The sequence below is a fragment of the Pseudomonas sp. EA_65y_Pfl2_P78 genome, assembly GCF_963970495.1.
Lineage (GTDB): Bacteria > Pseudomonadota > Gammaproteobacteria > Pseudomonadales > Pseudomonadaceae > Aquipseudomonas > Aquipseudomonas baetica_A.
The window spans coordinates 1-57671 of the sequence record NZ_CAXAON010000006.1 but is presented as its reverse complement, the minus strand read 5'-3'; the positions used below and the strand labels follow the sequence as shown (position 1 = coordinate 57671).

Genomic DNA, 57671 nt, shown 5'->3' with positions numbered 1-57671 from the left:
TGACCTGCAATGTCCTGCGGCACTGACGGCTTAGTCGCACGCAGGTGCCGAGCCGACGCAGATCACTGCCGATCAGCACGATGTCCGCCGAGGCCAACGCGATATCCGCACCACCCGCCCCCATCGCGACGCCAACCACGCCAGCCTTGAGCGCGAGCGAGTCGTTGATGCCGTCACCCACCACCATGGGCCGGAAGCCGTTGTCGATTTCCTTGAGCACGCGATTGAGCTTGTCCTCGGGCAAGGCTTGGGCTTGAACCTCCTGCAGGCCGACATCCCTGGCCAAGGTCTGGGCGACGCTTTGCCGATCACCGGTCAGCAACAACTGCCGGCCCAGGCCCAGCTCTCGTAATTCGCCAAGTGCAAGACGCGCTTCCAGTTTAACCGTGTCGGCCAACAACAACCACGCGAGAAACTCACCGTTCAGCGCCAGGCCGGCAATCGGCCCGTCATGTTCAGGAACCGGCGTTGTGGCGATAGCCAATTGCGCGAACAACTCCGGCCGCCCGAGTGCCGCCTCGCCCTGCCTGGTCGTGGCGACAACACCAAGCCCCTGCCGCTCGTGAATATCGCTAAGCGACAAGTATTCTTCCTGGGTAACCAGCCCGGCAAGCGCACGACTGACCGGGTGACTGCTCGCCGCGCCAAGACTGGCAGCCAGCGCCATGACAGAGGATGAATCCGCGCGAGCACTGTCGATCGACTGCAAGCGTAAAGTGCCGTAAGTCAGGGTCCCGGTCTTGTCGACCACCAGGGATGTGAGGTCGGCCAGCTCTTCGAGGAACGCCGAACTGCGGATCAGTATCCCGTGGCGCGCCGCCACCGCAACACCGGCAATCGCCGTGGCCGGTGCCGACAACACCAAGGCGCACGGACACGCCGCCACCAGCACCGCGAGCATCGCCTGCGCATCGTGGGTGATAAACCAGGTCACCGCCGCCAGCAGCAACACCAGCACCATGTAGCTGCCGGCATAACGTTCGAGCAACCGGGTGATCGGCGGCTTCGAGCGCTCGGCGTTTTGCATCAGTGCGATGACTTTACCCAGGGTCGACTCATCGCCCGTACGGGTCACTTCGACGCGCAGCAAACCGTCGAGATTGATCGCGCCACCGAACACGGTCATACCGACACCCGCCTCAACCGGTACGGACTCACCGGTAATCGACGCGGTGTCCAGGCTGGCTTGACCGAAAAGCACCCGGCCGTCCGCCGGGATGCGATCACCGGCCCGCACCTCAACCGTGTCGCCGGATTTGAGCGTGCCGTTGTCCACTTCGATGATCGAACCGTCAGCCTGAATCTTGCGCGCATAGCTGCGGGTCAATTGACCGAGGGCGTGAATTGCTTCCTGCGAACCGATGACACTGCGCTCCTCCAGCACATGACCAAAAATCATGATGATCGGCAGCAGCGCCGCCGTCAGCAGATCGCCCGTCGCCCAGGCCCCCATCATCGCTAGGGCAATCAGTTGATCGGTAATGCCGTGCAGGCTCGGATAACGCAGGCTGTACCACGCCGAGCGCATGACCGGCACGGCCACCAACACAGAAGCAAAACCGAGCAGCAACTGACTGACGCCGGTTTGTTCCGGCACCTGCCAACGCCAGATCAGGCCCAAGCCAAGCAAACCCAGCGCGAGCATCGCCAAGGTCAATTGCCTCGCGGCGCGGCGTTGTTCGGCCGAGGACAACAGGCTCGGTGCAGCAGTGGTCGCACTCATTTACTGGCTCCCTGAATGATCAGGCGCGAATCGTCTTTCGGATCGACCGTGGTCACCGATCCGGCCTGACCGAGAATCTTCGGCATGCGCTCACGGTAAATCCGCAAGAGCATTTGCGGGTCGGTGCCTTGTTGCTGCGCCTTGGCCAGACTCCGCACTGTGGCGGTGTCGGCGGATGCTTTGGCCAAGCGTTCGCCGGCCTGGGCATGGGCAACCTGCAAGGTGCGATCGGCTTGTTCATTGGCGGTTTGGGTGAGTTTTTCGGCGTCTGTACGCGCATTGGCCACGGCTTTATCGGCTTGTTGGCTGGCGGTCAAAACCGCATTGAAGGCACTGACCGCTGGGCCTGGCAGACTCGATTGCACATCGACCCGCGCCACTTCAATCCCGATACCCTGACCGCTCGCCTTCAACTCGGCCAAGCGTTTGTTGATGCCTTGCACCAGATCACCGCGCAACCGTTCACGGCGTTCAGCGGCCTGACTGTCGGCGCCGATCAGTTCCGGGCGGGCGACCAGAATGGTGTCCAGATCGCGCGCGGCGGTTAGCGCCACGGCACTGCGTGTGACCAGACGATCCAGCGCCGGCAGCACATGATCCCCCTGAATCACGAAGTCATACGGATCGGTCACCTTGTAAAACACCCGCACATCCAGCTGCACCACGCCCGCATCACCGGTCAATAAATAACCAGATCCGGCCAGCGCATCGCTCAAAGGCGTGGCGAAAGAGGCGACCCGGTCAGCCTTCAGCGCCTCCTCCGAGCGCAGAAGATTCTCCACTCGACGCTCGATCACCCGATCCGCCGCCGGTAGCAAAACCACCTGCTCGAACGGCTGCGGCCAAGCCAATAACAGGCCAGCATTCTGAACGCGATCCAGCGCGCCAAAATGCAAAACCACGGCGCGATTCTGCGGGTCGATTTGCCGCACATTGGAAAATGCCCAAGCCAATGCGGCCAACACCGTCACCGCATACAGGGCAAGAAAGGCCAAACGTCCTGCCTGAATCCATGGGCTGTTCAGCGAATGTGTTCCACGTGGAACTTCTTCACTCATGGCTGCGATCCGGATTTACTGTCGAGATTGGGAGGGCCATCGACGAGCACGCGGAATGGCGCGGCATCGGTGCGCAGGATCAGTTTGGTGCCTGGCGTAACGATGGTGCCGAGGGTGTCGAGTGAACGCAGCAAGTTGTAAAGCTGCGGAGAACCGGCATAGGCGCGGCCGTAGATTTGCGCAGCTTCGACGCGCGATTGTGCTTCGATGTCCGCCGCTTTCACCGTTGCGTCTGCCTGAACAATCCGGGCATCGCGCTCGGCGGCAGAGCGGATCTGCGCCGCTTCACGCTTGCCGATGGCCGTGCGCCCAGTGGCGATGGTTTCACGCTCAGCGCGCATCCGATCAACGGTGGCGGTGAGCGTCACCGACGGCAACGTCAGCCGTTCGATGCCCACCTGCACCACGCGCACACCGTAAGTGGCGAGCAATTGCTGATCGATCTGCTGACGCAATTGCGCTTCAAAATCAGCAATGCGTACCTGACTCGCGTCGGTGTTCACCAGGCTCGCCAGATCAAAACTGCTGGCCGTGGTCTCAAGTGCCGAGCCGACAAACGTGCGGATCTGCCGCGCGGCTTCGTCCGGCTGGTTCTGCACCGCACGCATGAAGCGTTGCACATTGTCCGGATCACCCTGCACCTGCCAAGCGACGTAAGCCTGAACAATGATGCGCAAACCGTCGCGGGTACCGACATCCTGCAAGCCGCTGGAGGTGGTACGAAGGCGCAGATCCACCGGAATCGCCGCTTCGAACGGCGCCGGCCAGCGCCAGCTCAATCCTGGATCAAGCAACACCCGCGATGGGTTTCCGAAGCGCGTGATCACCGTGGCTTCACCGGAGCGAACTTGCACCAGGCTCGCAGCCGCAACGGCGAACGCGACCAACAACACCGCCCAACCCATGCGCCGCCATGGAAAGGGACCGGCTTCAGCCGGATCACCGTGGTGGTGATGTCCATGGTGATGGTGATGCCCGCCGTGGCCGTGATCGTGGCCGCTGTGGTCATGATGATCGTGAGTGTGCGACTGGCTCAATGGGCAACTCCTGGTTGAGCGGTGGTGCGCGCGGGCGTCGGGTCAGCCGGCAGCGTGAACGTTCGCAAGTCGATGGTCGGCGCGTTGCTGCTGCCACCCAGACGATGGTCAAGAATAAGCAGTTTGGCTTTGCTCAACCCAAGGCTCAGTTGGCTGAGGTATTGCTCCAGCACAAAGGCCTGGCCAGCACTGGCAAAGGCTTTTTGCTCAGCGCTGAATTTCAGATCCGCCGCCTGCGCCGTCGCGTTGATTTCACGCGCATTGGCGCTGGCCTGGTCGCGAGCAAGGCTGGCCTGCAACTGCGCCTGATTGCTCGCCTCTGCGGCAGCGCCACGCTCACGGGAGATCAGCGCCTGGGCGCCGATCTGCGCGGCCTGCACGCTGTGATAGGCATTGGCGGCACCGGCCGGCGGATGAATGGCCTCGACCACCGTGGCGAGAATCTCCACACCGCTGTCGAGTTTCTGCAGGTCACCTTGCACGGCACGACCGATCTCTTCGGCCAGCCCTGCCCTGTCCTCTCCGAGCAAACCGTCGAGGGTTCGCGAGGCGAAGTCGTGCACCAGAATCCGGCTGGCGGTGCTGCGAATCAACGTCGGCACATCGGCGCTGTTGTAGGTGGCGGCGAGCGCTGCCTGATCGCTCAGACCAATGCGATAGATGAAACGCACGTCCATGTTGACGATCTGAAAGCTCTGCTGCTCGCCACGGCGGCTGGCAATGACCTGGGACTTGTCGTTGACATGGCTGGCGTCCCACAAACGGTTGGCCGTCATCGGCGCCGGCCCTTCAGCAGGGTCGAGTTGAGCCGGTGCCGGGTTCTCACCGACACTGGTTGCCAATTCATGTACCACACCGTTTTCAACGCTCAACACGCGCCCCAACGGCCACGGCAAACCCGCGTGCAAACCGGGGCCGAAGACCTGCACCGGTTTACCGAAACGCTCGTAGATGCCCCGGCCTTGCAGTGGAATTTCGTGGAGGCCGGTCAATAACCAGCCCACCGCCACCACCAACGCCAACACTGGCAAAAACGCCCGGCGCATGTAACTGAACGCCCAGATCTGACGCAGATCGATACCGAAACGGTTGTGCAATTCATGCTGCAACGCGAGCAACGGCTGTGGCGGCCAGCGCAGCATGTCGGCGACAAAACTGCGGGCAAGCAGTGTCGGCTCAAGCTGTTCACGACGGGGACTGAACACCGACAATACGGCGCGCAATAGCAACTCGATCGCTACCATTGCCGGCAAGATACCCACCAAAACTGCAAAACGAATTGGCCATACCGCCTGCTCACTGGCGAACAACAAACACAGCGCGCCGAGTACCAGACTGATGATCGCCACGCGGGTCAGTTGTGCCAGCGATCCTGCTTCAGGCCATTGGGCAGGATTTTCCTGCGCCAGTTGCCGCTCCATCACCAGCAAACCGAACGCCAGCAGCAACGCCAATGCCGCACCGACCGTGGCAGACAATCCAACCGCCGCCGGTGCAAGTGCGAGGTTCCACACCTGCTCGATGCTGAGCATCACCAAGAGCGCCCAGCCGCCCAGCCACAAAGTCGCTGCGCCGATCTGGCCTAGCAGGTGCAAACCGCGCTGACTCAGGCGATCCAACAATCGTTCGTACCAGCCATTGGGCCCAGGCGGCACTTCATCAGCAAGCGCCGTTGGCGCCAGCGGATTGATCACCCGCTCGCGCCATTGCGTCACCCACCAGGCCGATTGCAGCCCGGCAACCAGCACCAGCAACGCCGCGCTTTGACTCACCAACAGCGGCAGCCACACCGATTGCGGCGCAAACAGCGCGACAAAAAACGCCAGAAGCCAACCCACCCCGGCCACGGCACCGAGACCGATCGCCACCCTGCGCAATCGTCGACCTTGTATGGCCGCCTGCTGAAAGCGTGGCAATCCGGTCACTTGCGTGCCATCAATCTCCAGATCGACTTGCATATCACCCCGAAATCACTGGTTCACTCTTCATATCGTTACGATATAACGAAAAGCGTGAAATATTCGTACACAATCACGTTTATTCAAAAACGCTCAACCTGTCGCTTGCCTGAAGCCTTGACCGAAATACCCGGAAACGCACATATTACGTCCGTAATTTTATTCGAGAACTACCTTTAGCCATCCGCATCCATTAATGAGGAGCAAGCGCATGAGCAACTATGACGTGGTGATTCTGGGCGGCGGTCCCGGCGGTTATAACGCGGCCATCCGCGCTGGGCAATTGGGCCTCAAGGCTGCCTGCGTTGAAGGCCGGGCGACCCTCGGCGGCACCTGCCTGAACGTCGGCTGCATGCCATCCAAAGCCTTGCTGCATGCCTCCGAGCTGTACGACGCGGCGATGGGCGCGGAGTTCGCCAATCTCGGGATCGAGGTCAAACCGACGCTGAACCTCGCACAGATGATGAAGCAGAAAGACGAAAGCGTGACCGGCCTGACCAAAGGCATCGAGTTTCTGTTTCGCAAGAACAAGGTCGACTGGATCAAAGGCTGGGGCCACATCGACGGCCCGGGCAAAGTCACGGTGACAGGCGATCAGGGCAGCACGATCGAGCTGACCGCCAAGGACATCATCATCGCTACCGGCTCCGAGCCCACTCCCCTGCCAGGTGTCGACATCGATAACAAACGCATCCTCGATTCCACCGGTGCGTTGTCCCTGAGCGAAGTGCCCAAGCATCTGGTGGTGATTGGCGCCGGCGTGATCGGTCTCGAGCTCGGTTCGGTGTGGCGGCGTCTCGGCGCCCAAGTCACCGTGGTCGAATTCCTCGACCGCATCTGCCCCGGTGTCGATGCTGAGGCTGGCAAAACCCTGCAGCGCTCGCTGAGCAAACAAGGCATCGCGTTCAAATTGAGTTCCAAAGTCACCAGCGCCACTTCATCGGCCCACGGTGTTCAACTCAGTGTCGAGCCTGCGGCCGGTGGCACCGCTGAGTTACTGGAAGCCGATTACGTCCTGGTGGCGATTGGTCGCCGGCCCTACACCCAAGGCCTGGGCCTGGAGAACGTCGGTTTGAGCACCGACAAGCGCGGCATGCTGGCCAACAAGCAGCACCGCACCGAGGCGCCCGGCGTGTGGGTGATCGGCGACGTGACCTCTGGCCCGATGCTCGCGCACAAGGCCGAAGACGAGGCGATGGCCTGCGTCGAGCAGATTCACGGCAAGGCCGGTGAGGTCAATTACGATCTGATCCCTAACGTGATCTACACCAAACCGGAACTGGCCAGCGTCGGCAAGACCGAAGAACAGCTCAAGGCTGAAGGCCGCGCCTACAAGGTCGGCAAGTTCCCGTTCACCGCCAACAGCCGGGCGAAGATCAATCACGAGACCGACGGTTTTGCCAAAGTCCTCGCCGACGAGCGCACGGATGAAGTGCTTGGCGTGCATCTGGTCGGCCCGAGCGTGAGTGAAATGATTGGCGAGTTTTGTGTGGCGATGGAGTTCAGCGCATCGGCCGAGGACATTGCCCTGACCTGCCACCCGCACCCGACCCGGTCCGAGGCGCTGCGTCAGGCGGCGATGAATGTGCAGGGGATGGCGACGCAGATGTAAGCGCTGGCAGGACCATCGCCTTCGCGAGCAAGCCCGCTCCCACCCTGGGAATGCAATCCTCTGTGGGGGCGGGCCCTCAATCATGTAGAACTGCACGATTAAGCAATCTGTGGTTTAAAAAACTGAACCCCTACAGTTTGCTCGCCAAACGAGCCACTCGGTCTAGAGCGCAAGATGCCCCAACGGCAGCGCCCCCGGCGTCTTCACGGTGTGAATCGCGAAGTTGCTGCGAATGTCGCTCACCCCCGGCAACTTCAACAGACACCCCGTGAGAAAGCGGTCATACGCCCGCAGATCCGGCACCACGACCTGCAGCAGAAAATCCGACTCGCCTGACACCAGAAACGCCGAAATCACCTCGGGCAATGCCGTGACCGCCTGGTAAAACGCCTCGGCCTGTTCCTCGTTGTGTCGCTCGACCTTGACCCCGACAAACACCGTCAGCCCCAACCCCACCTCATCGCGATCGAGATTGGCCTGATAGCCGCGAATCACTCCCGCCTCTTCCAGCATCCGCACCCGACGCAAGCACGGCGATGCCGAGAGGCCGATTTCATCCGCCAGTTCGACATTGCTCAGGCGTCCGTCCCTTTGCAGAGCGGCGAGAATCTTGCGATCAAAGGCGTCAAGTTTCATGTTTGGCAGATTCCGATAGTCATGTCGCTTAAAGCCAGCAGGTTATGCCAATTCCAAGCGCATTTGAAGCTGACTACGCAAGCACCTGCCCCACCCTTCGGCCCTAGACTGGCGTCACCGAATCGCCAATCAAAGGGGTGTAGCGTGGCAAGTCTCTGGCTGTTTTTCCTGGCATTGGCGGTGGTCTATTTGTTGCCCGGTCCGGACATGATCCTGTTGCTGCAGACCGGCGCCCGTCAGGGACGTGGCGCGGCACTGGCCACCGCAATAGGTCTGGCGATTGCCCGAAGCTGTCATGTGGCGTTGGCGGCGCTGGGGCTGGCGGCGCTGTTCAAGGCTGCGCCATGGACGTTCGAAGTGGTACGGCTGGCCGGGGCGGCGTATCTGTTGTGGATCGGCATTCAATGCCTGCGCAGCACGCTGGTGCCGAACCTGAATCCCAGCGACATTGCCGAGACTCGCGGGCAATGGCGTGAAGCGATACGACGCGGCCTGCTGACCAATCTGCTCAACCCCAAGGCGTTGCTGTTCTGCTCAGTGTTGTTGCCGCAATTCATCGTCGCCGACGGCGCACCGGTACTGAGCCAATTCGCCCTGCTCGGCGCGATGCTGGTCGGCGCAGGCTTGCTGTTCGACAGCGCCTACGCCCTGACCGGCGCCGCACTGGGCCGCTGGCTGCAACACAGTCCAACGGCTCAACGCGTGCAGCAATGGCTGTTCGGCGGTTTGTTGATCGGCTTCGCTGTGCGCCTGGCGTTTATCCAGCAGGCTTAGCCTTTGCGCCCCTTGCGCTGGCGCCGGGTGATCAGCAATAACGCGGCGCCGACACCCAACACAATCGCACCGATCTGCACCGGCCACTTGTACGGCCGCAAGGTGTCGCGCACGGCATCAGTCACCTGGGTGACGTAACGCTTATCGGCGTTCTCGAAGTCCGGGTATGGGCATTGATTGCCGAAATCCACAGCCCACGGCACGTACGGCCCTTCCTTCACATAACGCTGATACAGCGCGCTCAGATCGTCCGGGCTGCTGTTCCAACCGGCGGCGTTGCACAGCACGGCAGCAAACGCCTGACTGGTGTGCGGCAGATTATCGGCGGCTTTGCGGGCCAGTTCGGTGGCGACGAAACGGTAGTGATAACGCTGATCCGGTTGCGCTTCACTGGCTTTCTGACGTTGCAATTCGGCGTCACTTACCAGAGGACCGACTGTAAGTTCGGCCGTCTCCAGGCTGTAGTTGCCACCGAACGTGGCGTAGTCCGGGGCCATCTCGTAACCGAGGATATCCATGCCCCACTCGCGGGCCGTCCACGCTGCGTTGTACAGCGCACTGGCGCGCTTGGTCGGCCACCACGCGGCATCAGCCTTCATTCGTTGCTCGCCGTAGAGCCGGGCCTTGTTCTGCAGATCGGCACTGTCGAAATACCCGACCGCCTGCGCGTAATGGCCTTCGCGCAGCAAACGTCGACCGAGCAGATCGCGCAGGCGTGCAGCAACCGGCAGCGGCACATAGTTGTCACGTTCCTGCTGGGTCAGCGCCGGCGGGGCCGGTACGTTGTCATCGACATACTGTTTGAGTTCATCGACCGTCAGCACACGCTCAGCGACCGTCGCGGCATCAAACCAATAGAGGTCATTGCTGCGATACAACTGCACAAAGGCTTGCAGGTATTCGCCCCGTTGCAACGCCAGAATCGCACTCTCGCCCTCGACCCGGCATTTGGGCTGCACACTTTCATACGCCCAGTCCGGCGTGCGTCGATAACCCCAGTCTTCGCTCTGCGGAAAGGCCTGCGCCGCTTTGGCGTAGGCCGCGGCGGCAGCGTTTTTATCGCCATCACGTACCGCCAGTTTTGCCCGTAACCACCAGGCCAGTCCGCCATCGCCCGCGTTCTCGAGGAAGGCCTTGGCGCTGGCGTAATCACCCTGTTGATAATTCAGCGCCGCCAGCCGGTCGGCGTTTTCCAGGCTGCCACGCGTGCTGTTCTGCAGCAGTTTGATGAGTTTTTTCTCGTTCGGCGGTTGCTCATCAAATGACCAGCCGACGCGACTGATCAACGACGCCGTGACCAGTTGTTGCACCGCTTTGCGTTGCAGCAGCTTCGCCAACTCGGCTTCGGGCAACTCGGCCAGTTCATTCATCACCTGTTTCAGCGAGGTGTAACCCACGGCGGAACCGTGCAGGTTTTGCGCTTCATACAGTTCGATGGCGCCACTCCAATCGCCAGCGGTGCGCAACACCCGCGCCTCTTCACCAAGGCTGGCAACGCCCAGTTCCAGCGGGTCACTGAAGCCGTCGATGCTCATCTGCCGGGTTTGACGGAACGCTTGGCGCGATTGCTCAAGCGCCTGATCTGCGTCGTCCACCTCGCGGCTCATGGCAAACCAGGTGCGCCCCAAGGAGTACGCGGCCCACGTGCTGCGCAAGGGACGTTGATCGGCCGGCAGCGCCAGCAACTTGCCAAAATAGTCGACCGCCCGTTGATGATCGCCCGTGGCAAATGCCACCGCGCCCGCCACGTACAAACGCACTTCCGCCGGCAGGCTAGCGCCCTGCACCTCAACCTGACGCGCATCGGTCAGACCACGCAGTTGCTTGACCAGCGTTTGCTGTTCGGCGCTCAAGCCGGCCTGTTCGGCTTTATCGCGTGCCTCATTTGGCTCGCTCGCTTCACCGTACAGATCATTGGGATTGTGTGTGGCGGCGGTGACGTTTTTCAGCCCGGCGATGGTTTTGCCGAGGCGGCTGACCTCAAAGTTGAAGTTGCCTTCAGGCAGTTCCGCCAGCGTCTGCCCACGATTGTCGAGCAGGCGCATGGGGAAGTCCGGGCCGCAGGCCAGCGCCGAACCCAGCGGCAGGCTGAGGCTCAGGCAGAGCAGATGGCGGGGCCAGTTACGGGTCAACATGCGAACCTCCTTGATCAATAATTGCGCAACGCGCCCAACCGATGGCGCGCTGCCCGTCCGCAGGCAAGCGGCCGGCGCGCAAGCGGGTGAAGGTAAGCAGATCACGACTTTGTTGCAACGAGTATCCGGCGAGCGCATCGGCGCCTTCGCAGTCCCGGGCTTTAAGGGTGATGCGGGCGGGCCAGGCGCTGTCGAGGTTGCCGACATTGGCGAGGCTGATGTCGTAAAGGCCATTCTGTTCGCGGAGGCTCAAGCTGAGTTGGCTGTGCAGCGCATCACCCCGGGCAACGGCGCGCAGCGTGGTCAAGCTCCAGGCGCGGCGGTCGTTGGCCAGCGGCAAGCGAAACCAGATCAGCCCAGCCAGATGCGCAGGTGGGTCTTCACGCAATTGCTTGGCGAGTCGGCTCAATGGCACGGGATCGGCAAGCAATTCGCGGCGCTGACCGCCACGCTCAAGCGGCACTTCGCTTTCCACCACTGGCGCGCCACCGGCATCCGGCAACAGCGCCACCCCATAGGCCGGCAGCGCCAGATAGAACGGTTTTTCAGAGACGTTGCCCCAGGCTTGGGCCCAACGCTGCGCCTGCTCAGCGTCGAACAGACCGCGGCGCGGGTCACTGACGGCATGCACTTGCAATACGCTGCTGTCGACCGAGGCCAGCAATGTCGGCAGTTGTGCACTGTCGAGCCACGCCGGCAGCGCGGTCATGCTCAGGGGTAAAGACGCCGGCAGTGCCGAACGCAGATGACTGAGAAATTTCGCGTAGGCTGGCAGCCGCGCATTCCCGGCATCGTGGTCGATCTCCACGCCACTGAGGGTCAGGCCCAACGCCTGCCAATCATTGACCAGTTGAAGGATCTGCGCCGTAACCTGCTGTTGATCCAGCCCCTTGAGTTGGCCGTCGAGACGAATCACCGCGATCAACGCGCGCCCATCGCTCTTCAGCAACGCAGGATCAATACGTGCCCGGCTCCATCCGGCGTTCGGGAACGCTTGCAGCGCCAGCACCCGCAGGGTGGAAAAATCACCTCGGCTCTCGCGCAACGCCGCCTCATGGGCCGGCGTCCACTGGCGTTGCCAGACGTAGAGTTGTTGATCGAGCGGCGGCGTGTCCCGCTGTTCGCAAGCGGACAGCAAGATCAGTGCAACCAGAACCACAATAAACCGCATACCTTGCTCAATCCCTGACAACTCAAGGCTGCAAGGTTACACAAAACCCTGCGTCAAAAGGTTCAAGGCTTGCGGGCAATGATCACCTGACTTTTGGCCACCACCGCATCCAGTGCCTGCTTGATTTGTGCCCCTCGTGGCGAGTCCAGCACCGCTTGCCAGGTGTCGGCCCAGTGGTTGAGCAACGGATGATCCGGGTTACCGAAGTCGACTTTGGCCTCCCAGAACAACAACATCCACATCGACCAGTAAAAGCCGTACTGGCTGTGGCTGATGACTTCCAGCCCCGCCTCGCTGACCATCGCCTTGAATTGCGCTTCGCTGATGATGCGGATGTGATTGGGCTTCTGGAAATACTCTGCGGCGGCGATGTCTTTTTGCAGGTCTTCGGAGCTTGGGTGCGGCACGCTCAACAGGTACAGCGCGCCCGGCTTGCCGACGCGCACCAGCTCCGCAAGAAACTGCGCAGGGTCGTCGACGTGCTCGATGACTTCAGTCGACACCACGCGGGTTGCCGTAGCGTCGGCAATCGGTAGCGGGTTGCAGTCGGTGACGTGGCATTCGATGTCGCGTGCCGGGGTGTCGCTCAGGCGCTGACGGGTGGCCTCGACCTTGGCGCCGTCAATGTCGGCGATGATGATCTTCGCCCCGCGCATGCCACAGAAATGCACGTTGCCGCCGTCACCACAACCGACGTCCAACAGCGTGTCATCGGCCGTCACCGCAAAGCCCTTGAACAGCTCGCCGGTTTCCTGATTGAACCAGCCGCTGAGCATTGCATCGTGCAGGCCGAGCATGTACGGGTCGGTCTTCTCGGCGGCCGCAACAGGGGCCGGTGCAGGCGTCGACGCCGTCAGTTTCTTGAAAAGGCTCAGCATGAGGTGGCTCCAGTGGATGAGACGGCGGTTCGCGAGGTACCGAGGCGTTTGACGAACGCTGCGCCACGGTTGCGCATGGGCATTTCAATGAAACGGTAATTGAGTTCACTGAGCAGCACGATCAGGCCGAACGCCAGCAACAGCGCGATGATCGGGTGTCCGGCAGGACTCGGCAGGCCAGCGCTCTGCAAACGGAAGATCAGCTCACGCACCAGTTGATAGGCCGGAATATGGATCAGATAGATCCCGTAGGAACGGCTGCCGACCCATGCCAGAGAGCGCTGCACGCCCCCGACAGGCATCAGGTAATCACGGTTGTACGAGGCGATCCACACCAGCAGCGCGCCGAGCACAGCGATCGAACCGATGCGGTAATTGGCAAACGTGAAGCGGTCGGTGGCCATGAAGCTCAGCAACAAACTGATTACCAGCAGCGCGCAAATTCCCGCCCAGGGCCTGCGCAGAAACGTCGGTTCCCAGCGCTGATAACTCGGCTGTGCGCTCCACATCGCCAACAAGACGCCCAAGGCCAGGGCGTCGGTACGCACCACCATCAGCAGCGTGGTGCGCAGCGTGAAAAGCTGCACGGCGACCAGCGCCAGCAATGCCCACACCAGATGTTGACGACAGAGCACAATCAGCAGCGGGAACAGCAAGTAGAACTGCTCCTCCAGCGACAGGCTCCAGTAGACGAAACTGCTGCCGTATTCGTAATGAAAGAAGCTGTCGGCAAAGCGCAGGTTGGCGTATTGCAGCACCCCAGCCAGCGTCGCTTGCAGGTTGGCGTACAGCGTACCGAACGCCCCCGAGCGATTGAGAAGAACGCACGCCAGCAGCATCAGTGCCAGCCACAGCCAGGCTGAAGGCAATAAGCGAAAGGCACGGCGCAGCCAGAAATTCCGTGTCTGTACCCAGTATTCCTGACGGGTCGTGCAGACCCGCAGCGCCGGAATCAGGCTACGGGCTATGACGAATCCGGAGATGGCAAAAAAGAGATCGACGCCCCACCACGGTTGCGCCCAGCCATGGATTTTTTCCAGCAACGGCACCGAATCAGTGAACAGGCTGCCCTGTAAGTGATGAAACAGCACCCCGAGCACGGCGATGGCGCGCAGGACCTCAATGTCCATGATCCGTTTGCTGTTCATGATTCAGGAGCTTGCGCGACGCCAGCGCAGCGCTCAAACAACTGCGCAAGAAAGACCTGCAAACGCTGCTCGGCCACCGCCTGACTGCAAAACCCTTGCAGGCTGCTGACAGCTTGCGCCGACATCTGTGCATAGCGTGCCGGATCGTTTTTCGCCACGTCATAACTGGCTTTATAGGCTTGGCACAGTGACGCCCAGTTAGTCACGTAACGCAGCGTGCGGAACGCCTTGCGCGGATCGTGAGGCCAGGCCGTGAGTTCGTCGGTGGATTCGATCAGGAACGCATTATCGGCACTCAGGTAATCGATCATCGCCGTGGTACGCGGGGCCACCGCCGGTTTGCCACACGACATGAACTCCATCAGCGGCAGGCACTGGCCTTCGCCGTAGGAGGTATTCACGACATAGCGGGTCGCCTGCACCAGTCGCTCGTAGTCGGGATCGGCAAGGTAACCGTAGATCAGCACGATGCGGCAGCGATAAGACTGATTTTTGTACAGGTGATGGAGGATGTCGCTGAGTGCTTCTTTGGCATCGTGGTGGGTGAGTTTGAGCACCAGCGTGGCGTCGTCGACGTCGCGAAAACTCACGCAGAAAGCGCTGAGCATGTCTTCCCAGTTCTTTCGGCCATCGCCTGGATTGAACACCGAGGTATACACCACACCGTCGAGCACCAGCTCCTGCTCGGTAACCGGCGCGGCAAAATCGATGCCTTTGCCGCGGCGCAAAGGTTTGGGCCCGAACGCATTCAGATCAAGTACGCGGCTGTCGACCACCAGACCTTTGATCTTCAAGCGAAACGATTGCCCCTCGGGATGCCGCTGCAACGGCGTACCCCGCGCCGCGAAACGATCCCAGACTGGCGCCGGCACCGCGACGATAGGGTAAGCCGCGCCCATCGCCTCGCGCACTGCGTTGACCGTATAACTGGAGTGAGTGATCGCCGCCCCGCAGGCGTGCAGCACGGTACGCCAGTCGTTGCGCGGTTCATCGGCAAACGCTTCGTTGGGGATGGTGCTGAACTCCCAGGCAAACACCGGCAGGGTCGGACAGGCCAGTTGCACCGGCGTGCGGTGGGGCGGGGAAAACGACAGGAACACGCAAGGTTCGCCACGGCCCAGGCACTCGCGATAGAGCGCGTCGACTTCACGCGGCGGATCGGCAACCTCCACCACCCGTCCAAGCCGTTCAAGCACCGGACGGTATTCCTTGAGCACGAAGTAATAGCTGTACTCCGAACGCCCGAGATTTTGCGCGATGGTGTGCTGGTTGGTTTCCGAATGAATGATGATCAGCATGAGGCGTTATCCGTCACTGTCGCAGCATCGGCGACTGGCGCTACCGGCCCGAAAAAATCCGCCATGCGTTTTTGCACCGGGGCGAAGGCACAGTAATCGTGCATGCGTTGCACTGCAGCAGCAGACATGCGCTGATAATCCTGCGGCTGTGTCTTGGCCATCCGGTAGCTCTGTTCGTAAGCGTTTTTCAGCGATCCCCAATCAGGGCGGTAACGCAGAGTGCGGTAAATGATGCGCGTGTCCTGTGGCCAGATGGTCAGCTCTTCGCTGGACTTGACCACAAACGCTACCGCGTCATCGATGTAGTCTTCCATGGCCGTATGATCCGGTGCGATCACCGGTTTGCCGCTGGACATGAACTCCATCAATGGCAGGCACAAGCCTTCGCAGCGTGAGGCGTTGACGTAAAAACTGGCAGCCTTGTAGAGCCCGGCGTACTGCGCATCGTCCAGATAGCCGTGCATCACTACCACCCGGCAGGCGAACGGCGTGAGCTGGGCGAGCAACGTCATCAACTCGTTGTAGTAGGACGCCAGATCGTTCTGGGTGATCTTCAACACCAGTGTCGCGTCGCTCGTTTGGCGAAAGGCCCAGCAGAACGCGGTGACCAGATGATGCCAGTTCTTGCGACCATCCTTGGGGTTGAACACGCTGACGTAGACCACACCGTCGACATGGGTCTGGACCACTGATGTGGTGTCCGGCAAATCCACCGGCAGCGGTTCATCCACGGGCACCGCTTGCGGGCCGCAGACCACCGCAAAGCGCTGTTCGAGCCAGCCGTGAAGGTTGTCCGAGACCAGGTCGCGAATGCCTTCCCAATACCAGTTGTGCAGAAACTTCACCCGAGGCACCGGCTCTGCTTGCTCGCGACCCAGGTCTAGCGCCCACAGGCGCAGGTAATGCCGGGCGATGACCAAGCGCCGCTTGAAGGTCAGCGGTGGCGGGCGGGCGGCTTCAAGCGCGGCTTGCTCCTCAGGCGTCAGTGGTTTGGGGATCAACGCATCGGCAGACAGTTCGAGTGTGCGCGTATCGAAAATGCAGCCCTTGATCGCCAGCGTTGCACCCGGATTGACTGGCACAGGGACATGCTGCTGACGAACCTGCGCGTACTGCTCCCACAGCGGTGTCGGCAACACCAACACCGGAAAGTTTTCGCCCATGGCCCGGCGAATGGCCCGGGCAGTATGGCTCGACAGGGTGATGACCCGCCCCTGACGAGCGAGCATCTGCGTCCAGTCCTGTCGCGGATCGTTGTCCCACGACTCATCGGGGATCGAATCGAACTCCCACGCGACCACGCAAATCGTCGGGCATTGCAGGTCGACCGGGGTTTTCTGTGGCGGGGTGAATGACAGGAAAACGCTGTCTTCGCCGGCGGCGAGCCGTTGCCGATAAAGCGCATCGACGTCGGCAGTGGACGACACCACATGCACGCGCCCAAGGCTTTCCAGCACCGGGCGATAAGCCTTGAGCACGAAGTAGTAGCTGTATTCAGGACGCCCGAGGCTCTGGCTGATGGAGCTGTCGTTGACGTCCGAGTAGAGAATGAAATTCATGGCATCCCACGATGAAACTGCCGTCCTGGCCGCTTCATGCTATGACGACCAGGCGTTGGATCAAGTCGGCATCACCGAGACTTGTCCTTCGTCATCCAGCACGTCTTCGTTCTTGTTTTAGTGGTCGGTTTCACTCAGTTGCACACCCCTCTGGCGAACCTTGGGAGATGGCGACGAGGGGCATTCTAAACACATCCATCGCGGGTCCGGGAACCGCCCGGCGAGAATAAATCCAGCTACGCTAACGAGAACTGACCGGTCACGGTTTGGCCAGTTGAAATTGCTGCTCAATTGGCACAGATTGGTGCCAAACAACTACAACAACAGACTTCGCCTGTAGTCTTCCCGGTTTTTCCTCCGGTCTGACAGACCTTCCAACAAAGCCTGTAGGAAAGTGGCGCAAGTTCAAGACCAAGGGGTCGCTGTTTGAAAAAGCGTCTGTTCATCACGGGTCTCAGTGGATTCGTGGGACAACATATTCAGTCACGTCTGGCTTTGCCCGATTCATCGTGGGAGCTGCTGCCTGCCGCATCGCCCTACGACCTCACGAATGCGAACAGCCTTGTCGACCTGTGGCCGCAAATGCCCGATGCGGTGATTCATCTGGCCGGCCAGACCTTCGTCCCCGAAGCGTTCCGCGATCCGGCCCGCACCCTCGAAATCAATGTTTTCGGCACCCTCAACCTGCTGCAGGCGCTCAAGGCTCGTGGCTTCGCAGGCACTTTTCTGTATGTCAGTTCCGGCGACGTCTACGGCCAGGTGGGCGAAAGCGATCTGCCGATTACCGAGCAACACACCCCCTGCCCGCGCAACCCTTACGCCGTGAGCAAACTCTCGGCGGAGTTCCTCAGCCTGCAATGGGGCTTGAGCGAACACTGGCCGGTGCTGGTGGCGCGCCCGTTCAACCACATCGGCACCGGGCAGAAAGACAGCTTCGTCATCGCCAGCGCTGCACGCCAGATCAATCGCATCAAACAAGGCCTGCAAGCCCCGCAACTGGAAGTCGGCGATATCGACGTGACGCGTGATTTCCTTGATGTCGGCGACGTCGTATCGGCCTATTTCGCCCTGCTGGAAAAAGGCCAGCCGGGGCAGGTTTACAACATCTGCTCAGGGCGCGAGCAAAGCATTCGCAGCCTCATCGAACAGTTGGGCGATCTGGCCGAAGTCCAGATGCAACTGGTTCAGGACCCGGCGCGCATGCGTCGCGCCGATCAGCGCCGCGTTTGCGGCAGCCACGCAAAACTGGCCAAAACCACCGGATGGTCGCCAGTCATCACAACACAACAATCCCTGCGGGCGATCCTGTCCGACTGGGAGACGCGAGTACGACAAGAATGACAAAAAGTGCATTGATCACAGGGATCACCGGACAGGACGGCGCGTATCTGGCCAAGTTGCTGCTCGACAAGGGCTACAAGGTTTACGGCTTCGTGGCGCGCCGCAGCAGCGATTCGCGCTGGCGCTTGCGCGAGATGGGCGTCGAAGCCGACATCGTCTATCTGGACGGTGACATGGCCGATGCCTGCTCGGTGCAGCGTGCGGTTATCAAATCGGCGCCAGACGAAATCTACAACCTCGCCGCACAGAGTTTTGTCGCTGCCTCCTGGGATCAACCGGTGACCACCGGCATTGTCGATGGCCTCGGCGTCACGCATCTGCTCGAAGCGATCCGCCAGTTCAGCCCGCACACCCGCTTCTATCAGGCATCGACCAGCGAAATGTTCGGGCTGATCCAGGCTGAACAGCAGGACGAGAACACGCCGTTCTACCCGCGCAGTCCTTACGGCGTGGCCAAACTGTATGGCCACTGGATCACCGTCAACTACCGCGAAAGTTTCAATCTGCACGCCAGCAGCGGCATCCTCTTCAACCACGAATCACCGCTGCGCGGCATCGAGTTTGTTACCCGCAAGGTCACTGACGCTGCCGCCCGCATCAAGCAGGGCAAACAGCAGGCGCTGGCGCTGGGCAACATCGACGCCAAACGCGACTGGGGGTTTGCCGGCGACTACGTCGAGGCCATGTGGCTGATGCTGCAACAGGACAAGCCTGACGATTTCGTGGTCGCCACCGGTGTCACCACCACGGTGCGTGAAATGTGCCGCATCGCCTTCGATCACGTCGGCCTCAACTACCGCGATTACGTGAAGATCGACCCGGCGTTTTTCCGCCCGGCCGAAGTCGAAGTGCTGCTCGGCAACCCGGCCAAGGCTCAGCGCGTGCTGGGCTGGAAGCCGAAAACCGACCTGGACACCCTGATCCGCATGATGATGGATGCGGACATGAAACGCGTCGCCAAGGAGTAGGCCATGCTGATCCCCGTGATTCTGTCCGGCGGTGCCGGTACCCGTTTGTGGCCGGTGTCCCGCGAGGGCCATCCCAAGCCGTTCATGACCCTGCCCGACGGCCAGTCGCTGCTGGGCAAGACCTATCAGCGTGCAGCGGCGTTGCTGGACGGCTGGGGTGACATCGTCACGGTGACCAACCGCGAGTACTACTTCCAGAGCAAAGACCACTATGGCGCCGCCCACGTGTCGCGCCATCGCGGGCACTTTCTGCTGGAGCCGACCGGGCGCAACACGGCCCCGGCCATCGCAGCCGCCGCCCTGTCGCTGCAAGCGTTGCATGGCGACGAGGCTATCATGGTGGTAATGCCGGCCGACCATTTGATCGTCAATCAGGACGCGCTCAAGACGGCCGTCGAGCACGCGGTGAATCTGGCGAAGGACGGTTACCTGGTGACCTTCGGCGTGCTGCCGACCGCACCGGAAACCGGCTTCGGCTATATCGAAACCGGTGCGCCACTGGACGCCAAAGGCGCGGCCAAAGTGCAGCGCTTCGTGGAAAAACCCGACCTGCAAACCGCTACGCATTACCTGGAGAGCGGCAACTTCCTGTGGAACTCCGGCATGTTCTGCTTCACCACCGCTGCGGTAATCGCCGAGCTGCAACTGCACGCGCCGCAACTGCTGGAGCAGACCCGCGCCTGCATGGCCGCCAGCGTCCCGGTGGAGACCGTCGGCTGCCTGCAACAGGAACTGTCGCCTGCGCTGTTCGCTGAAATCACCGACATCTCCATCGACTACGCGTTGATGGAGCGCTCGGAAAAAGTCGTGGTCGTGCCTGCCGGTTTCGACTGGAGCGACATCGGTTCGTGGGGCGCCGTCGCGGCGCTGGTGCCGGCCGATGCCGACAACAACCGCGCCAGCGGCGAGGCAATCTTCATCGACAGCCACAACAACTTCGTCCAGAGCGAGGGCCGACTGGTCGCCGCCGTGGGGGTGGATAACCTTATTGTGGTCGACACCGCCGATGCCGTGCTGATCGCCCACGCCGACCGTGCACAGGATGTGCGGCGCGTCGCCAAGCAGCTCAAGGACAAATCCCACGAAGCCTATCGCCTGCACCGTACGGTCAGCCGTCCGTGGGGCACCTACACCGTCCTCGAGGAAGGCCCGCGCTTCAAGATCAAACGCATCGTGGTCAAACCCGGCGGCAAGCTGTCCCTGCAAATGCACCATCACCGCAACGAGCACTGGGTGGTGGTCGAAGGCATGGCCAAGGTCACCAATAATGGCTCCGGCACGACGCTGGTGGCCAAGAACGAATCGACGTTCATTGCCGCCGGCCACCGCCATCGCCTGGAAAATCCCGGGGTGATCGATCTGGTGATCATCGAAGTGCAAAGCGGCGAATACCTGGGAGAGGACGACATCGTTCGCTTCGAAGACCACTACGGCAGGACGGTTTGAATGCTGCTTTCCCTGTACCGCTCGCTGCACAGCTACCGCGGATTCATCCTCGGTAGCGTCAAGCGAGAGTTTCAAGCGCGCTATCGCAATTCGCTGTTCGGTGCGTTGTGGCCGATCTTCAACCCGTTGTCGATGATCGTCGTCTACACCGTGATCTTTTCCCACATCATGCGCGCGCGACTGCCGGGTGTGGACGACAGCATGGCCTACAGCGTCTACCTCTGCGCCGGGCTGCTGGCGTGGGGACTGTTTTCGGAAATCACCCTGCGCAGCCAGACCATGTTTCTGGACAACGCCAACCTGCTGAAGAAAATCAGCTTCCCGCGGATCTGCCTGCCAGTGATCGTGCTGATCAATGCCGGGATCAACTTCGCGATCATCATCGGTCTGTTTCTGGGCTTTCTGCTGGTCTCCGGGCGCTGGCCGGGCATGGCCTTGCTGGCGCTGTTGCCGCTGATCCTCCTGCAAATGATGTTCTGTGCCGGCCTGGGAATGGTGCTTGGCGTACTCAACGTGTTCTTTCGTGATGTCGGCCAGCTCTTCGCGATCTGCCTGCAATTCTGGTTCTGGCTCACACCGATCGTGTACCCGATCAGCATCCTTCCGGAATGGGTTCAGCGTCTGTTGCAGCTCAACCCGCTGACCAACCTGATTGCCAGCTATCAGAATCTGTTCCTTTACGGGCAGTGGCCGGTCTGGAGTTCGCTGCTGCCGATTTTCGTCGCGGGCGCGTTGTTGTGTGTCATCGGCCTGCGGCTGTTTCGCCAGCGCGTCGGCGAAATGGTGGATGAACTCTGATGGGGCATATCCGTGTGACCGGCCTGAGCAAGGCCTACAAGCAATACCCCAACCGCTGGGCGCGCCTGGCCGAGTGGCTGATTCCGTTCTCGCCTCTGCGCCATCATCAGCACTGGGTGCTGCGAGATGTCGAATTCGAGATCGCACCCGGCGAAGCGGTGGGCATTGTCGGCGCCAACGGTGCCGGCAAAAGTACCTTGTTGAAGATGATCACCGGCACCACGCAACCCACCGGGGGCAAGATCGAAATCGAAGGCCGGGTGGCGGCATTGCTGGAACTGGGCATGGGCTTTCACGCCGACTTTACCGGTCGCCAGAACGCGATCATGGCGGGGCAGTTGCTGGGCATGCAGCTTGAAGAAATCGAAGCGCTGATGCCTGAAATCGAGTACTTCGCCGAGATTGGCGAGGCCATCGACCACCCGGTGCGTACCTACTCCAGCGGCATGCAGATGCGCCTGGCGTTCAGCGTCGCCACCGCCCGCCGACCGGACATCCTGATCGTCGACGAAGCGCTGTCAGTGGGTGACGCCTACTTCCAGCACAAGAGCTTCGAGCGCATTCGCAGCTTTCGCAAGGCCGGCACCACCCTGTTGATCGTGTCTCACGATCGCTCAGCCATTCAATCGATCTGCGACTCGGCGATCCTGCTCAAGGATGGCCGCATGGCCATGTACGACAAACCGGAAGTGGTGCTCGATTATTACAACGCGTTGATGGCCGAACGCGAAGGCCAGGTCGTGCGTCAGGAAATGCTCGCCGGCGGCGAAGTGCAGACCGTGTCGGGTACCGGTGAGGCCGCCATTCTTGGCGTGCGTTTACTGAATGAACAGGATCACAGCATCGACGCCGCCGAAGTCGGTCAACCGGTGGTGCTGGAAGTCCAGGTTGAGGTGCGCAAGGACATTGAGCGGTTGGTGCTGGGCTTCATCCTCAAGGATCGTCTGGGCCAGATGATGTACGGCATCAACACCCATCGCCAGGACAAGGCACTGACCGATCTGCGTGCCGGCGAACGCTTCACCTACCGCTTTGCGTTCATCATGGGCCTGGGCAAGGGCAACTATTCGGTGTCGCTGAGCCTGTCGCGTCTGGACTCTCATCTGGATCGCAACTTCGAATGGCGGGACTACGGCCTGGTATTTCACGTCATCAACAATCGTCAGGAAGATTTCGTCGGCTGTTCGTGGCTCAACGCCCAAACCACGATTACCCGTCATACCGAAGCCAGACTTGCCGAGCGCGCGCCATGACCCGCTTGCTGGTGGAATGCACCCATGTGTTCAAACACCCGAAGGTCAACTCGGGCATCCAGCGGGTGGTGCGCAACGTCATCAAGCAATTGCCTTCGAGTGCCGAGGGCGTCGAATGCGTGCCAGTCATTGTGCTGCGCGGCCAACTCTATCGCGTACAGCACCTGGCACCTCTGGACACCCCGCTGTTCAACGCCTTGGCCAGTTTCGGCGAACGCCTGGAACGCATGGCCCATCGGTTCGGGCAATGGCATCAACGACTCGACGCCCAGTGCACAGCAAAACTGGCGCGACGCTCACTGTATGTCTCGTATCGCTTGACGGCCTTCGGTGTATTTGGCCTGCCGTTACGTTTTATCGGGGCGATCAATCGGACCCAACTGCCAAAACGCTGTTCACCCTTGCAGCATCAGACCGGCGACCAACTGGTGCTACTGGATTCGTCCTGGCATTCGGATTTTTTCATGGCTGTAGAGCGGCTCAAACGCGAGGGCGTCGGGATCATTGCGGTGATCTACGACCTGATCCCCCTGACCCATCCGCAGTTCTACGACACGCGGCTGGTGCGGGTTTTCAGTGAGTGGTTCGACTGGATCAGCCGAACCGCCGACGGCTACATGGCAATTTCCGCCACCGTGCGCGATCAAGTACGCGAAGAACTACAGCGCCGGATCGGTGCAGAACGCACCGACAAACACTGGTTCGATTACTTCCACCTCGGTTCCGAACTGGATCTGCACAGCGCCAAGGCCACCGTGGCCGCGTCCCTGCAACGGCTGTTCGCCAATCCTGAGCCGGTGTTTTTGATGGTCAGCACCATCGAACCGCGCAAGAACCACGAATACCTGCTCGACGCCTTCGACCGCGCCTGGGCCACCGGCTCGACCGCGCGGCTGTGCATTGCCGGGCGCATTGGCTGGAAGTGCGACGCCCTGCTCGCCCGGGTGCGCAATCATCCCGAGTTGAACCGGCGACTGTTCATGTTCAACGACCTGAACGACACCAGCCTGGAACACGCTTACGCCCACGCCAGTGCATTGGTGTTCCCCTCGTTCGTTGAAGGCTTCGGCCTGCCACTGGTGGAAGCCATGCAGCGCGGCTTGCCGGCGATGGGCAGTGACATTGCGGTGTTCCGCGAAATAGGCGGCGAGTTCATGGCGTACTTCGATCTGCAGGAACCGCAAAGCCTCGCCGACCTGATCAACACCTTCCAGCGCAGCGGACAGTTCCCCGCCGCCCGCGACGTGGCCGATTGGCAATGGATCGGTTGGCGCGAAGCCAGCGCGCAACTGGCCGAACGCAGCGTGCGCAATGTGCAGCAGGCGCCAGCGGCGCAAGCGAGGCGACATGCGCATTGCCCTTAACGCACGGATTCTCCAGGCGCCGCGCACCGGTATCGGCCATTACGTCGCCGAACTGGTCAACGCCTTGCGCAACGAACCCGATGTTGAAGTGACGTTGTTTCACGGCTGGGGCTGGAGTTCAGCGCTGCCGGAAGCGACCATGCCCGGCTATTCGCGGTTGACGCCACTGCTGCGGCAGATTCCCGGGGCTTATCAGGCGCGCCGCTGGCTTGAACAAAAACGCTTCGATCAGGGCCGCACCCAAGGCATCGACCTGTATCACGAGCCGAGCCTGTGGCCCCTGGCCTTCGACGGTCCGACCGTGATCACGCTACACGACCTGACGCACCTGCATTTTCCCGACACTCAGCCGCCCGCGCGACTCAAGGAAATCGAACGGCGACTGGCGGCTGGCGTACAGCAAGCGCGGCTGATTCTGACCGACTCGCAGGCCATTGCCGACGAAGCCCAGGAACATTTCGGGCTGCCGGCCGAGCGTTTTATCGTGGCGCCGCTGGGTGTCTGCGAGCGTTTCCATCCGCGTGAGGCGCACACCCTCGACGCCGTGCTCAAGGCCCATGCGGTCGAGGTGCGTGAATACTTCCTGTGTGTCGGCACTCTGGAGCCGCGCAAAAACCTGAGCCTGGCTCTGCGCGCCCATGCCCTGCTGCCGAACGCCGTGCGTGAACGTTTTCCGCTGCTGATCGTCGGCATGGCCGGCTGGCAGCGTGAACAGTTCAGCGACGAACTGCGTCAGGCACTGGCCAGCGGGCATGTGTGCCTGCTCGGTTATCTGCCCGATGAACAAGTCGCGCAATTGTTGGCCGGCGCCCGGGCGCTGATTTTTCCGTCGCGGTACGAAGGCTTCGGCCTTCCTGTGCTGGAAGCGATGGCCAGCGGCACGCCGGTGGTGGTCACCCGCGCTTCGGCGATGCCGGAAGTGGCGGGCGCTGCCGGCAACTATATTGAAGCTGACGATGCAGACGGCTTGCGTGACGTGATGAGCCGACTGATCGACGATCAAGCACATTGGCAGGCATGCCGAGAAGCCGGATTACAGCAGTCACGGCTTTTTTCCTGGGAACGTTGTGCACAGGCTACGGCCGGTGCCTACCGCCAGGCCATGGGAGGTTGAATGCGAGTTCTTCATTTTTTCAAGACGTACCTGCCTGATTCGGTCGGCGGCATCGAGCAAGTGATCTTCCAGCTGTGCGAAAGTGGTGCCCAACACGGTGTCGACGGCCAGGTGCTGACGCTCAGCGCCGACCCGAATCCGCCGGTGGTGCAACTGGGTCAGCACGAAGTGCACCGCGCCAAACTCGACATCCAGTTCGCCTCAACCGGGTTTTCCTGGAGCGTGTTCAAGCAGTTTCGCGAAATGGCCGCCGAGGCGGACGTGGTCAATTACCACTTCCCGTGGCCGTTCATGGACCTGGTGCATTTCGCCAGCGCCATCAAGAAACCCAGCGTGGTCACCTACCACTCGGACATCATTCGTCAAAAACACCTGCTCAAACTCTACCGGCCACTGATGAACCGCTTCCTCGCCAGTGCCGACCGTATTGTCGCGGCCTCGCCCAATTACCTGCACACCAGCGATGTCCTGCAGCAGTTTCAGGACAAGACCCGGGTGATTCCCTACGGCTTGAACAAAGCAGGTTATCCACAGGCGGACAGTGAGCGGATGAACCACTGGCGGCAAAAGCTTGGGGATAAGTTTTTCCTGTTCGTCGGGGTGATGCGCTATTACAAAGGCCTGCACATCCTGCTCGACGCCATGAAAGATGTGGACTATCCGGTGGTCATCGTCGGCGCCGGGCCGCTGGAGCAGGCACTGCACGCCCAGGCAGCAGCGCTGGGGCTGCGTAACATTCATTTCCTCGGACGCCTTGGGGATGAGGACAAGGTCGCACTGCTGCAATTGAGCTACACGATTGTCTTCCCGTCGCACCTGCGCTCCGAAGCGTTCGGCATCTCGCTGCTGGAAGGCGCGATGTACGGAAAACCGATGATCTCCAGCGAGATCGGCACCGGCACCAGCTACATCAATATCCACAACGAGACGGGACTGGTGGTGCCGCCAAGTCATCCACAGGCATTTCGCGAGGCGATGCGCACCCTGTGGGAAAACCCGCTGCGCGCTGCAGAGATGGGAGTGAAGGCGCAGGCCCGTTACCGGCAGTTATTCACAGCCGATGAAATGGGCCGCAAGTGGACAGCGCTTTATCAGGAACTGCTGGAAGAAAAATCGCTGTCCTACGCCTGACTTTCGCTTGAAACATGTCTCCTCGGTGGCGAATGGAGGATCGGGTTTAAAGATCCAGCACCAGCGGTTGCTCGCTCTGCGCCGGCACCGCACAGCAAATCAGCACCTGTCCCTCTTCCGGGATATCGGCGGGGGGCTGTGGATAATTCACCGCACCGCTGACCAACCGGGTCTTGCAGGTACCGCACGAACCACCACGGCAACTGAATTCCGGACGCAATCCGCGACTTTCCGCCAGCTCCAGCAAACTGCCACCGTCCGGTTGCCAACGGGCCTCCTTGGCCGAGCGTTCGAACACCACGGGCACGGAGGTGGTGGCGGCCGGGGGCTGCTCAATCGTGATGGCGTCCGCATCGGCACGCCGCTTAAGGGTCGAAGGGCCGAAAGTCTCGGCGTGGATCTGCGCATCGCGCACGTCCAGTTCGCGCAAGCTGTCGTACAGACCTTGGGTGAAAGCGCCGGGGCCACACAGAACAAAGTCGATCTGATCGTAATCCTCGACCGCCAGCAGATTCCTCAGCACCGCGTCATCGATGCGCCCGTGCAGGTCAAAATCTTCACCTTCGTGTGCATCCTCTTCCGGCTGACTGAGCAAACGCAGAACCCGCACCGCATCGCCCGCACTGTCCAACAAACGGTCCAGTTCCTTGCGAAACGGTTGATCGGCCAGGCTGCGCGAACTCTGCAGCAACCACGTCGGACGAATCCTGCGCGTGCGCAAACCTTGATAAACCACTTCGCGCAGCATCGACAGCAGCGGCGTAATGCCGACCCCGGCCGCCAACAGCACCAGCGGCCGGCGTTCCAGCGGCGCCACGGTGAAATGCCCTTGCGGCGCTCGCGCCTCCAACACGTCACCCACCTGGATCTGCTCATGCAAATGGCTCGACACGCGGCCTTCGCGCTTCACACTGATCCGGTAAAAACCATCCGATGGCGCACTCGACAGGCTGTAAGTGCGGATGTGCACCTCGCCATCGAGAGTAAAACGCAGCGGTAGATGCTGACCCGCGAGAAACACCGGCAAACCGGCGCCATCGTCCGGCTCCAGGTAAATGGAGCGGATGTTGCGACTTTCTGCCTCGATCTTCGCCACCCGCAGCGGCCGCCAACGGTTACCCAACGCCTGTGCCTGCAAACGGGCATCGGCCTCGGCCCAGTTGCCGGTCAGCAGACTGGTGGGCGACATGCCATCGAAGCGCCAGCGCAAGGCCAGCGCTGCCGGGCGCCGCACCAGTTTTTCCACATCAAATGTCCACAGCCGTTCGGCCCCCTGGAAAGCCTCGATCTGTGGCCCATCGAGGACGATTTCCGTACGGCCGCTCAGGTGCAGCAAATCGCCTGTGGAAAAGTCGATGAACAGCAAGCCAGCCTTGGGGTTGAGCAGCAGATTGCCGAGGGTGTTGAAGTGCAGGTTGCCGGCAAAATCCGGGATGGTCAGACGATTGCCTTCTACGCGTACGAAACCGGCCTGACCGCCACGGTGGGAAACGTCCACTGATCGCTGGCCATCGACATCGACGTAACTGGCGATAAAGAACGTGTCGGCGCTGGCGATCAACGCGGCACCCGCGTCGTCCAGCGCATCCAGATGCCGCGCCGGCCGCGACGCGGGATCAGTCAGCGGCACCCGCTGAAACTGGCGCAACTGAATGTACTGCGGGCAGTTGCCGAAGGCCTGATCCACCGTCACGTCGAAACCGCTCGCCTCAAGATTAGTGACATGACCATTGAGCCGGTTGCGCCGACGGGTGTGCAACTCGATGCCGAGCAAACCGACCGGCTCTCCATGACGAATCGGCGCCGGATCATCATCGGCGGGCAGGCTGGCAAATTGCAGGCGCTGCGGATCGGGCGAATGGGCGAACCCCGGCGCACCTTCCAGCACGCTGGCCCAAGGACGCCCCTCGGCATCCACTGCGCCGTACAACATGAACGGCAATTGCTGATAGAACTCACGGTGCTGGTCCGGCATCCAGGTACGAATGACCTTACGCCCGAATGCTTCCATGCGCTCGGCCACCCCCACATGCTCTTGCAGTTGCCGCTCGCCCGCGTGCCAAGGTGAACGTTCCATCACGACCTCTCCTCTGCCCCTGCGGCGCAGTGTGGATGATGAGCATCAGACTGCGGTTTGCAGACCGGCGACGGTGCGCGGCATGCCGACAAAACCGGGCAGTGCTTCGACCCGAGCCAGCCAGGCGCGCACGTTGCCATAGTCATCCAGCGACACGTTGCCTTCCGGCGCGTGGGCAATGTAGCTGTAGGCCGACACGTCGGCGATGGTCGGCTCGCTGCCCGCCAGATACGGTGTGTTGCCCAGTTCGACTTCCATCACCTTGAGCAGGTTGTGCGCACGGGCAATCACTTCTTCAGCATTGAGTTTCGCCCCGAACACCGTGATCAACCGTGCTGCCGCCGGGCCAAAGGCGATTGGCCCGGCGGCTGCCGACAACCAGCGCTGCACCCGTGCGGCGCCCAGCGGATCGCTTGGCAGCCAGCGGCCATTGCCATATTTCTGCGCCAGATACACCAGAATCGCGTTGGAATCAGCCAACACCACGCCATTGTCATCAATGGCCGGTACCTGACCGAAACTGTTGATCGCCAGATACGCCGGCTGTTTGTGCTCGCCTTTGGCCAGATCGACGAAGATCAGTTCGGTCGGCAGTTGCAACAGCGACAGCATCAGCTCAACCCGGTGGGCGTGGCCGGAACGAGGGAAGTTGTAGAGTTTGATCGGTTGCATGGTCGACTCCGCTGGATGATCGCACCGCCCAAGGGTGGCAGCGCTGATGGAGCCCATCTTCTACCTATCCTTGAAGCAACAGAATCACCAGCATTTGCAATCGATTATTTCTTCTCATGCAATAAAGCGGCATTTTTCAGCCCCGGATGCTCACGCAGAGCATTTACCGTGAAATCAACAAAACTGCGCACCCGCGCCGGCGCCTTGCGCCCGCCCTGATACACCACATGAATCGGCAGCGGCGGCAGTTCGAAGTCAGCGAGGACGATTTCCAGTTCGCCGGCCGCGACCTTGTTCGCCACTTGATAGGAAAGCACCCGGGTCAGCCCCAGTCCCAGACACGCGGCCGTGATCGCAGCCTGATTGGCGGTGACTACCAGACGCGGCTCCGGGCGCACGATCAATGGTTCGCCCTGTTCGAGAAACGGCCAGGTGCGTATCTGGCCGGTGGCCGAAGTCGCCACCACGGGCAAACCGGCCAACGCCTGAGGATGCGTGGGGCGGCCGTGATCGGCCAGGTATTGCGGCGAACCGCAAACCACCCGCCGAACCTCGCCCACGCGAATCGCATGCTGATTGCTGTCCGCCAGTTCACCGATGCGCACCGCGACATCGATACCCTCCTCAACCATGCTCACCACCCGATCGAGCAACAGGGCATTGATCGAAACGTCCGGATACTGCGCCAGATAACCGGCCATCACCGGCGTGACAAACAACTCGCCAAACAACACCGGCGCCGTCACCGTCAATTGCCCACGGGGCTGGGCGTGACTGCCGGCAGCCGAATCCTCGGCTTCCTGCACCTCGGCGAGAATTCTGCGACAGTCCTCCAGATAACGTTGCCCCGCCTCGCTCAAATGCACGCTGCGCGTGGTTCGAATCAGCAATTGCGTACCGATGCGCTGCTCCAGTGCGGCCACAGCACGGGTGACGCTGGCGGCGGACAGGCCCAGATGCCGTGCGGCGGCGGCAAAGCCTTGCTCCTTGGCGACGGCGGCAAAGACTTGCATTTCCTGGAAGCGATCCATGGATACCCTCGAATCAGATACAAAAATCGCAGCCGAAGCTGCGATTTTTTGGGGTCGAACTCAGCTGTGGATAACTTATTCCACCGTTACCGACTTCGCCAGGTTACGCGGCTGATCCACGTCCGTGCCCTTGAGCACAGCAACGTAGTACGACAGCAGTTGTAGCGGAATGGTGTAGAGGATTGGCGACAGGATGTCGTGGATGTGCGGCATCTGCACGACGTGGGTGCCTTCGCCGTTGGTCATCCCGGCTTTTTCGTCGGCGAACACGACCAGTTCGCCACCACGCGCACGCACTTCCTGCAGGTTGGACTTAAGCTTCTCCAGCAGTTCGTTGTTCGGCGCTACGGTGACCACCGGCATGTCGTTATCCACAAGCGCGAGCGGGCCGTGCTTCAGCTCTCCGGCTGGATAGGCTTCGGCGTGGATGTAGGAGATCTCCTTGAGTTTCAAGGCGCCTTCCATCGCGACCGGGAATTGCGCACCGCGACCGAGGAACAAGGTATGGTTCTTCTCGGCGAACAGTTCGGCGACTTTCTCGACCGTGCTGTCCATCGCCAGGGCTTCGCCCAGGCGGGTTGGCAGGCGACGCAGTTCTTCCACCAGCGTGGCTTCAATGCCTTTGGCCAGCGTGCCGCGCACTTGGCCCAGCGAAAGGGTCAGCAGCAACAGACCGACCAATTGCGTGGTGAAGGCTTTGGTCGAGGCGACACCGATTTCGCGCCCGGCCTGGGTCAGCAGGGTCAGGTCGGATTCGCGTACCAGCGAACTGATGCCGACGTTGCAGATCGCCAGGCTGGCGAGAAAGCCCAGCTCTTTGGCGTTGCGCAGCGCGGCCAGGGTGTCGGCGGTTTCGCCGGACTGCGAGATCGTGACAAACAAGGTATCTGGCTGCACCACCACTTTGCGGTAGCGGAACTCGCTGGCGACTTCGACCTGGCAAGGGATACCAGCCAGTTCTTCGAGCCAGTAACGCGCAACCATACCCGCGTGGTAACTGGTGCCGCAGGCCACGATCTGCACATTGCGTACTTTGGCGAACAGTTCGGCCGCTTGCGGGCCGAATGCCTGTACCAGCACTTGATCATTGCTCAGACGACCTTCGAGGGTGCGCTGAACAACGGTCGGCTGCTCGTGGATTTCCTTGAGCATGTAGTGACGGAACTCACCCTTGTCCGCTGCTTCGGCACCGTCGCTGTACTGCACGGTCTGGCGCTCGACAGCGTTGCCCTGAACATCCCAGATCTGCACGTTATCACGACGAATTTCGGCGATATCGCCCTCTTCCAGGTACATGAAGCGGTCTGTGACCTGGCGCAACGCCAGTTGATCGGAAGCGAGGAAGTTCTCGCCCAGACCCAGACCGATCACCAGTGGACTGCCACTGCGGGCGGCGACCAGACAATCCGGTTGCTTGGCATTGATCACTGCCAGACCGTAAGCACCGTGCAGTTCTTTAACAGTGGCTTTGAGGGCGCCGGTCAGGTCAGGTTGCTCCTTGAGCTTTTCGCTGAGCAGGTGGGCAATGACTTCAGTGTCAGTGTCCGAAGTAAACACGTAACCCAGCGCTTTGAGTTGTTCACGCAGAGCTTCGTGGTTTTCGATGATGCCGTTGTGCACCACCGCGATGTCACCGGAGAAATGCGGGTGGGCGTTGCGTTCACACGGTGCGCCGTGGGTTGCCCAACGGGTGTGGGCAATTCCGAGACGGCCGATCAGTGGATGCTCAGCCAACGCGGTTTCGAGTTCGCTGACTTTGCCCGGGCGACGCATGCGCTCCAGGGTTTCGTCGTTGGTGTAGACCGCTACACCTGCGCTGTCATAGCCACGGTATTCGAGGCGCTTGAGGCCTTCGAGCAGGATGGCGGTGATATTACGTTCAGCCACTGCGCCGACAATTCCACACATGCTTATTTCTCCTGACTGACAGCCGCGCAAATCAAAGTGATGCCGCGGGCCTGAATCTGATCGCGGGCCTCATGGGGCAGGCGATCATCGGTAATGAGGGTATGGACACTGCTCCATGGCAGCTCCAGGTTGGGAATCTTTCGGCCGATCTTGTCGGCCTCGACCATCACGATCACTTCGCGCGCGACTTCAGCCATCACCCGGCTCAAACCCAGCAGCTCATTAAACGTGGTGGTGCCGCGCACCAGGTCGATGCCGTCGGCACCAATGAACAACTGATCGAAGTCGTAAGAGCGTAGTACCTGCTCGGCCACCTGGCCCTGAAAGGATTCCGAATGCGGATCCCAGGTGCCGCCGGTCATCAGCAGCACGGGCTCGTGTTCGAGTTCACTCAAAGCACTGGCGACGTGCAGCGAGTTGGTCATCACCACCAGACCCGGCTGTTGGCCGAGTTCGGGAATCATAGCGGCGGTGGTGCTGCCACTGTCGATGATGATGCGTGCGTGTTCACGGATTCGTTTTACCGCTGCACGCGCAATCGCCTGCTTGTATCTGGAAACGCTCTGAGCAGTTTCCGCGACCAGTTCCTGGGGCATGGTGATCGCCCCGCCGTAGCGACGCAGCAACAGACCGTGACTTTCCAGCGCGGCGAGATCCTTGCGAATCGTAACTTCGGAAGTTTCGAAGCGCTTGGCCAGTTCATCCACACTCACTTCGCCCTGCTCGTTGAGCAAGGCCAGTATGTTGTGGCGGCGTTGGGGTGTGTTGCGTTTCGACATGGTGATTTAATGTTTCGTTTCGAAAGATAACGGAACCAATCAAAACCTATTGCTGAAAGGTCGTCAAGCGGCGGGCCGACTTTTTTGAGAGCGCCACAAACCAAAATGGGAGCGGGCTTGCTCGCGAATGCGGCGTATCAGTCACTGATTGTGTGCCTGATGCACCGCATTCGCGAGCAAGCCCGCTCCCACATGGAACAACATTGTGGATAACTCAGCTCTTCTTGATCTTCTCCGGCCGTTTCCAGCCATCGATGTTCTTTTGCCGCGCACGACCAACAGCCAACTGCGCGTTATCCACATTTTGAGTAATGGTCGAACCGGCCGCTGTGGTTGCACCGCTGGAGATATCCACAGGTGCGACCAATGAGTTGTTCGAACCAATGAACACATCTTCGCCCAACACGGTTTTCCACTTGTTGGCGCCATCGTAGTTACAGGTAATCGTGCCGGCACCTATGTTGGTGCGAGCACCGATTTCGGCGTCGCCCAGGTAGGTCAGATGTCCAGCCTTGGCGCCCTCACCCATACGGGCGTTTTTCAGTTCAACGAAGTTACCCACATGGGCACGGGCCTCCAGCACAGTGCCTGGACGCAGGCGAGCAAACGGGCCGGCATCGCTGCCTTCACCGAGAACCGCGCCTTCGATGTGGCTGTTGGCTTTGACGATCACGCCTTTGCGCAGCGTACTGTCCTTGATCACGCAATTCGGGCCAATCATCACGTCATCTTCAATAACGACGTTGCCTTCGAGAATCACGTTGATATCGATCAGTACGTCGCGACCGACGGTCACCTCGCCGCGCACATCAAAACGTGCCGGGTCACGCAGGGTAACGCCCTGCGCCATCAGGCGGCGACCGGCGCGCAACTGGTAATGACGCTCCAGTTCGGACAGTTGCTTGCGGTCGTTGGCGCCCTGCACTTCCATCGGATCGTGCGGCTGTTCCGTGGCCACCACCAGACCGTCGTTGACCGCCATTTCGATCACGTCCGTCAGGTAATACTCGCCCTGCGCGTTGTTGTTCGACAGGCGGCTCATCCAGTCGGCCAGACGATTGGCTGGCACGGCGAGAATGCCGGTGTTGCCTTCGGTGATTGCACGTTGGGCTTGACTGGCATCTTTGTGCTCGACGATGGCGGCGACTTTGCCATCGGCGTCGCGCACGATGCGGCCATAGCCCGTCGGATCGTCCAGCTCGACGGTCAGCAAACCCATCTGGCCTGGAACGACATGCTTGAGCAGGCGTTGCAAGGTCTCGACTTCAATCAGCGGCACATCACCGTAAAGAATCAGCACGGTGTCGGCAGTAATGAAAGGCACTGCCTGGGCGGTCGCATGGCCGGTGCCCAGTTGCTTGTCCTGCAGCACGAAATTCAGATCATCAGCGGCCAGACGTTCACGTACCACATCGGCACCGTGGCCAATGACTACATGGATACGTTGTGGATCAAGTTGCCGGGCACTGTGGATAACATGGCCCAACATGGAATTGCCGGCAATCGGGTGCAAGACCTTCGGCAACGCCGAACGCATACGAGTGCCTTGACCGGCCGCGAGGATAACAATTTCGAGAGACATGACTGGCTACCAATCCTGGGTGGTCAGCAACTGCGACCGGGTTGTAAAAATCGGAAAAGAAAAAAGGGTAGCCGAGGCTACCCTTTTTTATCAATCGCACAACAAGTGACTGACGGATTAACCGCCAAACTTCTTGCGGATCTGCTGGACGGTGCGCAGCTGAGCTGCAGCCTCGGCCAGACGTGTAGCAGCGGCGCCGTAGTCGAACTCCGCGCCACGTTCATGCAACGCCTTCTCGGCAGCCTGGACGGCTTGCTGAGCGGAGGCTTCATCCAGGTCGGCAGCACGTTGCACAGTGTCGGCAAGCACCTTGACCATGTTCGGCTGAACCTCGAGGAAACCACCGGAGATGTAAAACACCTCGGCTTCCCCGCCTTGCTTGATCAGGCGGATTGGACCCGGCTTGAGATTAGTGATCAGCGGCGCGTGACCCAGAGCGATACCAAGATCACCCAGTGCACCGTGCGCAATCACCATCTCGACCAGGCCGGAAAAGATTTCCCCTTCCGCGCTGACGATATCGCAATGGACTGTCATAGCCATCTGATTGCCTCAACCTAAATTAGCGCCCGTTGCCGGGCGCCGGGATTACAGTTTCTTGGCTTTCTCGATCGCTTCTTCGATGCCGCCAACCATGTAGAACGCTTGTTCTGGCAGGTGGTCGTAGTCACCGTTGAGGATGCCTTTGAAGCCAGCAATGGTGTCTTTCAGGGAAACGTATTTACCCGAAGCACCGGTGAAGACTTCAGCCACGAAGAACGGCTGCGACAAGAAGCGCTGGATCTTACGAGCACGGTTAACCAACTGTTTGTCGGCTTCCGAAAGCTCGTCCATACCCAGGATCGCGATGATGTCTTTCAGCTCTTTGTAACGTTGCAGAACGTACTGAACGCCGCGAGCGGTGTCGTAGTGATCCTGACCGATTACGTTCGGGTCCAGCTGGCGCGAAGTCGAATCCAGTGGATCTACCGCCGGGTAGATACCCAGGGATGCGATGTCACGGGACAGAACGACGGTGGCGTCCAAGTGGGCGAAGGTGGTCGCAGGCGACGGGTCGGTCAAGTCATCCGCAGGTACGTATACCGCTTGGATCGAAGTGATCGAACCTTCCTTGGTCGAAGTGATACGTTCTTGCAGAACGCCCATCTCTTCAGCCAGGGTCGGCTGGTAACCTACTGCCGAAGGCATACGGCCCAGCAGTGCGGATACTTCAGTACCGGCCAGGGTGTAACGATAGATGTTGTCGACGAACAGCAGAACGTCGTTACCTTCGTCACGGAACTTCTCGGCCATGGTCAGGCCAGTCAGTGCTACGCGCAGACGGTTACCCGGCGGCTCGTTCATCTGACCGTAAACCAGTGCCACTTTGTCCAGAACGTTGGAGTCCTTCATCTCGTGGTAGAAGTCGTTACCCTCACGAGTACGCTCACCCACACCGGCGAACACGGAATAACCGCTGTGCTCGATGGCGATGTTACGGATCAGTTCCATCATGTTTACGGTTTTGCCTACACCGGCACCACCGAACAGACCGACTTTACCGCCTTTGGCAAACGGGCAAACCAGGTCGATAACCTTGATGCCGGTTTCCAGCAGGTCGTTGCCGCCTGCCTGTTCAGCGAACGAAGGCGCTGGACGGTGAATGCCCCAACGTTCTTCGGTGTCGATCGGGCCAGCTTCGTCGATCGGGTTACCGAGCACGTCCATGATCCGGCCCAGGGTCGCTTTACCGACCGGTACGGAGATGGCTGCGCCAGAGTCGGTAACTTCCAGACCGCGCTTCAAGCCCTCGGTGGAACCCATCGCAATGGTACGAACCACGCCGTCGCCCAGCTGCTGCTGAACTTCCAGAGTGGTTCCGGCCGCGCTTTGAACTGTCAGCGCGTTGTAGATGCTCGGTACGCTGTCGCGTGGAAATTCCACGTCGATAACGGCGCCGATGATTTGAACGATACGTCCGCTACTCATAGCTGGATCCTCTGAATATTTGAACCGTTAAACCGCGGCAGCGCCGCCGACGATTTCCGAGATCTCTTGGGTGATCGCAGCCTGACGCGCCTTGTTGTAGATCAGCTGCAAATCGCTGATCAAATCACCGGCGTTGTCGGTAGCGTTCTTCATCGCGATCATCCGCGCAGCTTGTTCAGCCGCGTTGTTCTCGACCACCGCCTGGTAGACCTGCGACTCAACGTAGCGGACCATCAAGCCATCAAGCAGCTCTTTGGCATCCGGTTCGTAGAGATAGTCCCAGTGGTGCTTGAGATCCTGATCCGGGGTGGCCACCAGTGGAATCAACTGCTCCACGGTAGGCTGTTGCGTCATGGTGTTGATGAACTTGTTGGACACCACGGACAGGCGGTCAATACGGCCGTCCAGGTAGGCATCCAGCATCACCTTGACGCTGCCGATCAGATCATTGATCGACGGCTCTTCACCCAGGTGGCTGATAGCTGCAACGACGTTACCGCCGAAGTTGCGGAAAAAGGCCGCACCCTTGCTACCAACAACGCACAGATCAATCTCGACGCCGTTTTCGCGGTTTACCGCCATGTCCTTGACCAGGGCCTTGAACAGGTTGGTGTTCAAGCCACCGCACAAACCACGGTCACTGCTCACGACGACATAACCGACACGCTTGATTTCGCGGTCGATCATGAACGGGTGGCGGTATTCCGGGTTGGCGTTGGCCAGATGCCCAATTACCTGGCGGATACGCTCCGCATAAGGACGGCTAGCAGCCATGCGCATTTGTGCCTTGCGCATTTTGCTGACCGCCACTTTTTCCATGGCGCTGGTAATCTTTTGCGTGCTTTTGATGCTCGCAATCTTACTGCGAATCTCTTTTGCGCCTGCCATGTAACACCTATCAGGTTAGCAAGCGGGAGCCTCGCGGCTCCCGCTGCGGCTTACCAGGTTTGGGTGGCCTTGAACTTCTCGATACCGGCTTTCATGCCAGCGTCGATTTCGTCATTGAAGTCACCTTTAACGTTGATCTTGGCCATCAAATCGGCGTGATCGCGGTTGAAGAAAGCAATCAGCGCTTGTTCGAAGCTGCCGATCTTGGCGATTTCAATGTCAGTCAGGAACCCACGCTCAGCGGCATACAGCGACAGCGCCATGTCAGCGATCGACATTGGTGCGTATTGCTTCTGCTTCATCAGCTCGGTAACGCGCTGACCATGCTCAAGTTGCTTACGGGTCGCTTCGTCCAGGTCAGAAGCGAACTGGGCGAATGCCGCCAGTTCACGGTACTGAGCCAGAGCGGTACGGATACCACCGGACAGCTTCTTGATGATCTTGGTCTGAGCAGCACCACCCACACGGGATACCGAAACACCGGCGTTCACTGCAGGGCGGATGCCCGAGTTGAACATGGCCGATTCCAGGAAGATCTGACCGTCGGTGATGGAAATCACGTTGGTCGGAACGAACGCGGAAACGTCGCCAGCCTGGGTTTCGATGATCGGCAGTGCGGTCAGGGAACCGGTTTTGCCGGTCACTGCGCCGTTGGTGAACTTCTCTACGTATTCTTCCGAAACGCGGGATGCGCGCTCCAGCAGACGGGAGTGGAGATAGAACACGTCGCCTGGGTAAGCTTCACGGCCTGGTGGACGGCGCAGCAGCAGGGAAATCTGGCGGTAAGCCACTGCTTGCTTGGACAGATCGTCATAAACGATCAGCGCGTCTTCACCGCGGTCGCGGAAGAATTCACCCATGGTGCAACCGGAGTACGGTGCCAGGAATTGCAGCGCAGGAGATTCCGAAGCACTGGCAGCCACGATGATCGTGTTGGCCAGGGCGCCGTTTTCTTCCAGCTTGCGAACCACGTTGGCGATGGTCGATTGTTTCTGACCGATAGCAACGTAGACGCAGAAAATGCCGCTGTCTTTCTGGTTGATGATCGCGTCGATCGCCAGAGCGGTTTTACCGATCTGACGGTCACCGATGATCAGCTCACGCTGGCCACGGCCGACAGGGATCATGGCATCGACAGCCTTGTAGCCAGTCTGAACAGGCTGGTCTACCGACTTACGCCAGATCACGCCCGGAGCAACTTTCTCGACCGCGTCGGTCTCGGTGTTGCCCAGTGGACCTTTGCCGTCAACAGGGTTACCCAGTGCGTCGACTACGCGACCCAGCAGTTCCTTACCAACCGGAACTTCGAGGATGCGGCCTGTGCACTTGGCGCTCATGCCTTCAGCCAGAGACTGGTAAGCACCCAAAACAACGGCACCTACGGAGTCTTGCTCCAGGTTGAGGGCCATACCGTAGACGCCGCCCGGAAACTCGATCATCTCGCCGTACATGACGTCGGCCAGACCGTGAATCCGCACGATGCCGTCAGATACGCTGACGACAGTGCCTTCGTTACGGGCTTGGGAGGTCACATCGAGCTTGTCGATGCGGCCCTTGATAATTTCACTTATTTCGGAAGGATTGAGTTGCTGCATTGCTCTGCTGCCCCTTCAAACTCAAGATTTCAATGCTTCGGCAAGTTTCGCGATTTTGCCGCGAATCGAGCCATCGATAACCAGGTCGCCGGCGCGGATAACGACACCACCTATTAGGGCGGCATCCTCCGCAACTTGCAGGCGCACTTCCCGGTTGAGTCGTGCACTGAGAACCTTGGCGAGTTTGTCTTGCTGTTCTTGGTTCAATGCAAAAGCACTGGTCACTTCAACGTCTACCGATTTCTCTTGTTCAGCCTTGTACAGGTCGAAAAGAGCGGCGATCTCCGGCAGAAGCGGGAGACGGTCGTTTTCGGCAACGACATTGATGAAGTTCTGTGCCTTGGCATCAAACTTGTCGCCGCACACGTCAATAAACGTGGCGGCCTTTTCTGCGCTCGTCAGTCGCGGGGCCTTGAGCACGCGCTGCATGGTGTCGTCTTGTGACACCGCTGCAGCCAGGCCGAGCATGGCTGACCAATTGGCCAGTTGCTGGTGGGCCTGAGCGTGCTCGAAGGCCGCCTTAGCGTAAGGTCGGGCCAACGTGGTCAGTTCTGCCATGATCGCCCTCGCTTAGATTTCAGCAGCCAGTTGGTTAACCAGCTCTGCGTGCGCGTTTTGATCGATTGTGGCACCCAGGATCTTCTCGGCGCCGCCGACAGCCAGCATGCCCACTTGGGCGCGCAGTTTGTCTTTGACACTGTTCAGTTCCTGTTCGATCTCGGCTTGAGCCTGAACCTTCACACGGTCAGCGTCGACACGGGCCTTTTCAACGGCCTCTTCGACAATCTGGTTACCGCGTTTCTTGGCTTGCTCGATGATTTCAGCTGCCTGAGCTTTCGCTTCGCGCAGTTGCTGACCCGCTTTTTCTTGGGCCAACTCCAGGTCGCGAGCTGCTCGGCTGGCAGCGTCCAGGCCATCAGCGATCTTCTTTTGACGTTCGTGCAGTGCCGTAATGACCGGAGGCCATACAAACTTCATGCAGAACAGTACAAAAATCAGGAACGCAACGGACTGGCCAATCAGGGTCGCATTAATGTTCACGCCAACACCTCGCAGTTACGTTGTCCATCACATCAAATTACTCGGAAGAATCCGGGTAATTAGCCAGCGATCTGACCAACGAACGGGTTCGCAAAGGTGAAGAACAGAGCGATACCAACACCGATCATGGTTACGGCGTCGAGCAGACCGGCAACGATGAACATTTTAACTTGCAGCATTGGAACCATTTCTGGCTGACGCGCTGCGCCTTCCAGGAACTTGCCGCCCAGCAGGCCGAAACCAATTGCGGTACCCAGTGCGCCCAGGCCGATCAACAGTGCAACAGCGATAGCGGTTAGACCAACTACAGTTTCCATCTTTCCTCCCGACTTTTACGTCGTATGGTTTAGGTTTTTTAGATTAAAGCGGTAAAACAAATCGTTTCAGGTGCCCTGTGAAGAGCCCCTTCCCGTATTACCGGGAAGGACATCAGACTAGTCGAGACTGGCCTTAATGGTTTTCTTCGTGCGCCATCGACAGGTAGACGATGGTCAGCATCATGAAGATGAACGCCTGCAGGGTGATGATCAGGATGTGGAACACCGCCCACGCCCACTGCAGAACAACGCCCAGGCCGCTCAGCCAGAGCAGGCCGCTGCCGAACATCACAGCGATCAGAATGAACACCAGCTCACCGGCATACATGTTGCCGAACAGACGCAGAGCCAGAGAGATCGGTTTGGCGATAAGGGTCACGAACTCCAGCAGGAAGTTCACCGGAATCAGCAGCGCCTGAACGAAGATGTTCTTGCTACCGAACGGGTGCAAGGTGAGTTCGCCGATGAAGCCGCCGAAGCCCTTGATCTTGATGCTGTAGAAAATGATCAGTGCGAACACCGAGAACGCCATGCCCAGCGTCGCGTTCGGGTCGGTCGTCGACACGGCACGGAACGGGATGTGGTGGTCGCCGGTGATCAGGATGGCCAACTGAGGAATCCAGTCGACCGGTACCAGGTCGACGGCGTTCATCAGGAACACCCAGACGAAGATGGTCAGTGCCAGCGGTGCAATCACCGGGCTACGGCCATGGAAGCTGTCTTTCACGCTGCCATCGACGAATTCGACCAATACTTCAACGAAGTTCTGCAAAGCACCTGGCTGACCCGAAGTCGCCTTCTTTGCCGCCATGCGGAAAAGAAGAACGAAGATCAGACCCAGCGCGACCGACCAGCCGAGGGTATCGACGTGGAAAGCCCAAAAGCCCATTTCTTTGGCTTCTGCTGCGGTGTGAGCAAAGCCCCAGCCGCCGTTGGGTAGCTGACCGAAGGTCAGGTTCTGCAAGTGGTGCTGGATATAGCCCGAAGCGGTTGTCTCTGCCATGGTTGCCTCAAACGCCCTAAGGTCTCGAAAGTCTTGTTCTCATCAGCAGGGGAGCGAACCAGCTGACCGACTGAGTCAGCACGAACACGCCGAATACTGCTACCGGCGCCAGTGGCTTCACACCTGCAAACACCAGTGCAAAGAGCACTGCCGTCAAAATAAGTTTGCCTGCCTCGCCGGCATAAAAAGACCGGACGATGGACTGGGCTGCTCGGGCGCCGGAAAACCGAAATGCCTTGTGAGCGAAATAAACATTGGGCAGCAAGGCTATCAGGCCTCCGCAAAGTCCCGAGTATCCGGCAACGACTCCGTGCCATTGCCAGAGCGCCAAAGCGCCAACGAGCAAAATGACAAATTGAGCCATCAACACCGGAAAAACCGCCAGGCGATGGAACGGCAGGCGGTTTGGCTTGCGGGTTTCCATCACGATTGCTCTCCAATGGTCGGCTGCCGAAATTCAATAACTTGGCATAATTTGTGCCGACAAAATGCGCGCAGAGTATAGGGGCGGTTCTGCCCCTATTCAACTGTCAGGTAGTGATTTCCGACTGCTCGCTACATGAGGAAATGTTTCAGCGGATGTGTGCGAGCACACCTTGAAGCTCATCGAGGGAGTTGTAACCAATCACCAACTGCCCTTTCCCCTTCTTGCCGTGGCGAATCTGCACCGCAGAGCCTAGGCGCTCGGCCAGACGCTGTTCGAGGCGGGCGATATCCGGGTCGGGTTTGCTGGCTTCCACAGCCTCCGGTTTACCACTCAACCATTGGCGAACCAGCGCCTCGGTTTGGCGCACGGTGAGGCCGCGTGCGACAACATGTCGCGCCCCCTCCACCTGCTGATTGTCCGGCAGACCGAGCAAAGCACGGGCATGACCCATTTCCAGGTCACCGTGGGACAACATGGTCTTGATGACTTCCGGCAGTGCAATAAGTCGCAACAGGTTAGCCACAGTGACGCGAGACTTACCCACAGCCTCGGCGACTTGCTGCTGAGTCAGCTGGAATTCCTGCTGCAACCGTTGCAACGCGACCGCTTCCTCGATCGGATTGAGATCTTCACGCTGAATGTTCTCGATCAGCGCTATGGCGATCGCGGTTTCATCCGGTACGTCGCGAACCATCGCCGGGATGGTTTCCTGCCCGGCCTGCTGACTGGCGCGCCAGCGGCGTTCACCGGCGATGATTTCAAAGCGGCCGCCACCAATCGGACGAACCACGATCGGCTGCATCACGCCCTGTGCCTTGATCGACTGTGCCAACTCTTCGAGCGCCTGCGGGTCCATATCCCGGCGTGGCTGATACTTGCCACGCTGCAGCAGGTCCAGTGGCAGGTGCTGCAGTTCACGGGTATCCGCTTGCGCCGCTTGTTCTTCCAGCGCACCGACAGTCGGACCACTCAGCAGTGCATCCAGTCCACGTCCGAGACCTCGTTTCTTGACGGCCATGGGGATTCCTTAAGTTGCCTGAGCAGCGGCGATACGTGAATTTTTGCGCTGACGGCGAACCATTTCGCCCGCCAATGCCAGATAAGCCAATGCGCCGCGCGATTGCTTGTCGTAGGCCAGCGCCGGCATGCCGTAACTTGGCGCTTCAGCCAGACGAATGTTACGCGGGATCACCGTGTCGTAGAGTTGATCGCCGAAGTGCTCTTTGAGCTGCGCCGAAACGTCGTTCATCAGGCTCAGGCGCGGGTCGTACATGGTCCGCAGCAGGCCTTCGACTTTCAGGTTGGGATTGAGCAGTTCAGCGATGCGCTTGATGTTATCCACAAGGTCGCTCAAACCTTCCAGCGCAAAGTACTCGCACTGCATGGGGATAATCACGCCATCAGCAGCCACCAATGCGTTCAGTGTGAGCATCGACAGGGACGGCGGGCAGTCGATCAGAATGTAATCGTAGTTTTCACGGATCGGCGCCAGCGCGCTGCGCAGGCGGCTTTCCTTCATCTGCATTTCCAGCAGAACCACTTCAGCCGCGGTCAGGTCGCGGTTGGCCGGCAGCAGTTGATAACCGCCATGCTCGGAGTAGTGCATGGCCTGAGTCAGATCGCATTCGCCGATCAGCAGGTCATAGACCGAGTTTTCCAGGCCATGTTTATCCACACCGCTACCCATGGTGGCGTTGCCCTGTGGATCGAGATCGATCAACAGCACCCGGCGCTTGGTTGCGACCAGGGATGCTGCGAGGTTGATGCAGGTGGTGGTCTTGCCCACACCACCCTTCTGGTTCGCTATCGCGAATACCTTAGCCATTCTTGCTTGTGTTCCCAATCATGCCGTGCGGCGCAGTATCAGCAGATGGCGTTGGCCTTGGCAACCGGGTACGGCCAAGGCGTGTTCGCTATCGAGTTTGAAGTCTGCCGGCAATGCTACCAGCTCATCGGCCGGATGAACGCCCTTCATTGCCAGCCAGCGTGTATCCGCGTCGCCCAGATGGCGAGTCCAGTTGGTGAAGTTCTCCATGCTGCTGAACGCCCGGGAAATAATCCCGTTGAAGGGTTGTGCTGGCTGCAGAGCTTCGACGCGACTGTGGATAACTTGGAGGTTATCCAGTTTCAATTCGAGTTTGACCTGGGTCAGGAAGCGGGTTTTCTTGCCGTTGCTGTCCAGACAGGTCACTTGCGAGTCTGGATACAGGATCGCCAACGGGATGCCCGGCATGCCGCCACCACTGCCAACATCGAGCCAGCGGCCGTTTTCGATGAACGACATCACACTCAGACTATCGAGCAGGTGGCGAGAAACCATTTCGTCAGGATCGCGAACAGCCGTGAGGTTGTAGGCCTGGTTCCACTTGATCAACAGGGCCAGATAACCCAGCAGCAATTCATGCTGGGTTTCACTGAGATTGACACCGAGCTCGCGGGCTCCTGTGGATAACTCTTCAGCGTGTTGCGAAGTGACCTTAGAACTCAAGCGCTTTGCTCCAACTGACGGCCCGCGCCGCGTTTTTTCAAATGAATCATCAACAGCGAAATCGCTGCCGGGGTCACGCCAGGGATACGTGAAGCCTGCCCAAGCGTCTCTGGACGAGTCGCGCCGAGCTTGCTCTGGATCTCCTTGGAGAGACCGGAAATGTTGGTGTAATCGATATCCACAGGCAGCTTCGTGTCTTCACTGGCGCGCAGACGGGCGATTTCGTCCTGTTGACGATCGATGTAACCGGCGTATTTGGTCTTGATTTCAACCTGTTCGGCAACCTGGGGGTCTTCGGCACCGTTGCCGGTCACTTCGACCAGACCAGCGTAGTCGATTTCCGGACGACTCAAGAGGTTGAGCAAGTTGTATTCGTGGGTCAGCGGTGTGCCGAATTTTTCCGCAATCGCATCGCCTTGCGGTGTACCCGGGCGAACCCAGGTGCTTTTCAGGCGCTGCTCTTCGAGTTCGATGCTTTCGCGTTTCTTGCAGAAGGCCGCCCAACGCGCGTCATCGACCAGACCCAGCTCGCGACCTTTTTCGGTCAGACGCAGGTCGGCATTGTCCTCGCGCAGGATCAGGCGGTACTCGGCCCGGGAAGTGAACATGCGGTACGGCTCTTGTGTGCCGAGGGTGATCAGGTCGTCGACCAACACGCCGATGTACGCTTCATCACGGCGCGGGCACCAGGGTTCTTTGCCTTTGGCACGCAAAGCGGCGTTGGCACCGGCAAGCAAACCTTGCGCACCGGCTTCTTCGTAACCGGTCGTGCCGTTGATTTGCCCGGCGAAGAACAGACCGCCGATGACTTTGGTTTCCAGGCTGTACTTCAGATCCCGCGGGTCGAAGTAGTCGTACTCGATCGCATAACCCGGACGCACGATGTGCGCGTTTTCCATGCCGCGGATCGATTGCACGATCTGCAATTGCACGTCGAACGGCAAGCTTGTGGATATCCCGTTCGGATACAGCTCATGGGTGGTCAAACCTTCCGGTTCGATAAACACCTGATGGCTTTCCTTGTCGGCAAAGCGGTGGATCTTGTCTTCGATCGACGGGCAATAACGCGGGCCGATGCCTTCGATTTCACCGGCAGCGGAATACATCGGCGAACGGTCGAGGTTCGCGGCAATGATTTCGTGGGTGCGGGCGTTAGTGTGAGTAATCCAGCAGCTCACTTGGCGTGGATGCTGTTCTTTGTTGCCCATGAACGACATCACAGGGATCGGCGTATCCCCTGGCTGCTCGGTCATCACCGAGAAATCCACAGACTTGCCGTCGATACGCGGTGGCGTACCGGTTTTCAAACGACCGACACGCAGTGGCAGTTCACGCAGACGGTGAGCCAGCGCGATGGACGGTGGATCACCGGCACGGCCGCCGGAAAAATTCTGCAACCCGATGTGGATAAGTCCGCCGAGGAATGTTCCGGTGGTCAACACCACGGAGTCTGCGAAGAAACGCAGACCCATTTGCGTAACAACACCGCGCACTTGTTCCTGCTCAACGATCAGGTCGTCGGCAGCCTGTTGAAATATCCACAGGTTCGGCTGGTTTTCCAGAATTTCGCGGACAGCGGCTTTGTAAAGAATGCGGTCCGCTTGTGCACGGGTTGCACGTACGGCCGGGCCTTTACGGCTGTTCAAAACGCGAAACTGGATGCCGCCTTTATCGGTAGCCATGGCCATCGCACCGCCGAGGGCGTCGATTTCCTTGACCAGATGGCTTTTGCCAATGCCACCGATAGCCGGGTTGCAACTCATGGCGCCGAGGGTTTCCACGTTATGCGTCAGCAACAGGGTTTTTGCCCCCATACGTGCTGAGGCCAGTGCTGCCTCGGTACCGGCATGACCGCCGCCGATGACGATCACTTCAAAACGGGAAGGGAAATCCACCACGCACCTCGTGCCTGCTTAAGTAGGTCATTCAGGAAAAGTTTGAGATCAGGTTTTTGGACCTGGTCGGCAAGTATAGGGACTTCGCCCTTCCTAAAGAACCCTTTGCACAAAATTTAACCAGCTGTGGAGAACTCGAGGTTAAAAGAATAAAAAAGAAAGAAATTTATAAAACCTTTGTTTTTATGTTTATTCTTACTGACCCGCCTTTCTGTGGATAAATCTCTACAGCCCTTTATATTCAATGTGTACAGAGATTCAAAACCCTGTGCCCATGTACCAATGAGGTCCTTGGATAACCGGTGTAAGCCTGTGGATGAAAGGGGTTGTTATCCACAGGGTGGGTTATATCCAGTTTTTTGGCCCTGTTATCAACTGACCTCAGAGGCAGTTATTCACAGGGCTTAATCCACAGAAATCTGTTGAATGAGCGCGAGTCGGGTACAGGGAGTCCGCTCAGGAAGAACACATCTGCCCGGCACTCAAGGAAGGATTTATAAAAAGAGGGAGTCAGACAGGCCGCGATTGGGCCTGTCTGTGAACAGCAGGAGGACTATTTTCCGATGCAGAAGCTGGAAAATATCCGTCCGAGCAGATCATCGGAGCTGAATGCTCCAGTGATTTCACCCAGCGAGTGCTGGGCCTGACGTAAATCTTCAGCCAACAGCTCGCCAGCGCCAGCCAAGGTTAATTGCGCACGACCGTGTTCAAGGGCCGCACTGGCATGGCGTAACGCTTCCAGGTGTCGCCGGCGGGCACTGAAACTGCTTTCCGAGGTTTGTTCGTAACCCATGCAGGCCTTGAGATGTTCGCGCAGCAATTCCAGGCCTTCGCCCGCCGATTTGGCGCTCAGGCTGATAGTCACATGGCCGTCATCGCTGACTTCCAGAACAATCGCTTCACCGGTCAGGTCTGCCTTGTTACGGATCAGGGTAACTTTGGCGGGATCGGGACGGATTTCGAGGAATTCGGGCCACAAGGCGAACGGATCCAGCGCTTCTGGAGCTGTCGCATCGACTACCAGCAGCACACGATCGGCTTCACCAATGGCTTTCAAAGCGCGCTCGACTCCGATTTTCTCCACCTGGTCGTCGGTATCACGCAGACCGGCGGTATCCACAACGTGCAGCGGCATGCCATCGATGTGGATGTGTTCGCGCAAGATGTCTCGGGTGGTACCGGCAATCTCGGTCACGATCGCGGCTTCGCGCCCGGCCAATGCATTCAGCAGGCTCGACTTGCCGGCATTCGGCCGTCCAGCGATCACCACCGTCATGCCGTCACGCAGCAAGGCACCCTGGCCGGCTTCGCGCAGCACTGTGGATAATTCGTCACGCACCTTGTCGAGCATGCTCAGCACATGGCCATCGGCGAGGAAGTCGATTTCTTCTTCCGGGAAGTCGATGGCAGCTTCGACGTAGATGCGTAGACCGATCAACTGTTCGGTGAGGTTATGCACACGTTGGGAAAACGCACCCTGCAAGGAACGCAGCGCGTTACGCGCTGCCTGTGCAGAACTGGCTTCGATCAGGTCCGCGATGGCCTCGGCCTGGGCCAGGTCGAGTTTGTCATTGAGGAACGCTCGCTCACTGAATTCCCCCGGGCGAGCCAAACGGCAACCCAGTTCGAGACATCGTTTGAGCAGCATATCGAGTACGATCGGGCCGCCATGGCCTTGCAATTCCAGTACGTCTTCACCGGTGAACGAGTTAGGCCCTGGGAAGTACAACGCCAGGCCTTCGTCCAACACCTGCTGATCGTCGCTGTAAAACGGTCCGTAATGGGCGTAACGCGGTTTCAGTTCTCGGCCGCTGATGGCTTTGGCTGCAACACTGGCCAACGGCCCGGAAATACGGACGATGCCCACACCGCCACGACCTTGAGCGGTGGCAACGGCTGCAATGGTTTCACGAGGTGTGCTCATAAACCGGAATCCAGACAAAAGTGACAGATAGCAAAACGCCCCACTAGGGGGCGTTTTGAGTGGTGTTATCCACAGAGCAAGTTACGCCTCGGCTTTTTTCGTCGCCGCTTCGATCTTACGCGTGATGTACCACTGCTGGGTAATCGACAGGCAGTTGTTCACAACCCAGTACAGCACCAGACCAGCCGGGAACCACAGGAAGAAGAAGGTGAAGATGATTGGCATCATTTTCATGACCTTCGCCTGCATCGGATCCGGAGGAGTCGGGTTCAACTGCTGCTGGATGAACATGGTTGCACCCATGATGATCGGCAGAATGAAAAACGGATCCTTGATCGACAGGTCAGTGATCCACAGCATGAATGGCGCTTGGCGCATTTCCACGCTTTCCAGCAGAACCCAGTACAGCGAAAGGAAAACCGGCATCTGCACAAGGATCGGCAAGCAGCCGCCCAGTGGATTGATCTTCTCTTTCTTGTACAGCTCCATCATGGCTTGCGACATTTTCTGCCGGTCATCGCCATGTTGTTCTTTCAGTGCAGCCAGTTTCGGCGCAACGGCACGCATGCGCGCCATCGATTTGTAGCTGGCAGCCGACAGAGGGAAGAAAAGCCCTTTGATCAGCATGGTCAGGAAGATGATCGACCAGCCCCAGTTACCCACAATCGCGTGGATATGTTGCAGCAGCCAGAAGATTGGCTGGGCAATGAACCAGAGGATGCCATAGTCGACGGTCAGTTCTAGGCCTGGGGACAACTGTTTAAGCACCGCCTGGCTTTTCGGACCTGCGTACAGAACAGCACTGGTTTCAACTTTGGCACCCGGGGCAGCGGTCAGTGTAGGACCGGTGTAACCGATGATGTAGTTGCCTTTGCTGTCTTTACGGGTCTGGACGATGTTGTTTTCGCCCTTGGCCGGAATCCATGCAGTCACGAAGTAGTGTTGCAGCCAGGCTACCCAACCACCGGTGACAGTTTCTTTGAGTTGGCCCTTGTCCATGTCCTTCATGGACACTTTCTTGTACGGCTCCGAACTTGTCCACAGGGCGGCGCCCAGGTAAGTCGCGGTACCGGTGGCAGTAGTGGACGAAGGATCGGCGCTGTTATCGCGCTTCAACTGGGCGAACATCGCGCCGTTCCAGGGCTGAGCGCTCTGGTTATCCACAATGTAGGAAACGGCTACGTCATACAGGCCACGTTTCAAGGTGAAACGCTTGATGTAATTGACGCCGTCCTTGCTGAACTTCAGGTCTACGACCAGTTGGTCCTGACCGTCAGCCAGTTGATAAGTCTTCTTCTCCGAGGAGTAGACCGGGCGACCTGCCGGATTGGCGTCCGGACCGTTGGTGCCGATCAGACCGCTTTGCGCCAGATAAACACGCTCGCCGCCGTTATCGAACAGCTGGAAAGGAACGTCCGGACGATCCTGACGACGTGGATACAGAGGCAAGGTCAGTTGAGCAACGTCACCACCTTGTGGATCGATCGCAAGATCGAGCACGTCGGTTTTGATCTGGATCAGATCCTTGCTGGCGGCTACCGGTGTTTCGGCAGGTGCGCTGGTATCGCTTGCGGCACGCGGAATATCGTCACTGGCTTCAGCATTATTGCCAGTGGCGGTGTCCGGCAAACCGGATGTAGTCGTACTGGAAGCAACATTCTGAGTCGGCAGGGCAGCTTGGCCATAGTCCTGGTTCCATTTAAGAACCATAACGTAGGCCACGATTGCCAGGGCGACGATCAGGATCGTGCGTTTGATATCCATGATTACTCGGCCATCGAAGAAGAACGGGAGGTAGGGATAGGTGGAACCGGGTCATAACCACCGGGATTCCACGGATGACAGCGACCTAAACGACGAAAGGTCAGCCAGCCACCGCGCAGAAGGCCATGATTTTCAATGGCTTCATACGCGTAGCAGGAACAACTGGGGTAGAAGCGACAGTGACTGGCCATCAGAGGACTAATGGCATAGCGATAAAACTGGATCGGAACGAGGGCCAGTTTACGCATCTGAACTGTCTACCCCTACAGTTTCGGTTTTGACTGCTGGAACTGGCTTGTTACGTGCCAAACGCTTCCAGAGTTTGCCGAAATGCTGAATCAATTCGGGGTTTTCTACATCACCTAAACCTTTGCGCGCGACGATAACGATATCCCAACCAACCAGTGAATCCTGGTGAAGACGGAACGATTCGCGCATCAAACGTTTGAGGCGATTGCGCTCAACGGAGAGCTTTACGCTCTTTTTCCCGATAACCAGCCCTAGACGGGGGTGATCAAGATCGTTGTTGCGTGCAAGGAGCAGGAGATTTTTCCCCGGAACCTTGCCGGTAGGGGAGTCAAAGACTGCCTTGAAATGCCGGGCGGTAAGCAGACGCTTTTCCCGACTGAAGTCCTGACTCACCTCCAGTGCCGGATTATCAAACTGCCAGACGCGCACGACCTTTGGCGCGACGACGCGACAGGACGGCACGACCGTTTTTGGTAGCCATGCGAGCACGGAAACCGTGGGTACGAGCGCGTTTGATAGTGCTTGGTTGGAAAGTACGTTTCATGTCGTGTTACCTGGTTCGTCCACAACGGGCCGGAATGGCCCCCGTTTTAAGAGACCGGGGATTCTAGAGAAAGCAAGCCTTCAGGTCAATTTCCAACCAACGTTTCCTTATAAATAGATCACGAGGCGTTTTTGGCCGACACCCTGTTCGCCATACATAAAAATAAAGAAGGGAATTATTTAAAGCTTTTCTGTAAAGCTTATAAAAGCTAGACCCGGCCCTGACTGTGGATAACTGCTTTCAGCCCTTGTTTTGCTTCGTGTACAGCCAATGACAACTACAGTGGAAAACGGTGTTCAGCCTGTGCTGCGCTGTCGGATAAGCTGTGTGTGGAATGGGCAGTTATCCACAGCCTGGTTGTCCACCGAGTTCAACCCCCACTTGTCCAGTGACCTTAGAGGCGGTTATCCACAGAGCTTATTCACACACCGTTGGTCGCCTTTTTTCCAGTTAACGCATTGATAAATCATGTTCACCGGGCAACCTGCATGTGGATAAGTAAACGGCTCGCCGCTACAATGGCCGCTTGTTTTTGCCTCACCGGCTTTCAACTTAGGGGATATCCGTGTCAGTGGAACTTTGGCAGCAGTGCGTGGAGCTTTTGCGCGAGGAGCTGCCGGCCCAACAATTCAACACCTGGATCCGTCCACTACAGGTCGAAGCCGAAGGCGACGAGTTGCGCGTTTACGCACCGAACCGTTTTGTCCTGGACTGGGTCAACGAAAAGTACCTGGGGCGCGTCCTTGAACTGCTCGATGAGCACGGCAACGGCATGGCGCCAGCGTTGTCCTTATTAATAGGCAGCAAACGCAGTTCGGCACCTCGTGCAGCACCCAATGCTCCGTTGGCCGCCGCGCAAGCTTCCCAGGCCCAGGCAAATGCCGCGCCTGCCAGCACGCCAGCGCCCGCCCCGACGCCAGCGGCGGCCAAGCGTTCTACGCAGAAAACCGCCGAAGTCAGTGAAGAGCCGTCCCGCGACAGCTTCGATCCGATGGCCGGTGCCGCGTCGCAGCAAGCCCCGGTTCGCGCCGAACAGCGCACCGTGCAGGTCGAGGGTGCGCTCAAGCACACCAGTTATCTGAACCGCACGTTCACCTTCGAGAACTTCGTCGAAGGCAAGTCCAACCAACTCGCCCGAGCGGCAGCCTGGCAAGTGGCAGACAACCCCAAGCATGGCTACAACCCGCTGTTCCTTTATGGTGGAGTGGGTCTGGGTAAAACCCACTTGATGCACGCGGTGGGTAACCATCTATTAAAGAAGAATCCGAATGCCAAGGTCGTGTACCTGCATTCAGAGCGTTTCGTGGCCGACATGGTCAAGGCACTGCAACTGAACGCGATCAACGAATTCAAGCGTTTCTACCGTTCGGTGGACGCTTTGCTGATCGACGATATTCAGTTTTTCGCCCGCAAAGAGCGCTCGCAGGAAGAGTTTTTCCACACTTTCAACGCCCTGCTTGAAGGTGGCCAACAGGTCATTCTCACCAGTGACCGCTACCCGAAAGAAATCGAAGGCCTTGAAGAACGCCTCAAATCCCGATTCGGGTGGGGGCTGACGGTTGCCGTCGAGCCGCCGGAACTGGAAACCCGTGTAGCGATCTTGATGAAAAAGGCCGACCAGGCCAAAGTCGAGTTGCCTCACGACGCAGCGTTCTTCATCGCCCAGCGAATTCGCTCCAACGTCCGCGAGCTGGAAGGTGCGCTGAAACGCGTAATCGCCCACTCGCACTTCATGGGCCGCGACATCACCATCGAGCTGATTCGCGAATCCCTGAAAGACCTGTTGGCGTTGCAGGACAAACTGGTCTCTGTGGATAACATTCAGCGCACTGTCGCCGAATACTACAAGATCAAGATCTCCGACCTGCTGTCCAAGCGCCGTTCGCGCTCGGTGGCTCGTCCGCGTCAGGTGGCCATGGCATTGTCCAAGGAACTGACCAACCACAGCTTGCCGGAAATCGGCGATGTGTTTGGCGGTCGCGACCACACGACAGTTTTGCACGCCTGCCGCAAGATCAACGAACTTAAGGAATCCGACGCGGACATCCGCGAGGACTACAAGAACCTGCTGCGTACACTGACCACTTGATGAACACCAGCGCAGCTTATTAAGGCAAGGGACTAGACCATGCATTTCACCATTCAACGCGAAGCCCTGTTGAAACCCCTGCAACTGGTCGCAGGCGTCGTCGAGCGCCGACAGACCTTGCCGGTACTCTCCAACGTGCTGCTGGTTGTCGAAGGCCAGCAACTGTCGCTGACCGGTACCGATCTGGAGGTCGAGCTGGTTGGTCGCGTGCAACTTGAAGAGCCGGCCGAGACAGGCTCCATCACCGTACCTGCGCGCAAGCTGATGGACATCTGCAAAAGCCTGCCTAACGACGCGTTGATCGACATCAAGCTCGACGAGCAGAAGCTGGTGGTGAAGGCCGGTCGCAGCCGCTTCACCCTGTCGACCCTGCCAGCCAACGATTTCCCGACGGTTGAAGAGGGGCCGGGTTCGCTGACCTGCAGCCTTGAGCAAAGCAAACTGCGTCGTCTGATCGAACGCACCAGCTTCGCCATGGCCCAGCAGGATGTACGCTACTACCTCAACGGTATGTTGCTTGAAGTATCGGCCGGCGTGATCCGCGCGGTGGCTACCGACGGCCACCGTCTGGCAATGTGCTCGATGCAGGCCGATATCGGTCAGCCGGATCGCCACCAGGTGATCGTGCCGCGCAAAGGTATTCTCGAACTGGCGCGTCTGCTCACCGAGCCGGACGGCAACGTCAGCATCGTTCTTGGTCAGCACCACATCAGAGCCACTACCGGTGAATTCACCTTCACCTCGAAACTGGTCGACGGTAAGTTCCCGGACTACGAGCGTGTTCTGCCCAAGGGCGGCGACAAGCTAGTGTTGGGCGATCGTCAGGCGCTGCGTGAAGCGTTCAGCCGTACTGCGATTCTGTCCAACGAGAAGTACCGTGGTATCCGTCTGCAACTGGCCAGTGGTCAGTTGAAGATCCAGGCCAACAACCCGGAGCAGGAAGAAGCGGAAGAAGAAGTGGGCGTTGAGTACAACGGCGGCTCCCTGGAAATTGGCTTCAACGTGAGCTATCTGCTCGACGTGTTGGGCGTAATGACTACCGAGCAGGTTCGTCTGATCCTGTCCGACTCCAACAGCAGTGCGCTGGTGCAAGAGTCTGACAACGACGATTCGGCTTACGTTGTCATGCCGATGCGCCTGTAATCAGCTGACTCTGGATGTCCTTAAGTCGTGTTTCGGTCACCGCGGTGCGCAATCTACACCCGGTGACCTTCTCCCCGTCCCCCCGCATCAATATCCTTTACGGCGCCAACGGCAGCGGCAAAACCAGTGTTCTGGAAGCCATTCATCTGCTGGGGCTTGCCCGTTCGTTTCGTAGCACGAGGCTGCTGCCGGTCATCCAGTACGAACAACTCGCTTGCACCGTGTTCGGTCAGGTGGAACTGGCCGAAGGTGGGCACAGTGCTCTGGGGATATCCCGCGACCGTCAGGGCGAGTTTCAGATCCGCATCGACGGCCAGAACGCCCGTAGCGCCGCGCAACTTGCAGAAATACTGCCGCTCCAGTTGATTAACCCGGACAGCTTTCGCCTGCTCGAAGGCGCGCCCAAGATTCGCCGGCAGTTTCTCGATTGGGGCGTGTTCCACGTCGAGCCGCGCTTCATGGCCACCTGGCAGCGCTTGCAGAAGGCCCTGCGCCAGAGAAACTCTTGGCTGCGGCATGGTACACTTGACGCCGTTTCGCAAGCGGTTTGGGACAGGGAGCTGTGCCAGGCCAGCGCTGAAATAGATGAATACCGCCGCGCTTACATCAAAGCCTTGAAACCAGTCTTTGAACAAACCTTGAGTGAACTGGTTGAACTCGAGGGTTTGACGCTCAGCTATTACCGAGGCTGGGACAAAGACCGGGAGCTGAGTGCCGTACTTGCCGGATCCCTGCAACGGGATCAGCAAATGGGTCATACCCTGGCTGGACCACAACGGGCTGATTTGCGTCTTAGATTGGGCGCACACAACGCCGCGGACATTTTGTCCCGGGGTCAGCAGAAGTTGGTGGTCTGTGCATTGCGGATTGCCCAGGGGCACTTGGTTAGCCAGGCCCGCCGCGGCCAATGTATTTATCTGGTGGATGACTTGCCGTCCGAATTGGACGAGAACCACCGTCGCGCGTTGTGCCGTTTGCTGGAAGACTTACGCTGCCAGGTTTTTATCACCTGTGTAGATCATGAATTATTGAGGGAAGGCTGGCAGACGGAAACGCCAGTCGCCCTGTTCCACGTGGAACAGGGCCGTATCACCCAGACCCACGACCATCGGGAGTGAAGGCATTGAGCGAAGAAAATACGTACGACTCAACGAGCATTAAAGTGCTGAAAGGCCTGGATGCCGTACGCAAACGTCCCGGTATGTACATTGGTGACACCGACGATGGTAGCGGTCTGCACCATATGGTGTTCGAAGTGGTCGACAACTCGATCGACGAAGCCCTCGCCGGCCACTGCGATGACATCAGCATCATCATCCACCCGGATGAGTCCATCACCGTTAAAGATAACGGTCGTGGCATCCCGGTCGACGTGCACAAAGAGGAGGGCGTTTCCGCCGCAGAGGTCATCATGACCGTCCTCCATGCTGGCGGTAAGTTCGACGACAACTCCTACAAAGTATCCGGCGGTCTGCACGGTGTAGGTGTTTCGGTAGTGAACGCGCTGTCCGAGGAGCTGGTGCTGACTGTGCGTCGCAGCGGCAAGATCTGGGAACAGACCTACGTCCACGGCGTACCTCAGGCACCGATGGCCATCGTAGGCGACAGCGAGACCACCGGCACCCAGATCCACTTCAAGGCTTCCAGTGAAACCTTCAAAAACATTCACTTCAGCTGGGACATCCTGGCCAAGCGGATTCGCGAACTGTCTTTCCTCAACTCCGGTGTCGGCATCGTCCTCAAGGACGAGCGCAGCGGCAAGGAAGAACTGTTCAAGTACGAAGGCGGCCTGCGTGCGTTCGTTGAATACCTGAACACCAACAAGACTGCGGTCAACCAGGTGTTCCACTTCAACATTCAGCGTGAAGACGGCATTGGCGTGGAAATCGCCCTGCAGTGGAACGACAGCTTCAACGAGAACCTGTTGTGCTTCACAAACAACATTCCGCAACGCGACGGTGGTACTCACCTGGTGGGTTTCCGTTCCGCACTGACGCGTAACCTGAACAACTACATCGAGCAGGAAGGCCTGGCGAAGAAGCACAAAGTCGCCACCACCGGTGACGATGCCCGTGAAGGCCTGACCGCGATCATCTCGGTGAAGGTGCCGGATCCCAAGTTCAGCTCCCAGACCAAAGACAAGCTGGTTTCTTCGGAAGTGAAGACCGCGGTCGAACAGGAAATGGGCAAGTACTTCTCCGACTTCCTGCTAGAAAACCCGAACGAAGCCAAGCTTGTCGTCGGCAAGATGATCGACGCCGCCCGTGCTCGTGAAGCCGCGCGCAAGGCCCGTGAGATGACCCGCCGCAAAGGCGCGCTGGACATCGCCGGTTTGCCAGGCAAACTCGCGGACTGCCAGGAAAAAGACCCGGCGCTGTCCGAACTGTACCTTGTGGAAGGTGACTCTGCGGGCGGCTCTGCCAAGCAGGGACGTAACCGCAGGACTCAAGCCATCCTGCCGTTGAAGGGCAAGATCCTCAACGTCGAGAAAGCACGTTTCGACAAGATGATCTCTTCCCAGGAAGTGGGCACCCTGATCACCGCGCTGGGCTGCGGTATTGGTCGCGAAGAGTACAACATCGACAAGTTGCGCTATCACAACATCATCATCATGACCGATGCTGACGTCGACGGTTCGCACATTCGTACCCTGCTGCTGACCTTCTTCTTCCGTCAGTTGCCAGAACTGATTGAACGCGGCTATATCTACATCGCCCAACCGCCGCTGTACAAAGTCAAGAAAGGTAAGCAAGAGCAATACATCAAAGACGACGACGCCATGGAAGAGTACATGACGCAGTCGGCCCTGGAAGACGCGAGCCTGCACCTGAACGAAGATGCCCCGGGCATTTCTGGCGGAGCGCTGGAGCGTCTGGTCAATGACTTCCGCATGGTAATGAAGACCCTCAAGCGTCTGTCGCGCCTGTACCCACAGGAACTGACCGAGCACTTCATCTACCTGCCGGCCGTGAGCCTGGAAACGCTCGGCGACCACGCCGCGATGCAAGAGTGGCTGGCCCAGTACGAAGTCCGCCTGCGCACCAATGAGAAGTCCGGCCTGGTCTACAAGGCCAGCCTGCGTGAAGATCGTGAACGCGGCGTTTGGCTGCCAGAAGTCGAACTGATTTCCCACGGTCTGTCGAACTACGTCACATTCAACCGCGATTTCTTCGGCAGCAATGACTACAAAACCGTCGTCACCCTCGGCGCTCAGCTCAGCACTCTGCTCGACGAAGGCGCTTATATCCAGCGTGGCGAGCGAAAGAAAGCGGTTACCGAGTTCAAGGAAGCTTTGGACTGGCTGATGGCTGAAAGCACCAAGCGCCACACCATTCAGCGATACAAAGGTTTGGGCGAAATGAACCCGGATCAGCTGTGGGAAACCACCATGGACCCAAGCGTGCGTCGCATGCTCAAAGTTACCATCGAAGACGCCATTGGCGCAGACCAGATCTTCAACACCCTGATGGGTGATGCGGTCGAACCTCGCCGTGACTTCATCGAGAGTAATGCTTTGGCGGTTTCGAACCTGGACTTTTGATTTCGTGTTTGGCGCTTTTAACGGTTCGATCTTCTCGGTCGAAAGCGGAGAAAAAGAGGTGTTGACAGCAGCGTGTAACGCTGTAGAATTCGCCTCCCGCTGACGAGAGATCGAAGGCGCAAGTGGTTGAAGTTGTTGAAGAATTCTTCGAAAGCTTCTGAAAATAATCACTTGACAGTAAATGAGGCTGCTGTAGAATGCGCGCCTCGGTTGAGACGAAAGATCTTAACCAACCGCTCTTTAACAACTGAATCAAGCAATTCGTGTGGGTGCTTGTGGAGTCAGACTGATAGTCAACAAGATTATCAGCATCACAAGTTACTCCGCGAGAAATCAAAGATGTA

The 57671-nt window shown here is 59.0% G+C and carries 49 protein-coding genes (1 of these 49 running past the window's edge); 14 read left to right on the top strand and 35 right to left on the bottom strand.

Annotated elements, in window-relative coordinates:
- The 4 genes in view from AACY02_RS07900 to hflK (AACY02_RS07885) are tightly spaced (each overlapping or abutting the next) and all read right to left on the bottom strand, a layout consistent with a single transcriptional unit that may run on beyond the window.
- Positions 1 to 1723, bottom strand: the 5' portion of a protein-coding gene (locus AACY02_RS07900) for a heavy metal translocating P-type ATPase (RefSeq protein WP_339431460.1). The gene continues 185 nt to the left of window position 1, outside the view; the window shows 1723 of its 1908 coding nt (coding positions 1–1723); it begins with the start codon at positions 1721 to 1723; the stop codon falls past the left edge of the window.
- Positions 1720 to 2781, bottom strand: coding sequence for a protease modulator HflK (hflK, locus tag AACY02_RS07895; protein ID WP_339431459.1), 1062 nt, complete (start codon positions 2779 to 2781; stop codon positions 1720 to 1722). Before hflK (AACY02_RS07895) ends, AACY02_RS07900 begins: the two co-directional genes overlap by 4 nt.
- The gene (gene hflC, locus AACY02_RS07890) at positions 2778 to 3818 is read right to left on the bottom strand and encodes a protease modulator HflC (RefSeq protein ID WP_339431458.1); all 1041 of its coding nucleotides are present in this window, start codon (positions 3816 to 3818) and stop codon (positions 2778 to 2780) included. The genes hflK (AACY02_RS07895) and hflC overlap by 4 nt, the downstream gene beginning before the upstream one ends.
- The gene (gene hflK, locus AACY02_RS07885; protein ID WP_339431457.1) at positions 3815 to 5776 is read right to left on the bottom strand and encodes a protease modulator HflK; all 1962 of its coding nucleotides are present in this window, start codon (positions 5774 to 5776) and stop codon (positions 3815 to 3817) included. Before hflK (AACY02_RS07885) ends, hflC begins: the two co-directional genes overlap by 4 nt.
- A 211-nt stretch (positions 5777 to 5987) precedes the next feature.
- On the opposite strand from hflK (AACY02_RS07885), the gene lpdA reads away from it, so the two are divergent.
- On the top strand, positions 5988 to 7388 hold the full coding sequence (gene lpdA, locus AACY02_RS07880; protein WP_339431456.1) for a dihydrolipoyl dehydrogenase: 1401 nt from the start codon (positions 5988 to 5990) through the stop codon (positions 7386 to 7388).
- A gap of 162 nt (positions 7389 to 7550) precedes the next feature.
- Here lpdA and AACY02_RS07875 read toward each other — a convergent pair whose 3' ends face one another.
- Positions 7551 to 8024: an Lrp/AsnC family transcriptional regulator gene (locus AACY02_RS07875; protein WP_221731842.1), complete on the bottom strand. Its 474-nt coding sequence runs from the start codon at positions 8022 to 8024 to the stop codon at positions 7551 to 7553.
- Between the two features lie 144 nt (positions 8025 to 8168).
- Here AACY02_RS07875 and AACY02_RS07870 point away from each other — a divergent pair, with 144 nt between their 5' ends.
- Positions 8169 to 8798 (top strand): LysE family translocator, encoded by a 630-nt coding sequence (locus tag AACY02_RS07870; RefSeq protein ID WP_339431455.1) that lies wholly within the window; start codon positions 8169 to 8171, stop codon positions 8796 to 8798.
- On the opposite strand, the gene AACY02_RS07865 is transcribed toward AACY02_RS07870, so the two are convergent.
- The 6 genes from AACY02_RS07865 to AACY02_RS07840 form a co-directional block, all read right to left on the bottom strand.
- Positions 8795 to 10933, bottom strand: coding sequence for a hypothetical protein (locus tag AACY02_RS07865; RefSeq protein WP_339431454.1), 2139 nt, complete (start codon positions 10931 to 10933; stop codon positions 8795 to 8797). The genes AACY02_RS07870 and AACY02_RS07865 overlap by 4 nt on opposite strands.
- Entirely contained in the window at positions 10920 to 12104 is a 1185-nt protein-coding gene (locus tag AACY02_RS07860; RefSeq protein WP_339431453.1) for a DUF3142 domain-containing protein, read from the bottom strand. Before AACY02_RS07860 ends, AACY02_RS07865 begins: the two co-directional genes overlap by 14 nt.
- A 62-nt stretch (positions 12105 to 12166) precedes the next feature.
- Positions 12167 to 12982 (bottom strand): class I SAM-dependent methyltransferase, encoded by an 816-nt coding sequence (locus AACY02_RS07855; RefSeq protein WP_339431452.1) that lies wholly within the window; start codon positions 12980 to 12982, stop codon positions 12167 to 12169.
- Positions 12976 to 14130, bottom strand: a complete 1155-nt coding sequence (locus tag AACY02_RS07850) for an acyltransferase family protein (RefSeq protein WP_339431451.1) — start codon at positions 14128 to 14130, stop codon at positions 12976 to 12978. Before AACY02_RS07850 ends, AACY02_RS07855 begins: the two co-directional genes overlap by 7 nt.
- Entirely contained in the window at positions 14127 to 15428 is a 1302-nt protein-coding gene (locus AACY02_RS07845; protein WP_339431450.1) for a glycosyltransferase, read from the bottom strand. Before AACY02_RS07845 ends, AACY02_RS07850 begins: the two co-directional genes overlap by 4 nt.
- The gene (locus AACY02_RS07840; RefSeq protein WP_339431449.1) at positions 15422 to 16987 is read right to left on the bottom strand and encodes a glycosyltransferase; all 1566 of its coding nucleotides are present in this window, start codon (positions 16985 to 16987) and stop codon (positions 15422 to 15424) included. The genes AACY02_RS07845 and AACY02_RS07840 overlap by 7 nt, the downstream gene beginning before the upstream one ends.
- A gap of 426 nt (positions 16988 to 17413) precedes the next feature.
- Between AACY02_RS07840 and AACY02_RS07835 the strand changes: the two genes are divergently transcribed.
- The 8 genes from AACY02_RS07835 to AACY02_RS07800 are packed head-to-tail and all read left to right on the top strand — an operon-like array spanning position 17414 to position 26402.
- Positions 17414 to 18328, top strand: a complete 915-nt coding sequence (locus AACY02_RS07835; RefSeq protein WP_339431448.1) for a GDP-mannose 4,6-dehydratase — start codon at positions 17414 to 17416, stop codon at positions 18326 to 18328.
- Positions 18325 to 19296, top strand: coding sequence for a GDP-mannose 4,6-dehydratase (gene gmd / locus AACY02_RS07830; protein ID WP_339431447.1), 972 nt, complete (start codon positions 18325 to 18327; stop codon positions 19294 to 19296). The genes AACY02_RS07835 and gmd overlap by 4 nt, the downstream gene beginning before the upstream one ends.
- 3 nt (positions 19297 to 19299) lie before the next feature.
- On the top strand, positions 19300 to 20742 hold the full coding sequence (locus AACY02_RS07825) for a mannose-1-phosphate guanylyltransferase/mannose-6-phosphate isomerase (RefSeq protein WP_339431446.1): 1443 nt from the start codon (positions 19300 to 19302) through the stop codon (positions 20740 to 20742).
- Positions 20743 to 21540: an ABC transporter permease gene (locus AACY02_RS07820; RefSeq protein ID WP_339431445.1), complete on the top strand. Its 798-nt coding sequence runs from the start codon at positions 20743 to 20745 to the stop codon at positions 21538 to 21540.
- Entirely contained in the window at positions 21540 to 22793 is a 1254-nt protein-coding gene (locus AACY02_RS07815; protein WP_339431444.1) for an ABC transporter ATP-binding protein, read from the top strand. The genes AACY02_RS07820 and AACY02_RS07815 overlap by 1 nt, the downstream gene beginning before the upstream one ends.
- Positions 22790 to 24157, top strand: coding sequence for a glycosyltransferase family 4 protein (locus AACY02_RS07810; protein WP_339431443.1), 1368 nt, complete (start codon positions 22790 to 22792; stop codon positions 24155 to 24157). Before AACY02_RS07815 ends, AACY02_RS07810 begins: the two co-directional genes overlap by 4 nt.
- Positions 24141 to 25271, top strand: a complete 1131-nt coding sequence (locus AACY02_RS07805; protein WP_339431442.1) for a glycosyltransferase family 4 protein — start codon at positions 24141 to 24143, stop codon at positions 25269 to 25271. The genes AACY02_RS07810 and AACY02_RS07805 overlap by 17 nt, the downstream gene beginning before the upstream one ends.
- The gene (locus AACY02_RS07800; RefSeq protein ID WP_339431441.1) at positions 25272 to 26402 is read left to right on the top strand and encodes a glycosyltransferase family 4 protein; all 1131 of its coding nucleotides are present in this window, start codon (positions 25272 to 25274) and stop codon (positions 26400 to 26402) included.
- Positions 26403 to 26448: 46 nt separating this feature from the next.
- Here the strand turns inward: AACY02_RS07800 and AACY02_RS07795 are convergent, their stop codons facing one another.
- The 24 genes from AACY02_RS07795 to rpmH form a co-directional block, all read right to left on the bottom strand.
- Positions 26449 to 28479, bottom strand: coding sequence for a pyridoxamine 5'-phosphate oxidase family protein (locus AACY02_RS07795; protein ID WP_339431440.1), 2031 nt, complete (start codon positions 28477 to 28479; stop codon positions 26449 to 26451).
- 45 nt (positions 28480 to 28524) lie between these two features.
- Positions 28525 to 29151: a glutathione S-transferase family protein gene (locus AACY02_RS07790; protein ID WP_339431439.1), complete on the bottom strand. Its 627-nt coding sequence runs from the start codon at positions 29149 to 29151 to the stop codon at positions 28525 to 28527.
- A gap of 104 nt (positions 29152 to 29255) precedes the next feature.
- Positions 29256 to 30182, bottom strand: a complete 927-nt coding sequence (locus AACY02_RS07785; protein ID WP_339431438.1) for a LysR family transcriptional regulator — start codon at positions 30180 to 30182, stop codon at positions 29256 to 29258.
- Between the two features lie 75 nt (positions 30183 to 30257).
- The gene (gene glmS / locus AACY02_RS07780; RefSeq protein ID WP_339431437.1) at positions 30258 to 32090 is read right to left on the bottom strand and encodes a glutamine--fructose-6-phosphate transaminase (isomerizing); all 1833 of its coding nucleotides are present in this window, start codon (positions 32088 to 32090) and stop codon (positions 30258 to 30260) included.
- Between the two features lie 2 nt (positions 32091 to 32092).
- Entirely contained in the window at positions 32093 to 32869 is a 777-nt protein-coding gene (locus AACY02_RS07775; protein ID WP_339431436.1) for a DeoR/GlpR family DNA-binding transcription regulator, read from the bottom strand.
- 214 nt (positions 32870 to 33083) lie between these two features.
- Positions 33084 to 34451: a bifunctional UDP-N-acetylglucosamine diphosphorylase/glucosamine-1-phosphate N-acetyltransferase GlmU gene (glmU, locus tag AACY02_RS07770; protein WP_339431435.1), complete on the bottom strand. Its 1368-nt coding sequence runs from the start codon at positions 34449 to 34451 to the stop codon at positions 33084 to 33086.
- A 117-nt stretch (positions 34452 to 34568) separates the two neighbouring features.
- Positions 34569 to 34994: a F0F1 ATP synthase subunit epsilon gene (locus AACY02_RS07765; RefSeq protein ID WP_339431434.1), complete on the bottom strand. Its 426-nt coding sequence runs from the start codon at positions 34992 to 34994 to the stop codon at positions 34569 to 34571.
- 45 nt (positions 34995 to 35039) lie between these two features.
- Entirely contained in the window at positions 35040 to 36419 is a 1380-nt protein-coding gene (atpD, locus tag AACY02_RS07760; protein ID WP_339431433.1) for a F0F1 ATP synthase subunit beta, read from the bottom strand.
- A gap of 27 nt (positions 36420 to 36446) precedes the next feature.
- Positions 36447 to 37307 carry a F0F1 ATP synthase subunit gamma gene (gene atpG / locus AACY02_RS07755; RefSeq protein WP_007911960.1) on the bottom strand — a complete coding sequence of 287 codons (861 nt, stop codon included), beginning with the start codon at positions 37305 to 37307 and terminating at the stop codon, positions 36447 to 36449.
- Positions 37308 to 37357: 50 nt separating this feature from the next.
- Entirely contained in the window at positions 37358 to 38902 is a 1545-nt protein-coding gene (gene atpA / locus AACY02_RS07750) for a F0F1 ATP synthase subunit alpha (RefSeq protein ID WP_016984064.1), read from the bottom strand.
- A gap of 21 nt (positions 38903 to 38923) precedes the next feature.
- Positions 38924 to 39460: a F0F1 ATP synthase subunit delta gene (locus AACY02_RS07745; RefSeq protein ID WP_007911956.1), complete on the bottom strand. Its 537-nt coding sequence runs from the start codon at positions 39458 to 39460 to the stop codon at positions 38924 to 38926.
- Between the two features lie 12 nt (positions 39461 to 39472).
- Positions 39473 to 39943, bottom strand: coding sequence for a F0F1 ATP synthase subunit B (locus tag AACY02_RS07740; protein WP_221733261.1), 471 nt, complete (start codon positions 39941 to 39943; stop codon positions 39473 to 39475).
- Between the two features lie 59 nt (positions 39944 to 40002).
- Complete coding sequence (atpE, locus tag AACY02_RS07735; RefSeq protein ID WP_003097235.1) at positions 40003 to 40260, bottom strand: F0F1 ATP synthase subunit C; 258 nt, start codon at positions 40258 to 40260, stop codon at positions 40003 to 40005.
- Positions 40261 to 40393: 133 nt separating this feature from the next.
- On the bottom strand, positions 40394 to 41263 hold the full coding sequence (atpB, locus tag AACY02_RS07730; RefSeq protein WP_339431432.1) for a F0F1 ATP synthase subunit A: 870 nt from the start codon (positions 41261 to 41263) through the stop codon (positions 40394 to 40396).
- Between the two features lie 16 nt (positions 41264 to 41279).
- The gene (locus AACY02_RS07725; protein WP_339431431.1) at positions 41280 to 41687 is read right to left on the bottom strand and encodes a F0F1 ATP synthase subunit I; all 408 of its coding nucleotides are present in this window, start codon (positions 41685 to 41687) and stop codon (positions 41280 to 41282) included.
- A gap of 148 nt (positions 41688 to 41835) precedes the next feature.
- On the bottom strand, positions 41836 to 42708 hold the full coding sequence (locus AACY02_RS07720; protein WP_339431430.1) for a ParB/RepB/Spo0J family partition protein: 873 nt from the start codon (positions 42706 to 42708) through the stop codon (positions 41836 to 41838).
- Between the two features lie 9 nt (positions 42709 to 42717).
- A complete protein-coding gene (locus AACY02_RS07715; RefSeq protein ID WP_221733258.1) occupies positions 42718 to 43515 on the bottom strand; it encodes a ParA family protein in 798 nt (265 codons plus the stop codon).
- Between the two features lie 18 nt (positions 43516 to 43533).
- Positions 43534 to 44178 carry a 16S rRNA (guanine(527)-N(7))-methyltransferase RsmG gene (rsmG, locus tag AACY02_RS07710; RefSeq protein WP_339431429.1) on the bottom strand — a complete coding sequence of 215 codons (645 nt, stop codon included), beginning with the start codon at positions 44176 to 44178 and terminating at the stop codon, positions 43534 to 43536.
- Entirely contained in the window at positions 44175 to 46073 is a 1899-nt protein-coding gene (gene mnmG / locus AACY02_RS07705) for a tRNA uridine-5-carboxymethylaminomethyl(34) synthesis enzyme MnmG (RefSeq protein WP_339431428.1), read from the bottom strand. The genes rsmG and mnmG overlap by 4 nt, the downstream gene beginning before the upstream one ends.
- 553 nt (positions 46074 to 46626) lie before the next feature.
- Positions 46627 to 47997 (bottom strand): tRNA uridine-5-carboxymethylaminomethyl(34) synthesis GTPase MnmE, encoded by a 1371-nt coding sequence (gene mnmE / locus AACY02_RS07700; protein WP_339431427.1) that lies wholly within the window; start codon positions 47995 to 47997, stop codon positions 46627 to 46629.
- An 81-nt stretch (positions 47998 to 48078) separates the two neighbouring features.
- On the bottom strand, positions 48079 to 49761 hold the full coding sequence (gene yidC, locus AACY02_RS07695; protein ID WP_339431426.1) for a membrane protein insertase YidC: 1683 nt from the start codon (positions 49759 to 49761) through the stop codon (positions 48079 to 48081).
- Between the two features lie 2 nt (positions 49762 to 49763).
- The gene (yidD, locus tag AACY02_RS07690) at positions 49764 to 50009 is read right to left on the bottom strand and encodes a membrane protein insertion efficiency factor YidD (protein ID WP_010465488.1); all 246 of its coding nucleotides are present in this window, start codon (positions 50007 to 50009) and stop codon (positions 49764 to 49766) included.
- Entirely contained in the window at positions 50002 to 50403 is a 402-nt protein-coding gene (gene rnpA / locus AACY02_RS07685) for a ribonuclease P protein component (RefSeq protein ID WP_339431538.1), read from the bottom strand. The genes yidD and rnpA overlap by 8 nt, the downstream gene beginning before the upstream one ends.
- A gap of 16 nt (positions 50404 to 50419) precedes the next feature.
- Entirely contained in the window at positions 50420 to 50554 is a 135-nt protein-coding gene (gene rpmH / locus AACY02_RS07680; protein ID WP_003213577.1) for a 50S ribosomal protein L34, read from the bottom strand.
- Between the two features lie 565 nt (positions 50555 to 51119).
- On the opposite strand from rpmH, the gene dnaA reads away from it, so the two are divergent.
- The 4 genes from dnaA to gyrB are packed head-to-tail and all read left to right on the top strand — an operon-like array spanning position 51120 to position 57327.
- Positions 51120 to 52643: a chromosomal replication initiator protein DnaA gene (dnaA, locus tag AACY02_RS07675; RefSeq protein ID WP_339431425.1), complete on the top strand. Its 1524-nt coding sequence runs from the start codon at positions 51120 to 51122 to the stop codon at positions 52641 to 52643.
- 39 nt (positions 52644 to 52682) lie between these two features.
- Positions 52683 to 53786 (top strand): DNA polymerase III subunit beta, encoded by a 1104-nt coding sequence (gene dnaN / locus AACY02_RS07670; protein WP_221733252.1) that lies wholly within the window; start codon positions 52683 to 52685, stop codon positions 53784 to 53786.
- Between the two features lie 14 nt (positions 53787 to 53800).
- Entirely contained in the window at positions 53801 to 54904 is a 1104-nt protein-coding gene (gene recF, locus AACY02_RS07665) for a DNA replication/repair protein RecF (protein WP_339431424.1), read from the top strand.
- 5 nt (positions 54905 to 54909) lie between these two features.
- The gene (gyrB, locus tag AACY02_RS07660; protein ID WP_339431423.1) at positions 54910 to 57327 is read left to right on the top strand and encodes a DNA topoisomerase (ATP-hydrolyzing) subunit B; all 2418 of its coding nucleotides are present in this window, start codon (positions 54910 to 54912) and stop codon (positions 57325 to 57327) included.
- The last annotated feature ends 344 nt before the right edge of the window (positions 57328 to 57671 follow it).

Bases quoted from the DNA above. Each gene is read 5' to 3' on its own strand.
- AACY02_RS07865 (WP_339431454.1), bottom strand. From the start codon at position 10,933: ATGTTGACCCGTAACTGGCCCCGCCATCTGCTCTGCCTGAGCCTCAGC.
- AACY02_RS07785 (WP_339431438.1), bottom strand. From the start codon at position 30,182: ATGGATCGCTTCCAGGAAATGCAAGTCTTTGCCGCCGTCGCCAAGGAG.
- atpA (WP_016984064.1), bottom strand. From the start codon at position 38,902: ATGCAGCAACTCAATCCTTCCGAAATAAGTGAAATTATCAAGGGCCGC.
- mnmE (WP_339431427.1), bottom strand. From the start codon at position 47,997: ATGAGCACACCTCGTGAAACCATTGCAGCCGTTGCCACCGCTCAAGGT.
- gmd (WP_339431447.1), top strand. From the start codon at position 18,325: ATGACAAAAAGTGCATTGATCACAGGGATCACCGGACAGGACGGCGCG.
- AACY02_RS07810 (WP_339431443.1), top strand. From the start codon at position 22,790: ATGACCCGCTTGCTGGTGGAATGCACCCATGTGTTCAAACACCCGAAG.
- lpdA (WP_339431456.1), top strand. From the start codon at position 5,988: ATGAGCAACTATGACGTGGTGATTCTGGGCGGCGGTCCCGGCGGTTAT.
- AACY02_RS07745 (WP_007911956.1), bottom strand. From the start codon at position 39,460: ATGGCAGAACTGACCACGTTGGCCCGACCTTACGCTAAGGCGGCCTTC.
- AACY02_RS07875 (WP_221731842.1), bottom strand. From the start codon at position 8,024: ATGAAACTTGACGCCTTTGATCGCAAGATTCTCGCCGCTCTGCAAAGG.
- AACY02_RS07775 (WP_339431436.1), bottom strand. From the start codon at position 32,869: ATGTCGAAACGCAACACACCCCAACGCCGCCACAACATACTGGCCTTG.
- AACY02_RS07855 (WP_339431452.1), bottom strand. From the start codon at position 12,982: ATGCTGAGCCTTTTCAAGAAACTGACGGCGTCGACGCCTGCACCGGCC.
- AACY02_RS07715 (WP_221733258.1), bottom strand. From the start codon at position 43,515: ATGGCTAAGGTATTCGCGATAGCGAACCAGAAGGGTGGTGTGGGCAAG.
- AACY02_RS07805 (WP_339431442.1), top strand. From the start codon at position 24,141: ATGCGCATTGCCCTTAACGCACGGATTCTCCAGGCGCCGCGCACCGGT.
- yidC (WP_339431426.1), bottom strand. From the start codon at position 49,761: ATGGATATCAAACGCACGATCCTGATCGTCGCCCTGGCAATCGTGGCC.
- hflK (WP_339431457.1), bottom strand. From the start codon at position 5,776: ATGCAAGTCGATCTGGAGATTGATGGCACGCAAGTGACCGGATTGCCA.
- hflK (WP_339431459.1), bottom strand. From the start codon at position 2,781: ATGAGTGAAGAAGTTCCACGTGGAACACATTCGCTGAACAGCCCATGG.
- AACY02_RS07845 (WP_339431450.1), bottom strand. From the start codon at position 15,428: ATGCTGATCATCATTCATTCGGAAACCAACCAGCACACCATCGCGCAA.
- AACY02_RS07815 (WP_339431444.1), top strand. From the start codon at position 21,540: ATGGGGCATATCCGTGTGACCGGCCTGAGCAAGGCCTACAAGCAATAC.
- atpB (WP_339431432.1), bottom strand. From the start codon at position 41,263: ATGGCAGAGACAACCGCTTCGGGCTATATCCAGCACCACTTGCAGAAC.
- AACY02_RS07725 (WP_339431431.1), bottom strand. From the start codon at position 41,687: ATGGAAACCCGCAAGCCAAACCGCCTGCCGTTCCATCGCCTGGCGGTT.
- yidD (WP_010465488.1), bottom strand. From the start codon at position 50,009: ATGCGTAAACTGGCCCTCGTTCCGATCCAGTTTTATCGCTATGCCATT.
- AACY02_RS07825 (WP_339431446.1), top strand. From the start codon at position 19,300: ATGCTGATCCCCGTGATTCTGTCCGGCGGTGCCGGTACCCGTTTGTGG.
- AACY02_RS07820 (WP_339431445.1), top strand. From the start codon at position 20,743: ATGCTGCTTTCCCTGTACCGCTCGCTGCACAGCTACCGCGGATTCATC.
- rpmH (WP_003213577.1), bottom strand. From the start codon at position 50,554: ATGAAACGTACTTTCCAACCAAGCACTATCAAACGCGCTCGTACCCAC.
- AACY02_RS07795 (WP_339431440.1), bottom strand. From the start codon at position 28,479: ATGGAACGTTCACCTTGGCACGCGGGCGAGCGGCAACTGCAAGAGCAT.
- atpE (WP_003097235.1), bottom strand. From the start codon at position 40,260: ATGGAAACTGTAGTTGGTCTAACCGCTATCGCTGTTGCACTGTTGATC.
- AACY02_RS07840 (WP_339431449.1), bottom strand. From the start codon at position 16,987: ATGAATTTCATTCTCTACTCGGACGTCAACGACAGCTCCATCAGCCAG.
- glmU (WP_339431435.1), bottom strand. From the start codon at position 34,451: ATGTCTCTCGAAATTGTTATCCTCGCGGCCGGTCAAGGCACTCGTATG.
- AACY02_RS07800 (WP_339431441.1), top strand. From the start codon at position 25,272: ATGCGAGTTCTTCATTTTTTCAAGACGTACCTGCCTGATTCGGTCGGC.
- atpD (WP_339431433.1), bottom strand. From the start codon at position 36,419: ATGAGTAGCGGACGTATCGTTCAAATCATCGGCGCCGTTATCGACGTG.
- AACY02_RS07790 (WP_339431439.1), bottom strand. From the start codon at position 29,151: ATGCAACCGATCAAACTCTACAACTTCCCTCGTTCCGGCCACGCCCAC.
- dnaN (WP_221733252.1), top strand. From the start codon at position 52,683: ATGCATTTCACCATTCAACGCGAAGCCCTGTTGAAACCCCTGCAACTG.
- atpG (WP_007911960.1), bottom strand. From the start codon at position 37,307: ATGGCAGGCGCAAAAGAGATTCGCAGTAAGATTGCGAGCATCAAAAGC.
- AACY02_RS07850 (WP_339431451.1), bottom strand. From the start codon at position 14,130: ATGAACAGCAAACGGATCATGGACATTGAGGTCCTGCGCGCCATCGCC.
- AACY02_RS07860 (WP_339431453.1), bottom strand. From the start codon at position 12,104: ATGCGGTTTATTGTGGTTCTGGTTGCACTGATCTTGCTGTCCGCTTGC.
- AACY02_RS07765 (WP_339431434.1), bottom strand. From the start codon at position 34,994: ATGGCTATGACAGTCCATTGCGATATCGTCAGCGCGGAAGGGGAAATC.
- glmS (WP_339431437.1), bottom strand. From the start codon at position 32,090: ATGTGTGGAATTGTCGGCGCAGTGGCTGAACGTAATATCACCGCCATC.
- recF (WP_339431424.1), top strand. From the start codon at position 53,801: ATGTCCTTAAGTCGTGTTTCGGTCACCGCGGTGCGCAATCTACACCCG.
- AACY02_RS07720 (WP_339431430.1), bottom strand. From the start codon at position 42,708: ATGGCCGTCAAGAAACGAGGTCTCGGACGTGGACTGGATGCACTGCTG.